This window comes from Actinoplanes sp. NPDC049598 (assembly GCF_040675435.1).
Lineage (GTDB): Bacteria > Actinomycetota > Actinomycetes > Mycobacteriales > Micromonosporaceae > Actinoplanes.
The window spans coordinates 54744-110259 of record NZ_JBFAOX010000026.1 but is presented as its reverse complement, the minus strand read 5'-3'; the positions used below and the strand labels follow the sequence as shown (position 1 = coordinate 110259).

General features: G+C 71.0%; 56 protein-coding genes and 2 pseudogenes (2 of these 58 only partly in view). 26 read left to right on the top strand and 32 right to left on the bottom strand.

What is annotated here, in order from left to right:
- Positions 1-1103 carry the 3' portion of an amylo-alpha-1,6-glucosidase gene (locus AB0J66_RS39915; protein WP_364672374.1) on the top strand. 811 nt of this gene lie to the left of the window's left edge, so the window shows 1103 of its 1914 coding nt (coding positions 812-1914); its start codon lies beyond the left edge, outside the window; it ends in the stop codon at positions 1101-1103.
- Positions 1104-1193: 90 nt separating this feature from the next.
- On the opposite strand, the pseudogene AB0J66_RS39910 reads toward AB0J66_RS39915, so the two are convergent.
- Both AB0J66_RS39910 and AB0J66_RS39905 read right to left on the bottom strand, forming a co-directional pair.
- Positions 1194-1529: pseudogene (locus AB0J66_RS39910) on the bottom strand (tetratricopeptide repeat protein); the annotation flags it as partial.
- Between the two features lie 125 nt (positions 1530-1654).
- Positions 1655-1894 (bottom strand): hypothetical protein, encoded by a 240-nt coding sequence (locus AB0J66_RS39905; RefSeq protein WP_364672372.1) that lies wholly within the window; start codon positions 1892-1894, stop codon positions 1655-1657.
- Between the two features lie 68 nt (positions 1895-1962).
- Between AB0J66_RS39905 and AB0J66_RS39900 the strand changes: the two genes are divergently transcribed.
- The gene (locus tag AB0J66_RS39900; RefSeq protein WP_364672371.1) at positions 1963-2793 is read left to right on the top strand and encodes an LLM class F420-dependent oxidoreductase; all 831 of its coding nucleotides are present in this window, start codon (positions 1963-1965) and stop codon (positions 2791-2793) included.
- Complete coding sequence (locus AB0J66_RS39895; protein ID WP_364672370.1) at positions 2790-3176, top strand: TIGR03668 family PPOX class F420-dependent oxidoreductase; 387 nt, start codon at positions 2790-2792, stop codon at positions 3174-3176. Before AB0J66_RS39900 ends, AB0J66_RS39895 begins: the two co-directional genes overlap by 4 nt.
- A 97-nt stretch (positions 3177-3273) precedes the next feature.
- On the opposite strand, the gene AB0J66_RS39890 is transcribed toward AB0J66_RS39895, so the two are convergent.
- A complete protein-coding gene (locus tag AB0J66_RS39890) occupies positions 3274-3876 on the bottom strand; it encodes a hypothetical protein (RefSeq protein WP_364672369.1) in 603 nt (200 codons plus the stop codon).
- Positions 3873-4763, bottom strand: a complete 891-nt coding sequence (locus AB0J66_RS39885; protein ID WP_364672367.1) for an ATP-binding cassette domain-containing protein — start codon at positions 4761-4763, stop codon at positions 3873-3875. The genes AB0J66_RS39890 and AB0J66_RS39885 overlap by 4 nt, the downstream gene beginning before the upstream one ends.
- 127 nt (positions 4764-4890) lie before the next feature.
- On the opposite strand from AB0J66_RS39885, the gene AB0J66_RS39880 reads away from it, so the two are divergent.
- The 4 genes from AB0J66_RS39880 to AB0J66_RS39865 all read left to right on the top strand — a co-directional run bounded on the left by AB0J66_RS39880 (position 4891) and on the right by AB0J66_RS39865 (position 12109).
- Complete coding sequence (locus AB0J66_RS39880; RefSeq protein ID WP_364672365.1) at positions 4891-6798, top strand: hypothetical protein; 1908 nt, start codon at positions 4891-4893, stop codon at positions 6796-6798.
- A gap of 72 nt (positions 6799-6870) precedes the next feature.
- A complete protein-coding gene (locus AB0J66_RS39875) occupies positions 6871-9924 on the top strand; it encodes an EAL domain-containing protein (protein WP_364672364.1) in 3054 nt (1017 codons plus the stop codon).
- Positions 9921-11159: a pyridoxal phosphate-dependent aminotransferase family protein gene (locus AB0J66_RS39870; RefSeq protein WP_364672362.1), complete on the top strand. Its 1239-nt coding sequence runs from the start codon at positions 9921-9923 to the stop codon at positions 11157-11159. The genes AB0J66_RS39875 and AB0J66_RS39870 overlap by 4 nt, the downstream gene beginning before the upstream one ends.
- Before the next feature lie 83 nt (positions 11160-11242).
- On the top strand, positions 11243-12109 hold the full coding sequence (locus tag AB0J66_RS39865; protein WP_364672360.1) for an LLM class flavin-dependent oxidoreductase: 867 nt from the start codon (positions 11243-11245) through the stop codon (positions 12107-12109).
- A gap of 193 nt (positions 12110-12302) precedes the next feature.
- On the opposite strand, the gene AB0J66_RS39860 is transcribed toward AB0J66_RS39865, so the two are convergent.
- Positions 12303-12572 carry a hypothetical protein gene (locus AB0J66_RS39860; RefSeq protein ID WP_364672358.1) on the bottom strand — a complete coding sequence of 90 codons (270 nt, stop codon included), beginning with the start codon at positions 12570-12572 and terminating at the stop codon, positions 12303-12305.
- Positions 12573-12830: 258 nt separating this feature from the next.
- A complete protein-coding gene (locus AB0J66_RS39855; protein ID WP_364672357.1) occupies positions 12831-13409 on the bottom strand; it encodes a DsbA family protein in 579 nt (192 codons plus the stop codon).
- 300 nt (positions 13410-13709) lie between these two features.
- Here AB0J66_RS39855 and AB0J66_RS39850 point away from each other — a divergent pair, with 300 nt between their 5' ends.
- Genes AB0J66_RS39850 through ugpC form a run of 4 tightly spaced genes read left to right on the top strand, consistent with a single transcriptional unit; the run spans position 13710 to position 17845 of the window.
- Entirely contained in the window at positions 13710-14837 is a 1128-nt protein-coding gene (locus tag AB0J66_RS39850) for an ABC transporter substrate-binding protein (RefSeq protein ID WP_364672355.1), read from the top strand.
- A 2-nt stretch (positions 14838-14839) separates the two neighbouring features.
- Positions 14840-15799: a sugar ABC transporter permease gene (locus AB0J66_RS39845; protein ID WP_364672405.1), complete on the top strand. Its 960-nt coding sequence runs from the start codon at positions 14840-14842 to the stop codon at positions 15797-15799.
- 9 nt (positions 15800-15808) lie between these two features.
- Positions 15809-16633: a carbohydrate ABC transporter permease gene (locus AB0J66_RS39840; RefSeq protein ID WP_364672353.1), complete on the top strand. Its 825-nt coding sequence runs from the start codon at positions 15809-15811 to the stop codon at positions 16631-16633.
- 6 nt (positions 16634-16639) lie between these two features.
- A complete protein-coding gene (gene ugpC / locus AB0J66_RS39835) occupies positions 16640-17845 on the top strand; it encodes a sn-glycerol-3-phosphate ABC transporter ATP-binding protein UgpC (RefSeq protein WP_364672351.1) in 1206 nt (401 codons plus the stop codon).
- Between the two features lie 41 nt (positions 17846-17886).
- Here ugpC and AB0J66_RS39830 read toward each other — a convergent pair whose 3' ends face one another.
- Entirely contained in the window at positions 17887-18564 is a 678-nt protein-coding gene (locus tag AB0J66_RS39830; RefSeq protein WP_364672349.1) for a response regulator transcription factor, read from the bottom strand.
- Positions 18552-19745, bottom strand: coding sequence for a histidine kinase (locus tag AB0J66_RS39825; protein WP_364672347.1), 1194 nt, complete (start codon positions 19743-19745; stop codon positions 18552-18554). The genes AB0J66_RS39830 and AB0J66_RS39825 overlap by 13 nt, the downstream gene beginning before the upstream one ends.
- A gap of 110 nt (positions 19746-19855) precedes the next feature.
- Here AB0J66_RS39825 and AB0J66_RS39820 point away from each other — a divergent pair, with 110 nt between their 5' ends.
- Positions 19856-21199, top strand: coding sequence for an alpha/beta hydrolase (locus AB0J66_RS39820; protein ID WP_364672346.1), 1344 nt, complete (start codon positions 19856-19858; stop codon positions 21197-21199).
- Between the two features lie 145 nt (positions 21200-21344).
- Here the strand turns inward: AB0J66_RS39820 and AB0J66_RS39815 are convergent, their stop codons facing one another.
- Complete coding sequence (locus AB0J66_RS39815) at positions 21345-23336, bottom strand: anthranilate synthase family protein (protein ID WP_364672344.1); 1992 nt, start codon at positions 23334-23336, stop codon at positions 21345-21347.
- Between the two features lie 263 nt (positions 23337-23599).
- Positions 23600-23830 (bottom strand): hypothetical protein, encoded by a 231-nt coding sequence (locus AB0J66_RS39810; RefSeq protein ID WP_364672342.1) that lies wholly within the window; start codon positions 23828-23830, stop codon positions 23600-23602.
- 406 nt (positions 23831-24236) lie between these two features.
- Here AB0J66_RS39810 and AB0J66_RS39805 point away from each other — a divergent pair, with 406 nt between their 5' ends.
- Positions 24237-24611, top strand: a complete 375-nt coding sequence (locus tag AB0J66_RS39805) for a response regulator (protein WP_364672340.1) — start codon at positions 24237-24239, stop codon at positions 24609-24611.
- Between the two features lie 18 nt (positions 24612-24629).
- The gene (locus AB0J66_RS39800; protein ID WP_364672338.1) at positions 24630-26546 is read left to right on the top strand and encodes an ATP-binding protein; all 1917 of its coding nucleotides are present in this window, start codon (positions 24630-24632) and stop codon (positions 26544-26546) included.
- A gap of 130 nt (positions 26547-26676) precedes the next feature.
- On the opposite strand, the gene AB0J66_RS39795 is transcribed toward AB0J66_RS39800, so the two are convergent.
- A complete protein-coding gene (locus AB0J66_RS39795; protein ID WP_364672336.1) occupies positions 26677-27753 on the bottom strand; it encodes a zinc-binding alcohol dehydrogenase in 1077 nt (358 codons plus the stop codon).
- Positions 27746-28708 carry a Gfo/Idh/MocA family oxidoreductase gene (locus AB0J66_RS39790; RefSeq protein WP_364672335.1) on the bottom strand — a complete coding sequence of 321 codons (963 nt, stop codon included), beginning with the start codon at positions 28706-28708 and terminating at the stop codon, positions 27746-27748. Before AB0J66_RS39790 ends, AB0J66_RS39795 begins: the two co-directional genes overlap by 8 nt.
- Before the next feature lie 199 nt (positions 28709-28907).
- Here AB0J66_RS39790 and AB0J66_RS39785 point away from each other — a divergent pair, with 199 nt between their 5' ends.
- Complete coding sequence (locus AB0J66_RS39785; RefSeq protein WP_364672333.1) at positions 28908-29903, top strand: glucosyl-3-phosphoglycerate synthase; 996 nt, start codon at positions 28908-28910, stop codon at positions 29901-29903.
- Positions 29900-30991 (top strand): glycosyltransferase, encoded by a 1092-nt coding sequence (locus AB0J66_RS39780; protein WP_364672332.1) that lies wholly within the window; start codon positions 29900-29902, stop codon positions 30989-30991. Before AB0J66_RS39785 ends, AB0J66_RS39780 begins: the two co-directional genes overlap by 4 nt.
- On the opposite strand, the gene AB0J66_RS39775 is transcribed toward AB0J66_RS39780, so the two are convergent.
- Positions 30936-31430: a universal stress protein gene (locus AB0J66_RS39775; protein WP_364672330.1), complete on the bottom strand. Its 495-nt coding sequence runs from the start codon at positions 31428-31430 to the stop codon at positions 30936-30938. The two genes, AB0J66_RS39780 and AB0J66_RS39775, sit on opposite strands and share 56 nt — an antisense overlap.
- 63 nt (positions 31431-31493) lie before the next feature.
- Positions 31494-32123, bottom strand: coding sequence for a DUF3159 domain-containing protein (locus tag AB0J66_RS39770; protein WP_364672328.1), 630 nt, complete (start codon positions 32121-32123; stop codon positions 31494-31496).
- A gap of 252 nt (positions 32124-32375) precedes the next feature.
- On the opposite strand from AB0J66_RS39770, the gene AB0J66_RS39765 reads away from it, so the two are divergent.
- From AB0J66_RS39765 to AB0J66_RS39745, 5 genes are all read left to right on the top strand, one after another.
- Complete coding sequence (locus AB0J66_RS39765; protein WP_364672326.1) at positions 32376-33398, top strand: M12 family metallopeptidase; 1023 nt, start codon at positions 32376-32378, stop codon at positions 33396-33398.
- Positions 33395-33727, top strand: a complete 333-nt coding sequence (locus AB0J66_RS39760; RefSeq protein WP_364672324.1) for a carboxypeptidase-like regulatory domain-containing protein — start codon at positions 33395-33397, stop codon at positions 33725-33727. The genes AB0J66_RS39765 and AB0J66_RS39760 overlap by 4 nt, the downstream gene beginning before the upstream one ends.
- A 39-nt stretch (positions 33728-33766) precedes the next feature.
- Positions 33767-34606, top strand: a complete 840-nt coding sequence (locus AB0J66_RS39755) for a hypothetical protein (RefSeq protein ID WP_364672322.1) — start codon at positions 33767-33769, stop codon at positions 34604-34606.
- Between the two features lie 65 nt (positions 34607-34671).
- Positions 34672-35028, top strand: coding sequence for a PRC-barrel domain-containing protein (locus tag AB0J66_RS39750; RefSeq protein WP_364672321.1), 357 nt, complete (start codon positions 34672-34674; stop codon positions 35026-35028).
- 28 nt (positions 35029-35056) lie between these two features.
- The gene (locus tag AB0J66_RS39745; protein ID WP_364672319.1) at positions 35057-35323 is read left to right on the top strand and encodes a hypothetical protein; all 267 of its coding nucleotides are present in this window, start codon (positions 35057-35059) and stop codon (positions 35321-35323) included.
- Between the two features lie 50 nt (positions 35324-35373).
- Here AB0J66_RS39745 and AB0J66_RS39740 read toward each other — a convergent pair whose 3' ends face one another.
- The 9 genes from AB0J66_RS39740 to AB0J66_RS39700 all read right to left on the bottom strand — a co-directional run bounded on the left by AB0J66_RS39740 (position 35374) and on the right by AB0J66_RS39700 (position 43736).
- Complete coding sequence (locus tag AB0J66_RS39740; RefSeq protein WP_364672318.1) at positions 35374-36825, bottom strand: protein kinase; 1452 nt, start codon at positions 36823-36825, stop codon at positions 35374-35376.
- Positions 36826-36947: 122 nt separating this feature from the next.
- Positions 36948-37223, bottom strand: coding sequence for a YciI family protein (locus tag AB0J66_RS39735; protein ID WP_364672316.1), 276 nt, complete (start codon positions 37221-37223; stop codon positions 36948-36950).
- Positions 37220-38134, bottom strand: coding sequence for an amidohydrolase family protein (locus tag AB0J66_RS39730; RefSeq protein WP_364672315.1), 915 nt, complete (start codon positions 38132-38134; stop codon positions 37220-37222). Before AB0J66_RS39730 ends, AB0J66_RS39735 begins: the two co-directional genes overlap by 4 nt.
- The gene (locus AB0J66_RS39725; RefSeq protein ID WP_364672314.1) at positions 38121-39191 is read right to left on the bottom strand and encodes a VWA domain-containing protein; all 1071 of its coding nucleotides are present in this window, start codon (positions 39189-39191) and stop codon (positions 38121-38123) included. Before AB0J66_RS39725 ends, AB0J66_RS39730 begins: the two co-directional genes overlap by 14 nt.
- Positions 39178-40047, bottom strand: a complete 870-nt coding sequence (locus AB0J66_RS39720; RefSeq protein WP_364672312.1) for a MoxR family ATPase — start codon at positions 40045-40047, stop codon at positions 39178-39180. Before AB0J66_RS39720 ends, AB0J66_RS39725 begins: the two co-directional genes overlap by 14 nt.
- The gene (locus tag AB0J66_RS39715) at positions 40044-41048 is read right to left on the bottom strand and encodes a molybdopterin cofactor-binding domain-containing protein (RefSeq protein WP_364672310.1); all 1005 of its coding nucleotides are present in this window, start codon (positions 41046-41048) and stop codon (positions 40044-40046) included. The genes AB0J66_RS39720 and AB0J66_RS39715 overlap by 4 nt, the downstream gene beginning before the upstream one ends.
- Positions 41045-42424 carry a molybdopterin cofactor-binding domain-containing protein gene (locus AB0J66_RS39710; protein WP_364672309.1) on the bottom strand — a complete coding sequence of 460 codons (1380 nt, stop codon included), beginning with the start codon at positions 42422-42424 and terminating at the stop codon, positions 41045-41047. The genes AB0J66_RS39715 and AB0J66_RS39710 overlap by 4 nt, the downstream gene beginning before the upstream one ends.
- On the bottom strand, positions 42424-42891 hold the full coding sequence (locus AB0J66_RS39705) for a (2Fe-2S)-binding protein (protein ID WP_364672307.1): 468 nt from the start codon (positions 42889-42891) through the stop codon (positions 42424-42426). Before AB0J66_RS39705 ends, AB0J66_RS39710 begins: the two co-directional genes overlap by 1 nt.
- A 14-nt stretch (positions 42892-42905) precedes the next feature.
- On the bottom strand, positions 42906-43736 hold the full coding sequence (locus AB0J66_RS39700) for an FAD binding domain-containing protein (protein ID WP_364672306.1): 831 nt from the start codon (positions 43734-43736) through the stop codon (positions 42906-42908).
- An 87-nt stretch (positions 43737-43823) separates the two neighbouring features.
- Between AB0J66_RS39700 and AB0J66_RS39695 the strand changes: the two genes are divergently transcribed.
- Positions 43824-44495 carry a GntR family transcriptional regulator gene (locus AB0J66_RS39695; protein WP_364672304.1) on the top strand — a complete coding sequence of 224 codons (672 nt, stop codon included), beginning with the start codon at positions 43824-43826 and terminating at the stop codon, positions 44493-44495.
- 19 nt (positions 44496-44514) lie between these two features.
- Here the strand turns inward: AB0J66_RS39695 and AB0J66_RS39690 are convergent, their stop codons facing one another.
- Positions 44515-44814 carry a hypothetical protein gene (locus tag AB0J66_RS39690; protein ID WP_364672302.1) on the bottom strand — a complete coding sequence of 100 codons (300 nt, stop codon included), beginning with the start codon at positions 44812-44814 and terminating at the stop codon, positions 44515-44517.
- A gap of 173 nt (positions 44815-44987) precedes the next feature.
- On the opposite strand from AB0J66_RS39690, the gene AB0J66_RS39685 reads away from it, so the two are divergent.
- The gene (locus AB0J66_RS39685; RefSeq protein WP_364672300.1) at positions 44988-45413 is read left to right on the top strand and encodes an Hsp20/alpha crystallin family protein; all 426 of its coding nucleotides are present in this window, start codon (positions 44988-44990) and stop codon (positions 45411-45413) included.
- 4 nt (positions 45414-45417) lie between these two features.
- Here AB0J66_RS39685 and AB0J66_RS39680 read toward each other — a convergent pair whose 3' ends face one another.
- Positions 45418-46140 carry a DUF72 domain-containing protein gene (locus AB0J66_RS39680; protein WP_364672298.1) on the bottom strand — a complete coding sequence of 241 codons (723 nt, stop codon included), beginning with the start codon at positions 46138-46140 and terminating at the stop codon, positions 45418-45420.
- An 80-nt stretch (positions 46141-46220) separates the two neighbouring features.
- On the opposite strand from AB0J66_RS39680, the gene AB0J66_RS39675 reads away from it, so the two are divergent.
- Entirely contained in the window at positions 46221-47375 is a 1155-nt protein-coding gene (locus AB0J66_RS39675) for a PQQ-binding-like beta-propeller repeat protein (protein WP_364672296.1), read from the top strand.
- Positions 47376-47437: 62 nt separating this feature from the next.
- On the opposite strand, the gene AB0J66_RS39670 is transcribed toward AB0J66_RS39675, so the two are convergent.
- The 6 genes and pseudogenes from AB0J66_RS39670 to AB0J66_RS39645 all read right to left on the bottom strand — a co-directional run bounded on the left by AB0J66_RS39670 (position 47438) and on the right by AB0J66_RS39645 (position 52921).
- Positions 47438-48400, bottom strand: coding sequence for an alpha/beta hydrolase (locus AB0J66_RS39670; RefSeq protein ID WP_364672294.1), 963 nt, complete (start codon positions 48398-48400; stop codon positions 47438-47440).
- Positions 48390-49121 carry an alpha/beta hydrolase gene (locus AB0J66_RS39665; RefSeq protein ID WP_364672292.1) on the bottom strand — a complete coding sequence of 244 codons (732 nt, stop codon included), beginning with the start codon at positions 49119-49121 and terminating at the stop codon, positions 48390-48392. The genes AB0J66_RS39670 and AB0J66_RS39665 overlap by 11 nt, the downstream gene beginning before the upstream one ends.
- A 53-nt stretch (positions 49122-49174) precedes the next feature.
- Positions 49175-49729, bottom strand: coding sequence for a hypothetical protein (locus AB0J66_RS39660; protein ID WP_364672290.1), 555 nt, complete (start codon positions 49727-49729; stop codon positions 49175-49177).
- 53 nt (positions 49730-49782) lie between these two features.
- Positions 49783-50850, bottom strand: coding sequence for an NB-ARC domain-containing protein (locus tag AB0J66_RS39655; RefSeq protein ID WP_364672288.1), 1068 nt, complete (start codon positions 50848-50850; stop codon positions 49783-49785).
- Positions 50851-51247: 397 nt separating this feature from the next.
- Positions 51248-51706, bottom strand: a pseudogene (locus tag AB0J66_RS39650) (BTAD domain-containing putative transcriptional regulator); the annotation flags it as partial.
- 330 nt (positions 51707-52036) lie between these two features.
- On the bottom strand, positions 52037-52921 hold the full coding sequence (locus AB0J66_RS39645) for an alpha/beta hydrolase (protein WP_364672286.1): 885 nt from the start codon (positions 52919-52921) through the stop codon (positions 52037-52039).
- 25 nt (positions 52922-52946) lie between these two features.
- On the opposite strand from AB0J66_RS39645, the gene AB0J66_RS39640 reads away from it, so the two are divergent.
- Complete coding sequence (locus AB0J66_RS39640; RefSeq protein ID WP_364672284.1) at positions 52947-53768, top strand: TetR/AcrR family transcriptional regulator C-terminal domain-containing protein; 822 nt, start codon at positions 52947-52949, stop codon at positions 53766-53768.
- Positions 53769-53908: 140 nt separating this feature from the next.
- On the opposite strand, the gene AB0J66_RS39635 is transcribed toward AB0J66_RS39640, so the two are convergent.
- Complete coding sequence (locus AB0J66_RS39635; protein ID WP_364672282.1) at positions 53909-54883, bottom strand: YihY/virulence factor BrkB family protein; 975 nt, start codon at positions 54881-54883, stop codon at positions 53909-53911.
- 274 nt (positions 54884-55157) lie between these two features.
- Here AB0J66_RS39635 and AB0J66_RS39630 point away from each other — a divergent pair, with 274 nt between their 5' ends.
- Positions 55158-55516, top strand: the 5' portion of a protein-coding gene (locus AB0J66_RS39630) for a lytic polysaccharide monooxygenase (RefSeq protein WP_364672281.1). Its footprint extends 325 nt past the window's final position; only the first 359 of its 684 coding nucleotides appear in the window; its start codon is at positions 55158-55160; its stop codon lies beyond the right edge, outside the window.

The following is a 55516-nucleotide window of genomic DNA, read 5'->3' as shown; positions in this document are numbered from 1 at the left end:
CGGCCGACGACGAGCAGGCGTCACTCGCGCTGGCGGCCGACGCCTTCATCGTGCGTACCGCCCCCGGGGTTGACGTTGTCGCCGGCTACCCCTGGTTCGGCGCCTGGTCGCGGGACACGATGATCAGCTACGAGGGCCTGTTCCTGTCGACCGGCCGCTTCGACGAGGGGCGGGCGCTGCTGCTCTCGTACGCCTCGACCTTGTCCCAGGGCATGCTGGCCAACACGGCCGACACCGGAAGCGTCGAGTTCAACACGGCCGACGGCACGCTGTGGTTCGTGCACGCCGTCGGCCGGCACGTGGCCGTCACCGGCGACGTCGACCTGGCCGCCGACCTGCTGCCCGCGCTGCGGTCCGTCGTCGACCACCACCTGGCCGGCACCCGCTACGGCATCGGCGCCGACCGGGCCGACGGCCTGCTCCGCCAAGGCGCCGACGGCGAGGCCCTGACCTGGATGGACGCCCGCGTCGAGGGCGTGCCGGTGACCCCGCGCCGCGGCAAACCGGTCGAGATCAACGCCCTCTGGGTCAACGCCCTGGCCACCGTGATCAAGCTGGCCTGGTCGGCCCGCACCGGCGCCGGCCCCGCCGTGAAGGCCCACCCCGAGGCCCTGACCAGCTTCGCCCGCCGCTTCCCGGCCCCCACGGGCTGGCTCCACGACGTCGTCGACGGCCCCACCGGCGACGACGCCACCATGCGCCCCAACCAGCTGCTGGCCTGGTCCCTGCCGTACGCGCCGCTGCGCCCCACCCCGGCCGCCCTGCAGACGATCGGCGCCGCCCTGATGACCCCGCTCGGCCTGCGCAGCCAGGCCCCAGGCACCCCCGGCTACCGCGGCCTGCACCGCGGCACGCCGGCGGAACGGGATTCGGCCTACCACACCGGCACCGTCTGGCCCTGGCTGATCGGCCCCTTCGTCACCGCCTGGCACCGCGCGGGCGTCCCCGCCACCCAGATCATCTCCGACGCCGACGACCACCTCGCCGAGTACGGCCTGGGCTCCATCTCGGAGACCGCCGACGGCAACGCCCCCCACGCCGCCACCGGCTGCCCCTTCCAGGCCTGGTCGGTCGCGGAAACCCTCCGGGTCCGCCGCCTCTGACGCGCGCCGGCTCGCCGGCCGAGCTCGGGAATGGGCAGTCATCGTCGCCATGATCCGGCTCTGCGTCTCGAGAGACCGGCGGTAGTCGGCGACGGCGGCGGCCTGCATCCTGCGCGCGTCGTCGGAATCTTCTGAACCGGCGACCGCGACCGCGAGATTGTTCCGGGCCACCGCCGTGGCGGGATGCGTCCCGCCGAACCGGCCGGCCTTGGCGGCCAGAACCGACCGAAGGATCTCGACGGCCTCTTGTCGTCGGCCGAGACGGATGAATCCGCTGTAGGCCGATGTCGCCCGGCACTCCGGAGGGGCCCCGCCTGTTCCGGGAGGCGTCGACCATGAACTCGATCCGGCGGTCCAGGTCGTGCGAATACTTTTGCTGGGCGTCGGCCAGAGTCTGTCTGAGGTGTTCGGCCTTCCTCGCCTCAAGGCCCGCGCGGGGCGACCGACCCCACGGCCAGGATCGCACCTGAGGAGGTGAACCGCGGCCGGTCCTGAGGCGCGCGGTCGAGCACCGTCTCGTCGACGCCGGCGAGCCCGGCAACACCTCTGGATCAAGCCGGTCGTGGCCTTGCACCCGTGTGGGCAGGCCGGCCGGAGGCGCCTTTGCTGAGGCGGCCGGCCTCGAGGTGATGCTCCGAGCCGAGGTGGCCGGCCGCGTCGGGGGAGGGGCAGAGGGGACACAGGCGGGTGACGCCGTGGCGGTCGCAGTACTCGTTGGTCTTCTTGAAGGACACCAGGCCGGCGAGAAAACCCACCAGCAGGGCGGTGACGACGACCAGTCCGAGGATCATGGGACTCTCCTCCCGCGCTTTCCTCCCACACGTCGCGGGGTGGCCGGGTGGTTCATAGGATCACCCATATGGACTTCGGCGTCGGATACTTCCCCACCCACGACGGCATTCGCCCCGGCGAGATCGCGAAGAGGGTCGAGGAGCGCGGGCACGCCGCGCTGTACTTCGCGGAGCACACGCACATCCCGGCCAGTCGTGAGACACCGTGGCCGGGTGGTGACGTGCTGCCGCAGAAGTACTCACACACGTACGACCTGTTCGTGGCCTTGACGGCGGCCGCCGAGGCCACCAGCCGGCTGCGGATCGGGGCCGGGGTGTGCCTGGTCATCGAGCGTGACCCGATCACCACGGCCAAGGAGGTGGCCAGCGTCGACCACCTCAGCGGGGGCCGGCTCGACTTCGGGGTGGGCATCGGCTGGAACCGGGAGGAGATGCGCAACCACGGCACCGACCCGCGAACCCGGGTACGGCTGTTCGGCGAGCGCATCAAGGCCATGAAGCAGATCTGGACGCAGGACGAGGCGTCGTTCCACGGCGAGTTCGTGAACTTCGACCGGATCTGGTCGTGGCCCAAGCCGGCTCAGAAGCCGAACCCGCCGGTGCTCATCGGCGGTGGCGGCGAGAGCGTGGTCGACCGGGTCCTGGAGTACGGCGACGGCTGGTTCCCGCAGTGGCGCGACGACAACATCGCGGCCCGGGTCGCCGAGCTCAAGGCCAAGGCCGACCGCTACCTTCAGATCCAGATGCTGAGCGTGCCGCCGGACCCGAAGGCGCTGGAGAAGTGCGCCGAGGCCGGCATCGAGCGGGCGAGCGTGTGGCTGCCGTCCGGCCCGTGGAGCGTCGTCGAGCCGGCCCTGGAGAAGTGGGAGAAGGCGATCGGCGAGCTGGTCGGCCGGTGACGCCGGCCGACCGCTTCGGCACGGCCCCGGTGGCCCGTCTGGCCACCGTCGGCCCGGACGGCGCGCCGCATCTCGTCCCGATCGTGTTCGCCCTGACCGGCAACGTGATCGTCTCAGCCGTGGACGGCAAGCCGAAGACCACCCGCGCCCTGAAACGGCTGCGGAACATCGCCGCCGAGCCCCGCGTCAGCGTCCTGGCCGACCACTACGACGCCGACTGGACCAACCTCTGGTGGGTACGCGCCGACGGCGCCGCCCGCGTCCGCGACGACGCGCCGCCCGGCCTGCCGGCGCTCATCGCCAAGTATCAGCAATATCGCGAAGCGCCACCCGCCGGTCCGTACCTCGAGATCACCGTCGAGAGATGGGTGGCGTGGCCTTAGCCGTCGGTGACGGTGAGCGTGGGGATCCCCGAGTCTCCCCCCGGGTCACCTCATCCGTCGGGGTCCTCAGTCGGTTGCCGGGCTGCCGAGTTGGGCCTCAGTCGCCCGAGAGGTCGCGGCGGATGGCCCAGACGGCGCCGGCCAGGGCCACAACCGTCCAAGCGGTGAAGGTGAGCAGGCCCTCGGGCTTGCCGCTGGCGGCGTTGAGGAACGAGGTGAAGGGCCACGGGTCCTTGAGCTGGCCGAGCAGGCCCTCGACGAAGGTGATCCAGCAGATGTAGCCGGCGAAGAGCCAGAGCGGCTTGCGGACCAGGGTGGCGTTGGCGACGCCGAAGAGCGCGATCATGGGTACCGCGACCAGGGTGCCGGTGAACTGGCGTACGTCCTGGGGGTTGAAGAGGGTGAAGCCGCTGATCACGGTGAGGGCCAGGGCGATCAGCACGGCGGCCACGCTCTGGCCGGCCAGCACGCGCAGCCGCCGGGGGCGGCCCAGGAAGAGCAGCACGGCCGTACGGTGCTGGTAGTGGGCCGAGGTAGTGACGACCGCGATGCCGAAGGCGCCGAGCCCGGCGAACAGCGACCAGAAGTCGGCGCTGAGAAAGCCGAACAGCACGCCGAGGGTGATCGTGCCGGCGATCGACACCCAGCTGGAGCGGATGGACAGCGTCCGGTACAGCTCGCTGCGGATCACGGCGATCATCCGGCGGCCGCGTTGTCTTGGGCGAGCTCGAAGAAGAGCTGCTCCAGCGTGGGCGCGTCGGAGGTCAGCTCGTAGATCGGCTGCTGGACGGCGAAGGCGATCTCGCCCGCGTCCTCCGGGGTCAGGCCGCTGACGTGCAACACCGGCCCGTCCGTACGGACCTGGGCCCCGGCCTGCTCGAAGGCGGCCCACAAAGCGTGCGGGTCCCGGCCGCGCACCCGCAGCCGCAGCGCCTGCCGGCCGGTCAGCGCGGCGAGCGGCTCGGCCAGCCGGACCCGGCCCCCGGCGATGATGACCACGTCGTCGACCAGCTGCTCCAGCTCGCCCAGCAGGTGACTGGAGATGAGCACGGTGCCGCCGGCCTCGGCGTGGCCGCGCAGCAGCTGCCGCAGCCAGGCCATGCCGGACGGGTCCAGGCCGTTGGCCGGCTCGTCGAGCACCAGGACCGCCGGGTCGCCGAGCATCGCGGTGGCCACGGCCAGGCGCTGCCGCATGCCGAGCGAGTAGTCGCCGGTCCGCTTGCTCCCGGCGTCGGCCAGGCCCACGTAGTCGAGGAGCTCGTCGACCCGGGCGCCGCTCGCGCCACCCAGGAAGGCCTGGGTCCGCAGGTGGCCGCGCCCGGTCTGGCCCGGGTGGCTGAGGCCCTGCTCGAGGACGGCGCCGACCTGGGTGAGCGGCTGGCCGAGGTCACGGTAGCGGCGGCCGTTGATCAGGGCCTGGCCCGAGGTGGGGCGGCTGAGACCCAGGAGCACGCGCAGCGTCGTGGTCTTGCCCGACCCGTTCATCCCGAGGAAGCCGGTGACCCGGCCCGGCGAGGCGGTGAACGTGACGTCCTTGACGGCGTCGATCCCGCCGTAGGTCTTCGTCAATTCCCGTATCTCGATCATCGACGGGATTATGGCCATCCAAGTCAAGTCTTTAGTCCGGTCTAGGGCGGCGGCGGGGTGGTCGGATGGGCAACTCTAGGTATGCGGGCTCATCCCCACGGCGGGCGCCGGGGACAAGGATCGGGGTGTGAGCTATCCCTGCGCGTACTGCGGAAACACGGCGTCGGAGACGGCGGGCTGCCCCGGCTGCGGGCGTGGACCGGACCCGGACGCGATCGAGGTGATGCGGGCCGACGCCGAGATCACCGAGCTGATCCGGCGGCTCGGCGCGGCCCGGAACGTGGTGGCGGAGATCGAGGCCGCGCTCGGGCTCGCGTGGAATCGGCGCAACGCCGCGGCGGCCCGGGTGCGGGCCCGTGTGCCGGCCGCGGCGCCGGCGTCGCCGAACCGGACCGTGCAGAACGTCCTCTTCCTGCTCGGCGGGCTTCTGCTGGGGGTCGCGGCGGTCGTCTTCACGGCGGTGGCTTGGGCTCAATTCGGTGACGGGGGCCGGGCCGCGCTGCTGGCCGGGTTCACCGGGGCGGCGCTCACGGTGCCGCCGGTGGCGCTTCGGCGCGGCCTGACGGCCACGGCCGAGACGTTCGCCGCGGTGGGCCTTCTTCTCACGCTGCTGTGCGGGTACGCGGCCTGGTACATCAACCTGTTCGGGGAGATCTCGAAGTTCGGGTACGCGGCGGCGGTCTTCGCGGTCACCGGGGCCGTGGCGGTGGGGTACGAGCACTTCACCGGGCTGGTGGCGCCGCGCTACATAGCGCTATTGGCGGGGCAGCCGGTGCTGCCGCTGCTGGTGGCGATCGCGGATCCGGGGCTCGGGGGTTGGGCGTTCGCCTTCGCGGGGGTGGCCGCGCTCGACGTGGTCGTGCTGGCCGCGGGCCGGATGCGGGTGGCGGCCGCGATCACCGGCGCGGTAGCGGTCGTCGTCGGGGGCGGTTGCGCGTTGGTGGGGCTGGCGGTGGCAGACGGGGTCGCCGAGGCGGTTGGGCCGGCGGCCGGTCTGCTCGCGGCCGCTGCCGTGGTGGTCGCGGGCGCGGCGGTCACTCGCCGGCCTGTCTCATCGACCACGGCAGCCCTCACCGTCTCGGCTTCACCCTCGCCGGCGACCCAGCCGGCCGCGGCGGCCTCGACTCGGCCCTCCCTCGCGCTCCAGTCGGCCGCGGCGGCGCTACTGGTGGTGGCGTTCGTCGTCGCGGCCGGCCGGGTGGTCGCGCTGGCCAGTCCGGCCATGTGGTTGGTCGACATGGCCGCGGTGGTGCTCGCCGCCGCCATTACCATCGTTGCCGCCGCCACCATTCCTCTTCGCGCGGCCGCCACTCATCCCCTTCGCGCGGCCACCACCCATCTCCCTCGCGCGGCGCTGGCCGGTCTTGTTCCTACCGTCGGGGCACGAGTCGGCGGACTGGCGGCGACAGCGGTGCTCGGGGGAGCGGTGTTCGTGGTGACGGTCGACCGGGTGACGGCCGGCCGGGCCGACTGGGCGGTTGCGGGGGCGCTGGCCGTGGCGGCGGTGGTGCTGCTGCCGCGTCCGTGGCGGTGGTCGGCCGGGTTGCTGGCGGCGCATGCGGTTCTCGCCGAGGCGGTGGTGCTGGTGCTCGCGGGGGAGGCGGTCACGGTGCTGGAGGCGTACAGCCTGATCGCCGCAAGCGTCGCACTCAGCCTGGGTCTGCTGGTCCGGCGGGCGCGACCGGCGGTGGGGAGCTGGACCACCTACGGCCCGGCCTTGATCGTGGCGCTCGCGCCGAGCCTGATCTTGATCTTGGTGGAGGACGGGCAGCACCTGCGCCGGTTGTTGCTCGGCCTGGGCGCGCTGGCCGTGCTGCTGGCCGGCGCGCGGTTCGGGCTGCGCGCGCCGGTGCTGCTCGGGGGCGGCGCGCTGGCCCTGGTCGCGCTGCACGAGCTGGCGCCGGTGTGGGATCTGCTGCCGCGGTGGATTCCGCTGGCCGCGGCCGGGCTGTTGCTGGTGCTGCTGGCGATGACGCTGGAGCGGCGACGCCGTGACCTGCACCGCTTTCGGGCCGTGCTGCACCGGATGAGCTGAGGGTTTCCTCAAGCGGCGTCCGTGCCGGCCGATCAAGGGGCCTGTTGTTCCCTGAGCAGATCGGAGGCACGGATGTCCGCCGCGCGCCTGCAAACGTGCTTCGCCGTGTGGGTGGCCGCCTTGACGGTGGTCTTCTACACGCTGCCGGAGTACAGCATGTACTCGTGGGCGGCGATCGGGCTGTCCGGGGCGGCGATGGTGCTGGTCGGCATCCGGCTGCACAAGCCATCGCGCAAGCTGCCCTGGTACCTGCTCTCCGCCGTGGTCGCCAGCTTCACGCTCGGCGACACCACGTACAACGTCCTGACCGATTTTCTCGGCGACGTCAACCCGTTCCCGTCGCCGGCCGACGCGTTCTACCTGGTCGTCTACCCGATGGCCGCCATCGCGCTGCTGATCTTCATCCGGGCCCGGTCGGGCACGGACAACCGGGCCGCCCTGCTCGACGCGCTCGTGCCCACGGCCGGTCTCGGGCTCCTGGCCTGGGTCTTCCTGATCTCGCCGTACGTCCGTGACACCGACCTGACGCTGCCCGACAAGCTCGTCTCGATCGCCTACCCGCTCGGCGACGTGCTCGCCCTGGCCATGCTGGCCCGCCTGCTCACCGGCGGCGGCCGCAAGCCGGTGGCGCTGACCACCCTGGTCGTCGGCCTTTCCAGCCTGCTGGTCACCGACTGCGTCTACCTCTCCCGCCAGCTCGACGACAACTGGCAGGTGGGCGGGCCGACCGACTTCGGCTGGATCCTGTTCTACACCTGCATCGCCCTGGCCGCGCTGCACCCCTCGATGAAGGACCTGACCGTCGACGGCGAGCGGGTCGCCCAGACCATCGCCGGCGGCCGGCGCCTCGCCCTCATGGTCGTCGCGGCCCTGATCGCCCCGGCCGTCCTGCTCATCGAGGACCTCAGCGGCGAGGTCACCGACGCTCCCATGATCGCCACCGCCTGCGCGCTGATGTTCCTCGCGGTGATGCTGCGCGTGGCCGGCCTCATGAAGGTCCAGCGGGTCACCGCGGCCCGCGAGCGCACCCTGCGCATCACCGGCGCCGACCTGGTCGCGGCGAGCAGCGAGCAGGAGGCGCACGAGGCCCTGCGGAAGGCCCTCGACGGACTCGTGCCGGCCGGGCAGCCGTGGGCCGAGTTCGCGCTCTCGGTCGACGCCACGCCGGGCAACACCACCGGCCTGGTCGGCACCCGCCGCGTGCTGATCGCCGACGAGCCGGCCCTGGTGGCCCAGGCGTTCGAGGGCTTCACCTGGGCCCTGTGCGCCGAGGGGATCGCGCCGCCGCGCAAGCCGGGCCAGCCCCGCCGGAACCAGCGGCTCTACGTGGCCGCCGACGACGAGGTGCTGACCGCGCTCGAGCCGGCCTTCGTCGCGCTGATGACGCAGGGCACCATGGCCATCGAGCGGATCAACCTGACCGCCGAGGTCAACCGCCGCAGCAGCGAGGACTACTTCCGCGCCCTGATCCAGAGCGCCTCCGACGTCATCATGATCGTCAGCGATGACGACGTGATCCGCTACGCCAGCCCGTCGGCGCTGCCGGTCTTCGGCCACACCGACCTGGTCGGCATGCCGCTGCGCCGGCTCATCGCCGCCACCGACGACGCCGAGCTGACCCAGCTGCTCGAGCAGGTCCGCGCCGGGCGCGGCCCGCGCGACGGCGTCGACCTGACCGCGATCAGCGGCGACGACCTGCTCCTGCAGGTCGAGTGCACCTGCCGCGACCTGCGCGACGACCCGGCGGTGGCCGGGATAGTGGTCACCATAAGGGACGTCACCGAGCGGCGGCGGCTCGAGACCGACCTGGCCCACCAGGCGTACCACGACGCGCTGACCGGGCTGGCCAACCGCGCCCTGTTCCAGAACCGGCTCGAGCACGCGGCCCGCTACGCGGACGGCCGCCGCCACGAGGTGGCCGTGCTCTTCATCGACCTCGACGACTTCAAGGAGGTCAACGACACGCTCGGGCACGCCGCCGGCGACCAGCTGCTGACCACCGTCGGCGAGCGCATCTCGGCCGTCGTCGGCCCGCTCAGCACGGTCGCCCGCACCGGCGGCGACGAGTTCGCCGTGCTGCTCGAACAGGTCGACGCGGAGGCCGACGCCGAGCAGATCGCGGGCCGCATCGTGGCCGCGCTCAGCGAGCCGATCGAGGTCACCGACGCCACCGGCGCCACCCACCTGGTGCGCGGCGCGGCCAGCGTCGGCGTCGCCACCAGCGCCGAGACGGCCGGCATCACCGAGCTGCTGCGCCGGGCCGACGTGGCCATGTACGGGGCCAAGACCGAGGGCAAGAACACCTGGCAGCGCTACGAGGACGAGATGCACGAGGCGATGCTGCGCCGCCTCGAGATGCGCTCGGCCCTCAACGAGGCGGTGCCCGGCGACCAGATGCGCCTGCGGTTCCAGCCGATCGTCGACCTGCCCACCGGCGAGGTGATCGGGCTGGAGGCCCTGGTGCGCTGGCAGCATCCGGCCCGCGGCCTGCTCGGGCCGAACGAGTTCATCGAGCTCTCCGAGGAGAACGGCGCGGTCGTCGCGATCGGCGGCTGGGTGCTGCGCGAGGCGCTGCAGACCTTCGCCGGCTGGCGGCGCTCGGACGCCGGCGGCCTCATGCGGTACGTCAGCGTGAACGTGTCGGCTCGTCAGTTCCGTACGCCCGGGTTCGTCGACCAGGTGCGCGCGGTGCTGGCCGAGACCGGGTCGGACCCCCGCTGGCTGCTGCTGGAGATCACCGAGAGCCTGGTCCTGCACGACGCCGACCAGGTGTGGCGTGACCTCGGCGAGCTGCGCGCCATGGGCGTGCGGATCGCGATCGACGACTTCGGCACGGGTTACTCGTCGCTGAGCTACCTGAGCCAGATGCCGGTCGACGTCCTGAAGATCGACAAGTCCTTCATCGACGACATCCTGCACAGCAAGCAGCAAATGGCGCTGGTCGAAACCATCGTCAACCTGGCCCGCACGCTCGACCTCGCGGTCGTGGCCGAGGGCATCGAGTTGGAGGAACACCGCGCCGCCCTGGTGGCGATGGGCTGCCCGTACGGCCAGGGCTATCTGTTCTCCAAGCCGGTCACCACCGAAGAGTTCCAGTCACAGCTCCTTACGAAGGGTCTTTCATGAGCGACGGTCTCGAGTTCATCAAGCGCGACGGCAAGTGGGCCGACCTCGAGCGGCTGCGCAGTGGCAACCCCATGTACGACGCCACGATCGAAGAGGTCAAGGGCCGGCGCATCCGGGTCGGCGACCACTGGCTGGCCGACTTCGCGTCCTGCAACTACCTCGGCTTCGACCTCGAGCCCGAGATCATGGAGGCCATCGAGCCCGAGGTGCGCCGCTGGGGCACCCACCCGAGCTGGTCGCGGCTGCTGGGCAACCCGGCCCTCTACCCGCAGATCGAGGAGAAGCTGACGGCGCTGCTGGACGCGCCCGACACGCTGGTGCTGCCGACGATCACGCACATCCACATGTCGGTGCTGCCGATCCTGGCCGGCAAGGGGCACATCTTCCTCGACTCGCAGGCCCACAAGACGATCTACGACGGGTCGATGTACGCGCGGGGCCTGGGCGCCACGGTTTCCCGGTTCGCTTCCCTCGACATCGAGGATCTTCGTGCTCAGCTGCGCGCGGCGCCGGCCGGGGTCTCGAAGATCGTGGCGATGGACGGCGTGAACAGCATGACCGGCAACGCGCCGGACCTGGCGGCGTTCGCGGCGGTGTGCCGCGAGTACGGGGCGCTGCTCTACGTCGACGACGCCCACGGCTTCGGCGTGATCGGCGAGCGCGGGGCCAACGAGAAGTCGCCGTACGGCCTGAAGGGCAACGCGATCGTCAAGTACGCCGGCGAGACGTACGACAACATCGTGCTCGTCGGGGGCTTCTCGAAGTCGTACAGCTCGTTGCTGGCCTTCCTGGCCCTGCCCACCTGGCTCAAGAACCACCTGAAGGTGTCGGCCCCGCCGTACCTCTACTCGGGCCCGGCCCCGACGGCGTCGCTGGCCACCGTGCTGGCCGGCCTGTCGGTGAACGAGAAGCGCGGCGACGACATCCGCGCCTCGCTCTACCACAAGACGATGAAGGTGCTCGACCACGTCCGCGCGCTGGGCGTCTACACGCCGAACACGGGCAACACGCCGGTGATCGAGCTGCCGCTGGCCGCCGGCGAGGACATCGACGTGGTCGGCAAGCTGCTGTGGGACCGCGGCATCTACGTGACGCTGGCGGCCTACCCGCTGGTGCCGCGCGACCAGGTCGGCTTCCGGGCCCAGATCACGGCGGCCAACGGCGACGACGAGCTGGACGAGCTGAACGCGGTCATCACCGAGCTCAACGCGGCGGGTCGCCTGCGCCGCGCCTGACCTCACCATCACCCGGCCGGGCGGACCCCCGCCCCGCCCGGCCGGGGCTCCGCCCGTCTTTCCGGGGTGTGATGATCGGCGGTATGCGACTTTCGATCTGGCCCTCCGCCGGGCAGAGCTTCGCCGGCGTCCTCGAGGCGGCCCGGCACGCCGCGGACACCGGCTGGGACGGTGTGCACTTCGCCGACCACTTCATGCCCAACGGCGGCTCCGGCCCGATCCTCGAGTGCGGCTCGGTGGTGGCCGCGCTCGCCGCGGCGGTGCCGCGGATCAGGATCACCACCCTGGTGTACGGCATGACGTACCGTCACCCGGCCGTCCTGGCCAACATGGCCGCCACCGTGGATCACATCAGCGGCGGCCGCTTCACCCTCGGCCTCGGCGCGGGCTGGCAGATCAACGAGCATGAGCAGTACGGAATCGAGCTGCCGCCGGTGAAGCAGCGCATCGACCGCTTCGTCGAGGGCCTGGTGGCGATCAAGGGTTTGCTCCGCTCACCCAGCACCACCCTGCAGGGCGAGTACTACCAGCTCACCGACGCCGAATGCGACCCCAAACCGGTCCAGGACCCGCTACCGATCCTGATCGGCGCCAAGGGCGAGAAACGCATGCTCCGCATCGTCGCCGAACACGCCGACGCCTGGAACACCTGGGGCATCCCCTCCCACATCGCCCAGAAGTCCGCCGTCCTGGACGACCACTGCGCCGCCCTCGGCCGCGACCCGCGCTCGATCGCCCGCACCGCCCAGGCCCTCACGGTCGTGAACGGCCCGATCCCCGACAACATCACCATGCCGGTGATCGGCGGCTCCCCCGCAGCGCTGACGGACGCGATCGCCGCCTACACCGCTCTGGGCCTGGACGAACTGATCATCCCCGACGCTTTGCTGGGTGAGGGCCCCACCCGCCTCAAGGCCATGGACACTGTGCGAGCCCTGGTCCCCGCTTGACCAAGCCCCTGATGCCATCCCGCCTGGCCCTTACCCACCTGGGCGAGGCCTGCTTGGGCCGGCCCCACCTGGCTCGTGCTCGTCGGCCGCGGCCGTTTGCCCGGCTGCGACGCAGGCACAACGAGGGCCGGCCGTCTAACACGGCCGGCCCTTCGGCCTCTCCGGCCGCCCGTGGCGGCCAACGCTCGGTGGATCAGTGCTCCGCGACGATGGCCTCCGCCACCTGGCGCAGCTGGTAGTGATCCGGGTGGAACCCGGCGGCGATGTCCGGGTGCAACCCCGCCCGGGTGCCGTCCAGAAGCATCGTCGTGACTTCGTCGACGCTCTGCCCGGCGTACTCGTGCCTGATCCTGTCCGTTGCTACCTGCAGCGCCGAGGTGAGCTGATCCTCGAGCGGAACACGCAGCTTCTCCTCAACCGGGTTGAGGCTCTGCGGATCCAAGGTGACCTGCGGCTCGGCCATGTAGCCCTCCCGTGTTCTTCGGCGCGACGCGGATACCCGCCCCCATCATGCCGTTAAACGCATTTGCCCCCATCCACGTTGCGTCCACAGCCAACTCTCAGCCCCAGCCGCGCTCAGACCGCGCCGCGCCGATGCTCGCGCCGCGCCGCGCCGATGCTCGCGCCGTGCCGCGCCCGCGCTCGAACCGCGTCGCATCTCCGCTCGTGCGCAGGCTGCGCCGCGGATGTGGCGCTGGCGGATCTCAGCCGAGGGCGGGTGTCAGCTGCGGCCGCGCTTCACCTCGAAGAAGGTGTCAATGCGGCTCAGCGGGACGACCGCGTCCCAGATGGCCAGGGCCTCGTCCCGCTCGGGAACCGCCCCGATGATCGGACCGTGCAGGCCGCGCTGGGCGCCCTCCACGTGCAGGACCGGTGAGCCGATGCCGGGCCCGGCCAGCGCGAGCGCTTTCTCGTGCGACTCCCGGACGGCGTCGTCCCAGTTCGCGTCGTCGAGCACCGCCTTGGCGTCCTCGACGCCGGCCGCCTCCGCCGCCTCCAGCACCAGGTCGTCGCTGAGCGCCGCCCCGCCGTCGTGCACCCGGGTGCCGATCTCGGTGTAGAACGCCGCCGCCACCTCCTCCCGGTGGTCCACCCGCAGGGCCTCGACCAGGCGCAGCGCCCGGAACGACGCGTCGGTGGCCGCCCGGTACTGCTCCGGGATGCCGTCGCCGTTGAGGACCTTCAGGCTGAACGCGCGCCAGCGCACGGTCACATCGCGCTCGGGGGCGACCGCGACCAGCCAGCGCGACGTGCGCCAGGTGAACGGGCACGCGGGATCGAAGAAGTAAGTGGCCTCCATAGATCACAGCCTAGGGTGCGTCGTCCCTGCGCCACTCGCGAACGTTGCGGGTTTGTTTCGTCGCTGTGTGGGGCAGGAGGATCACTGGCCGTCGAAGTGATAGAGATCACTTCGACGCACGTTCGGCCGGATGGAGGGTCAATGGCGACTATCGACCGACATCCGCAAAGGCGCACCCTGCTTGTTCGGGCGCTCGCGGCGGGGGCCGCGTTAGCTCTGGCAGCACCGCTGGCGGCCTGCGGATCAGACGACAACGGCGGCGTACCCGTCCTCAACTTGTACCAATTCCCCGTCGAGAACATGCAGTCCGTCGTGGACATGTGCAACCAGCAGGCGGCGGGCAAGTACGAGATCAAGTACCAGGTGCTGCCGCGGGCGGCCGACGACCAGCGGGTCCAGATGGTCCGCCGGCTCGCCGCCAAGGACGACAGCATGGATCTGCTGGGCATGGACGTCACCTGGACCCAGGAGTTCGCCAGCGCCAACTGGATCAAGGAGTGGACGGGCGCCGACCGCAGCGAGATCGAGAACGGCACGCTGCCCGGCCCGCTCGCCTCCGGCGAGTACGAGGGCAAGCTGTACGCGGCGCCGAACAACACCAACGTGCAGCTGCTCTGGTACCGCAAGGATCTCGTACCCACCCCGCCCAAGACCTGGGACGAGATGATCAAGATGTCCCAGCAGCTCAAGGCCGAGGGCAAGACGTACCAGGTGCTCACCATGGGCGCCCAGTACGAGGGCCTGGTCGTGCTGTACAACAGCCTGGTCGCCAGCTCGGGCGGCAAGGTGGTCAGCGACGACGGCAAGTCGGCGGTGATGGACGCCGGGGCGATCAACGCGCTGCGCACCATGAAGACGTTCGCCACGGCCGGCGTGACGAGCCCGTCGTTCTCGAACTCGATCGAGGACGACGTGCGGCTCGCCTTCCAGAACGGCGGCGGCGCGTTCCAGCTCAACTGGCCGTATGTGTACGCCTCGATGCAGAGCGACGCGCCGGACCTGGCCAAGAACGTCGCGTGGGCGCGGTACCCGGGCATCGACCCGAACACCCCGAGCATCACCACCATCGGCGGCTCGAACGTCGCCGTCAGCGCGTTCAGCAAGCACCCGGACCAGGCGTTCGAGGCGGCCAAGTGCCTGCGCGGGCCGGAGGCCCAGAAGTACCTGGCCATCAACGCCGGGCAGCCGCCGTCCATCGAGGCCGTGTACAACGAGCCCGAGATGGCCAAGGCGTACCCGATGAAGGACACGCTGCTGGAGGATTTGAAGGACGCCGCTCCGCGGCCGCGCACTCCCGCGTACCAGAACCTCTCCACCGTGGTGTCCGCCCAGCTCTCGCCGCCCGCGAGCATCGATCCTGACAAGACCGGGGCCGATCTGAAGAGCTCCATCCAGGACGCCCTCGAGTCGAAGGGAGTGCTGCCGTGAGCATTTCCAGCACCACACCGGCCGCCGAGGCGGCGGAGCAGGCGGTCCCACGCCAGCGCCAGCGCCGCCGGGCCGAGCTGAGCGAGGGCAAGAAGCAGGAACGCAAGCTCGGCTGGCTGCTCTGCGCCCCGGCCGCGCTCGTGATGGTCGTCGTGACCGCGTACCCGATCCTCTACTCGTTCTGGCTGTCGCTGCAGCGTTACGACCTCAAGTTCCCCGAGGACCGGCAGTTCGTCTGGTTCGAGAACTACGTGACCGTGCTGTCCAACAGCTACTGGTGGACGGCCTTCGGGGTGACCATGTTGATCACCGTCGTCTCCGTGGTGGTCGAGCTCGTGCTCGGCATGGGGCTGGCGCTGATCATGCACCGCACGCTCGTCGGGCGCGGGCTCGTGCGGACCTCGGCCCTGATCCCGTACGGCATCGTCACCGTCGTCGCCGCGTTCAGCTGGCGCTACGCCTGGACGCCGGGCACGGGTTACCTGGCCAACCTGGTCAGTCCCGAGGGGGCGCCGCTGACCGAGCGGGCCAGCGCGCTCGCCATCATCATCCTGGCCGAGATCTGGAAGACCACGCCGTTCATGGCGCTGCTGCTCATGGCCGGCCTCGCCCTGGTCCCCGACGACCTGCTCAAGGCCGCGTCGATGGACGGCGCGAGCTGGTGGCAGCGGTTCACCAAGGTGATGCTGCCCGTGATGAAGCCGGCCATCCTGGTCGCGCTGCTCTTCCGCACGCTGGACGCTCTGCGCGTTTTCGACAACATCTACGTGCTGACCAACGGCGCCAATGAGACGTCGTCGGTGTCGATGATCGCCTACAACAACCTGATCAAGGGGCTCAACCTCGGCATCGGCTCGACGATGTCCGTGCTGATCTTCCTGACCGTGGCGATCATCGCGTTCATTTTCGTGAAGCTCTTCGGCACCGCGGCGCCGGGCGCCAGCGAGGAGGGTCGACGCTAGATGGCCACCGTGAACACCTCCGCGAAGGTCAAATGGGGTCTGCTGGACGCGGTCGTCGTCGTCTTCGCCCTGATCCCGGTGCTGTGGATCGCTTCGCTGTCGTTCAAGACGACTCCGACGCTGACCGACGGCAACTTCATCCCGCGCGACTGGACCCTCGACAACTACAAGCTGATCTTCCAGACCGACCAGTTCGTCCGTGCCCTGATCAACTCGATCGGCATCGCGCTGATCGCGACCACCGTCGCGGTCGTCCTGGGCACGATGGCCGCCTACGCCATCAGCCGGCTCGATTTCCCGGGCAAGGGGCTGCTCGTCGGAGTGTCCCTGCTGATCGCGATGTTCCCGCAGGTGTCCCTGGTGACGCCGCTGTTCAACATCGAGCGCAACACCGGCCTGTTCGACACCTGGGCCGGGCTGATCCTGCCGTACATCACCTTCGCTCTGCCGCTGGCGATCTACACGCTGTCGGCGTTCTTCAAGCAGATCCCGTGGGATCTGGAGAAGGCGGCGAAGATGGACGGCGCCACCCAGGGTGAGGCGTTCCGCAAGGTGATCGCCCCGCTCGCCGCGCCGGGGGTCTTCACCACGGCGATCCTGGTCTTCATCTTCTGCTGGAACGACTTCCTGTTCGCCATCTCGCTCACCTCGACCGAGCGCTCCCGCACGGTCCCGGCGGCGCTGTCGTTCTTCACCGGTGCCTCGCAGTTCGAGGACCCCACCGGCGCGATCTCCGCGGCCGCCGTGGTGATCACGATCCCGATCATCCTGTTCGTGCTGTTCTTCCAGAGGCGCATCGTCGCGGGCCTGACGTCCGGCGCGGTGAAGGGTTAGGAATCCATGGCTGACATCGTTCTTGACAAGGTCACGAAGAGCTACCCGGACGGCACCGTCGCCGTGCACGGCATCGACCTGGAGATCGCCGACGGCGAGTTCATCATCCTGGTCGGCCCGTCGGGCTGCGGGAAGTCCACGACGCTGAACATGATCGCGGGCCTGGAGGACATCACCTCCGGCGAGCTGCGCATCGGCGGCCAGCGGGTCAACGACAAGGCGCCGAAGGACCGGGACATCGCGATGGTGTTCCAGTCCTACGCGCTTTACCCGAACATGAGCGTCCGCGAGAACATGGCCTTCCCGTTGAAGCTCGCGAAGCTCGACAAGGAGACCATCAACAAGAAGGTGGAGGACGCGGCCCGCGTCCTGGAACTGACCGATTACCTGGACCGCAAGCCGGCGAACCTGTCGGGCGGCCAGCGCCAGCGGGTGGCGATGGGCCGGGCGATCGTCCGCAGCCCGAAGGCGTTCCTGATGGACGAGCCGTTGTCCAATCTCGACGCCAAGCTGCGGGTCCAGATGCGCACGCAGGTGTCGCGCCTTCAGAAGCAACTGGGCACCACGACGGTGTACGTGACGCACGACCAGACCGAGGCGATGACGCTGGGGGACCGGGTCGTGGTCATGCGCGGCGGTTACATTCAGCAGGTCGGGGACCCGCAGACCCTTTACGACAACCCGGTCAACCTCTTCGTGGCCGGTTTCATCGGCTCGCCGTCCATGAACTTCCTGCCGGCCGCGGTCGAGGAGTCGGTGCTGCGCACGCCGCTCGGTGACCTGCCGCTGGGCGACCGGATGAGGCGGGAGCTCAGCACCGCGGACGCCCCGCGCCAGCTGATCGTCGGCATCCGCCCCGAGCACTTCGAGGACGCCGCCCTGATCGACGACGTCCAGCGGGCGAAGGGATTCGAGTTCACCGCCCCCGTCGACCTGGTCGAGTCGATGGGCTCCGACAAGTACGTCTACTTCACCGTCGAGGGCGAGCACGCGGCCTCGGCCGATCTGGAGGATCTGGCCGCCGACGCGGGCGGGGCCGACCTCCCGCCGCAGGACAGTCTGGTGACCCGCCTGTCGGCCGAGTCGCGCGTGCGCGACGGCGCCGACGCCAAGGTCTGGATGAACCTCGACAAGATCCACCTGTTCGACCCGCGCGACGGCAAGAACATCACTCTGCACGAGGGTCGCGCGGCCGGCGTGTCCGCGTCCTGACCGGAACGACGGCGGGCGCCCGCTCCGCGGGCGCTCGCCGCTCACAGCAGCTCCGCATCATGGACGAGCAGAGCCACCTGCACGCGGTTGTTCACCGCGAGCTTGGCCATGAGCCGGGAGACGTGGCCCTTCACCGTCGGCAGGCTCATGCGCAGGGCGGCGCCGATCTCGGCGTTGGAGCTGCCGGCGCCCAGGCAGATCGCCACCTCGTGCTCACGGTCGGTCAGCACGGCAAGCTTGTCCTTGGCCTTCGACCGCCGGGAGCCCGCCGCGGGGTCGGCGACGTAGTCGACCACCTTGCGCATCACGTCGGGCGACATCATGCTCCCGCCGGCGGCCACCCGCCGCACGGCGGCGATGATCTCCTGCGGCGGCGAGTCCTTCAGCATGAAGCCGACCGCGCCACCCCGTAGCGACTCGACCACGTACTCGTCGATGTTGAACGTCGTCAGCATGATGATCTGCGGCGCCGCCGGCCGGCTCCGGATGCGCTGGGTGGCGATCATGCCGTCGAGCCTCGGCATCCGGATGTCCATGAGCATGATGTCGGGCCAGTTCGCCGCGGCCACCTCGATCGCTTGCAGGCCGTCCGTCGCCTCCGCCACGACCTCGATGTCGGGCTGCCGGCTGAACAGCAGCCGCAATGCGCCGCGAACCATCGAGTCGTCGTCGACGATGGCCAGCCGGATGGGCCGCTTCTCCTCGATCATTCCCGCCATGGCAGCCACGCCTCGAAACGGAATCGCTCATCCTCGCGGCCGTACTCCACGCGCCCACCTACCAGCGCTGCCCGTTCCCCGGCTCCGACCAGCCCGGTGCCCGACCCGGGCACGTCCTGGGCCGCGCCATGGAAGCCGCCGGCCACGTTGGTGACCAGAATGCGCAGGTCGCCGCCGGCGGCACCGTCGAGACGCACGTCGACCGACTCTCCGGGCGCGTGTTTGCGGGCGTTGGTCAGCGCCTCCTGCACGAGCCGGTAGGCGGTGCGGCCGAGCACGGGGGACGGCTGAGCGGACTCGGCCGGCGGCCTGACCCAGACGAAGTCGATGGCCATGCCGGAGGTGCGGGCATCCTCCACCAGGTCGGGCAGGTCGGCGAGGCCCGGCTGCGGTGGCTCGGGTGGTGTCCGGCCCTGACGCAGCACCCCGATCACCGCGCGCAGCTCCTCCAGCGCCTCGTGGGCGCTCAGCCGGATCGTCCGCGCGGCCGACGCGATCTCCTCGGGTGGCGCGTCGCTGCTGACCTCGAGCGCCCCGGCGTGCAGGCTGACCATCGACATGCGATGCGCCAGCACGTCGTGCATCTCGCGGGCGATGCGGGAACGCTCGGTGAGCCGCGCCTGATCGACCCGCAGCTGCTGCTCCTCCCGGGCCCGCCGCGCTTCCTGTCGCAACGTCAGGGTCAGGCGCCGGTACGCCCGCAGGAACAGGCCCCACCCGATCGTGGCCAGGCCGGTCGCGGCCCGCATCAGGATGTCGACCCACAGCGGGAACGGCGGATCGCCCTGCAGCGCGTAGTAGATGACACCGGTGCCGACGTGGGCGGCAGCCAGAAGGAGGACGACCCCGGCGCGATAGCGGATGGCCACGGTGAAGAGCGCGATGAGGATGGCGCCGGTCGCCATCACCGAGACGGCGCCGAAGGGAAGCAGCACCAGGTAGAGCCCGAGCGGCCACCGCCGGCGCACGACCAGCGCGAGCGCGCACGGCACGCCGATCGCCACGTCGGCCTGCCACGGAATCGCGGCCGACGAGGAGGTCGCGTCGCCGAGAGGCACCATGGTGGCCCCGTAGAGGAGCGCGCAGAGGATGGCGACGACGTCGGCCACCCGGTCACGGGTGGCCGAGCGCCGGTCACCCGGCGGATCGGGCACCAGCAACTGGAACGGCAGCGACGACATGACCCGCAGCCTACGAGGCTCCGCGTCCGGTGAGGACATACCAAAGTATTGCCTCGACCCCTACCGAAGCATCATGTGCTCGGGCCGGTCCGGCCGCCATCCTCGGCGGCATGACATCGATTCTCTGGACGGCGCTCGCGGCACTGTGGGGCGTCACCGCAGGTCTCTGGACTCCGCGCGGCCCTCTCACGATCACCGAAGCGCTCTGCTCGGTGGCCGTCAGCGCGGCCCTCGGCCTGGCCGCCGGCCGCTTCGGCCGTTCCCGCATCGTGCTCATTTCGGTGCCCTTGGCCTTTCTTCTGGCGCTTGAGCTCATGCGTGCCCGATATGCCGGGCCCTCCACCGGGCCGCCCCACGCCAGCGCCTTCGGCTTCGTCGTTCTGGTCGCCGGCCGGGGCGTGCAAGGCTTCCTGACCCTGTTGCCCATGGTGTTGGGCCTGATCATCGGCCGCGGAGTCGCCCGGCGGGCCGGCCAGGTGCTGGTGGCGCTGCCCGCGGCCGGGGTGCTGCTCCTGACGGCCGCGATCGCGATTCCGGCCCGCACCGCGCCGATCCGGGGCGGCGTCGCCGAGCTGACCAGGGTCGGCGGGCTCAACGTCATGATCCGCGGCGCTCGCGCCGGCGCGCCCGTGCTGCTGTTCGTTCCCGGTGCTCCGGGTGGCTCCGAGCTCGGTGCTGTCCGCAAGCATCTCGGCGCCGTCGAGCAGCGCTTCGTGATGGCGACGCTCGACCGTCGAGGCGGCGGCGCTTCCTATCCGGCGCTCGATCCGACCTCCCGCGCCACCCTCGACCGGATGGTGAGCGACGTGCTCGACGTGGCGGACTACCTGCGGGAGCGCTTCCACCAGGACAAGATCTATCTGCTCGGCCACTCGGGCGGCTCGGTCCTGTCGGTGCTCGCGCTCCAGCGCGGCCCGGAGAAGTTCGCGACCTACATCGGTGCCGGCCAGGCCGTGGACCTGCGGGCCAGCGATCAGATCTTCTACGACGACATCCTGGCGTGGGCGCGGTCCACCGGGCGGAAAGCTCTTGCGGAGCAGCTCGTGGCCCAGGGCCCGCCGCCCTACCGGGACGTCTGGGGCTACGAGCCGATCATGCTCTACGAGAACGAGGCGTACGCGCAGCCGTCGACCGGCTTCGAGCTCGGCGTGGGCGAGTACACGGTGCTGCAGAAGGCCCACACCATCAACGCGGTCCTCGACACCTGGTCGGTCCTCTATCCCCAGATGCAGGAGATCGATCTGCGCCGGAGCGCGCCACGCCTGCCCGTTCCGGTGTGGTTCGTCCAGGGGGCCGACGAGATGCGCGGCCTCGAAGTGCTCTTCCACCAGTGGTACGAGACGGTGCAGGCGCCGAGAAAGAAGCTTGTCGTGATCCCCGGCGCGGGCCACCGGGCAATCTTTGAGCAGCCGGATCAATTCGTGAGGGTGCTGGACGATGTCCTGGCCGGCTGAGTCCATTGCGCGGCCGGCCGGCGCCGCGGATCCGGGCCTCGCATCGGCCGGCGGCCCGCGGGCGGTGCCGGTGCCGGCTGACGATGCGGGCCGGTGGCCCAAGCGGAGGCTCTCGATCCCCTTGAACCACCGGCAATCATCTTCGCTACCCGTTCCTGGCCGGGCTAACCACGTCACTCATCAATATCGCCAGAAGTTCGGCGAGCACGGTCAAGCCGTCGCGGCTGAGCACCGACTCGGGGTGGAACTGCACCCCGGCGAAGCCCGGACCGCGCAGGGCGTGCACGGCCGCGTCGACCGGATCGCGGGCGATCTCCACCGTTCCGTGCGCGGTGGCGAGCTCGCCCACTTCCGCGACCGCGGCGAAGCTGGAGTAGAAGCCGACCGTCCGCCGCTCGCCGAAGAGGTCGACCTCGCGGGCCAGTCCTTGATAGGGAGCATCGCGACGGCGCAGCCCCAGCCCGAGCAGCATCGCGAGGATCTCGTGCCCGAGGCACACGGCGAACAGGGGGCGGCCCGCGCTCAGGCGGGCCTCGATCAGACCGCGCATCACCGCCATCTTCGGATCGTCCAAGTCACCCGGGTCGCCCGGCCCGGGTCCGGCCACCACCAGATCGGCGGCGAGCGGATCGATGCGCGACGACCCGCCCGTGAGCAGCCCGGCGAAGTCGGGCTCGGCTCCATCCGCCGCGCCTTCCGCGACCGATCCGGCCGAGCCAGCGAAGACGGTGGCTCCCGCCGAGGGAGAGGGGGCGACCGATCCGGCCGGGAGAACGGGGGCGGCTGGCTCGGCGGGCAGGGCGGGGGCGGGGCGGAAAGCCGTCCAGGGGGCGACGGTCACGGTCAGGCCGAGCGCTTTGAGCTGGTGGGCGAGCATGGCGGTGAAGGTGTCCTCGCCGTCGACGATCAGGGCCGACTTGCCGGCGAGAGCCGGGACGGTGAGGGCGCCGGGGGCGCGGGAGTCGAGCCAGAAGCGGGCCAGGCCGTTGTTGCGGGCGGCCAGGGCGGCTCGGATCTCCGGGGTCTCGGCCTGCGGTCTTACGGCGGAAGCGCCGACGGCGGTGGCACCCAGCGCGGCCAGGATGCCGGCGGCCTTGGTGTGGGTCTCGGCGACCTCGCCGGCCGGGGTCGAGTGGCGGACGAGGGTGGCCCCGACCGGGACGCGCAGGGTGCCGTCGGGGGAGATCTCGGCGGTGCGGATGAGGATCGGGGCGTCGAGCGTCTGGCGGCCCTGGTCGTCGTGGTCGAGCAGGGCCAGGACGCCGGCGTAGTAGCGGCGGCCGCGGCGTTCGTGCCGGGCGATCACGCGGCAGGCGTTCTCGATCGGGCTGCCGGTGACGGTCGGCGCGAACATGGTCTCGCGCAGCACGTCGCGGACGTCGAGGGAGCCCCGGCCGGCCAGCAGATATTCGGTGTGGGTCAGGTGCGCCATCTGCTTGAGGTAGGGGCCGGCGACCTGGCCGCCGTGTTCGGCCACGGTCGCCATCATCTTGAGTTCCTCGTCGAGCACCATGTAGAGCTCCTCGGTCTCCTTCGGGTCGTGCAGGAAGTCGAGGAGGTCGCCGGAGCCGTGCCGGAAGGTGCCGCTGATCGGGTTCATCATCGTGATGCCGTCGGCGACGCTGACATGGCGTTCGGGGGTGGCGCCGATCAGGGTGCGGGTGCCGGTGTGCACGAGGAATGTCCAGTAGGTGCCCTGTTCGTGGGCGAGCAGTCGGCCGAAGGCGGCGCGGGCGGCGGCGATCGGGTCGCCGTCGACGGTGGCGTGGAAGACGCGGTGGATCACGAAGTTGGCGCCTTCGCCGTGGCCGATCTCGTCGTGCAGGACGTCCTCGACGATGGCGCCGTACTCGTCGTCGGAGATGTCGAAGTGGCCGTCGCGGACGGTGAGCGGGGCGGCCGGGAAGGAACTCAGCGGCTCCTTGCGCCTCGAGCGCACTACGAGGCACTCGAGCGGGGCGCCGTCGTCCACGCAGTCGAAGCCGCGCTCGGTGATCTGCCGGTAGGGCACGACGGCCAGGGTGGGCCGGCCGCGGTGCAGGGGGATGTCGTCGAGCGTGGGCACGGTGACGACGTCGCCGGTCAGCACTTCGACGTGGTCGGCGCCGTCCCGGTGGAGCAGGGCGAAAGGCCGCATGGTGGTCCTCTTTCGGGGCTCGGCGGCGCCGGCCGAGGTCCGACCATACGAAAACGGCCGCCTCGGGGAGGCGGCCGCGGATGGTTACGCGCGGGGAGAAGTGGCCGCCGGTCTGGCGGGCCACCACATGCTCAAGCGCGCGTGCAACATGCGGCCGAGCGTACGGCCCGGGCCCGGTGCGGCGCAACGGACACGCGGGGATCGTCGTGTTCCGCAGGGCGCTCGCCTCCGCCGGCCCGGGGCGGGCCGGCGGGCGGAGGGCGTCAGGCGAAGGCGAGGCGGACGGCGCTGCGGGCCCAGCGCATGCGGCCGATGGCGCAGTCCGGGTGCTCGCCGAACTCCTCGGCCACCAGCTCGGCGCAGCGGGCCTCGCCGAGGCGGTCGACCGTCGAGTTGACGGCGGCCCGGATCAGCTCCGGGGTGGGGCTCTGGGAACGCTGCAGGTTCGAAGCGAACAGCGCCTCGGTACGGATGGCGTCGATCACGGCGTGCATCTGGAACCTCCTGCCGGCTCACAAACGAGTGGGCGTCTGCAAACAGAACACCGGAGCGGGGGCGCAGCGGAGCTGCGCCCAGGGTGCGGCTGGGTTGCGGCCCGACGAACACCCGGCGCGGTAGGACGAGGTGGTGGGGTGCGGGCGAGGCGGGCCGCGGGGAGGTCTGTGAGAGCGGGCCGCGGGGCGGCCTGTGAGAGCCGAGCGGCGCGGGCGGGGCGGGCCGCGGGGAGGCCTGTGAGAGCGGAGTGGTGCGGTGAAGCTTGGTGATGCGGGGGCTGGCCGGGGAGAGCACGGGGAGGTGGGTGGGGTTGAGCATTTGCGGAGCGGCCTCGTAAGTCGGACCAAGCGGATATGGTTCGTATAAGTAGCGAAAGCTGCGTCCACCAACCAGAGGGAGATTGCCGTGACGGTGGTCTTGGTTGCCGACGACGACGCCGACATCCGCGACCTGGTGGCGTTCAAGCTGGAGCAGGCGGGCTTCGAGGTGATCGCCGTCGAGGACGGGCAGAGCGCCGTCGAGCAGGCGCGTGGCCGGCAGCCGACGCTGGCGGTGCTGGACGTGTCGATGCCGGGGCTGTCCGGCATCGAGGTGTGCCGGATGCTGCGGGCCGACCCGGCCACGGCGGGGATTCTGATCATCATGCTCACCGCCCGGGTGCAGGAGCAGGACGTCGAGGGTGGGTTCAGCGCCGGGGCCGACGACTACGTGACCAAGCCGTTCAGCCCGCGTGAGCTCGTTTCCCGGATCCAGGCGCTGCTGAGCCGAGCCCGGGCGTGATCGGCACGCGGCGGGATGATGCGACGTGAGAGCTCGGTCGGCCGGCTGCTGACCCGGGCCTTCGCGGGCCTGGTCGTTCTGGTCGCCGGGTGCGGGGCTGTCGAGCTGGGCGCGGTGCTGGTGGAGCATCACGCGGAGCGGGAGCTCGCCACCGAGGTCCAGCCGCTGCAGCGAGCCAACGCCGATCTACGGGTGGTGCTCACGGATGCCCAGGCGGGGCTGAGGGGCTACACGCTGACCGGGGACGAGCGGATGCTCGACACCTATGACGTGGCCCGCAGCGAGTACGGGCTGGTCGGCGACGAGCTGATCCGGCTCGGGGCCGGCCGGGCCACCGCGGCCGCCGCCGGCCAGATCGACCGGGCCGACAGCTGGTGGGTGATCGCCGACCAGCAGCGGCGGGCGGCGCCGGGCAGCGACGAAGCCATCGCGTACGCCGCGCAGAGCGAACCACTCTTCCACGCCTTTGTGGCGGCCAACGACGAGCTGCGGAACGCCGCCGACGAGCAGGCGGGCGAGCTGCTCGACCGGGCCGACGCGCTCCGGTGGGTGACGATCGGGCTGGTTGCGGCGCTCAGCCTGGGGGCCGCCGCCGTCGCGATCATCACGGCCGTGCGCACCCGGCGCCGGATCGTCGGCCCGCTGACCGCGATCGTGGCCGAAGCGGAGAGAAAAGCGGCCGCCGAACGCGGGAGCGGCACAGACGCCGGGCCGGACGCCACCACGGCAGGTGGGTTCGGAAGCTGGAGCGGGACAGGACGTGGCGCCGGGGCCGAGCCCGAGGAGGGGACGCGGCAGGGCCCGACGGAGGGTGGGACCGCGGGACCGGGACCGGCGGAGAGCGGAACCGCGGGGCAGAGCCTGGCGAAGGGTGGGACCGCGGGACAGGGCCTGGCGAAGGGCGGGACCGCGGGGCAAGGGCCGGCGGAGAGCGAGACCGCCGGGCAGGGCCTGGCGAAGGGTGGGACCGCGAGTCAGGGGTCGGCGGAGAGTGAGGCCGCGCGGCAGGGGCCGGCGGAGATCCGGGCCATCGCCGAGGCGCTCGATGCGGCGGCGGAGCGGACCGCGGAGGTGCGGCGTCACGAGGAGCTGGTGTCGGCTCGGCTGCATGAGATCGACACGGTCAAGACCGACTTCATGTCGACGGTTTCGCATGAGCTTCGGACGCCGTTGACCAGCATCTCGGGGTACGTGGAGCTGATGCGGGACGCCGAGCCGGGGCAGCTGACCGCCGCTCAGGAGCGGATGCTCGACGTCATCGCCCGCAACGCCCGGCGGCTGCGTGACCTGATCGAGGACATCCTGACGCTGTCGCAGATCGAGTCGGGCGACTTCCGGACGATGAGAGGGCCGCTCGACCTGGCCGAAGTGGTGCTCCGGGGAGTTGCGGCGGTCGAGCCGGCCGCGGCCAAGGCCCTGGTCGGCCTGCACGTCGATGTGCGGGGCCCGGTCACGGTCCGCGGTGACTCCGGTCAGCTCGATCGGGTGCTCGACAACCTGCTCTCCAACGCCGTGAAGTTCACCCCGGCCGAGGGGAGCGTCACCGTCAGCGCCGGGCAGCGCGGAGATCAGGCCGTTCTGGTGATCGCCGATACCGGGATGGGCATCCCTGAGCCGGAGCAGGAGACGCTGTTCGGCCGGTTCTTCCGGGCGAGCAACGCCATCCGGCAGGCGGTGCCCGGCACCGGTCTCGGTTTGGCGATCGTGCACACCATCCTCGCCAACCACGACGGCAGCATCGAGGTCCGCTCGACCGAGAACATCGGCACCACCGTGACCGTGACCCTGCCCATGGCCGACCTCGTCCCCACTTCGTCCGGACCGGGCGGGACAGCGCGGCCCGCAAACGCTGACGCCACCGGCGCCCGCGCGGTGGGCAGCAGTGGGCGCGGGCGCCGGTGGGCGGGCAGAGGGACAACGCGGGATGGCGGGTAGAAGGGCCGCGCGGGGTGGCTGGGCAGAGGGACCGCGGGGGTGGCGGCAGAAGGGCCGCGCGGGGTGGCTGGGCAGAGGGACCGCGGGGGTGGCGGCAGAAGGGCCGCGCGGGGTGGGATAGGCGGCTGGGTCAGAACTCCAGGACTGCCTGGAGCTCCTGGCGGTGGCGGGCGGCCAGGTCGGTGAGCAGTTGGGGTCCCTCGTCGAACGGGACCACCGCAGTGACCAGGTGGTTGCGGATCGCTGCGCCGTACGTGCGGAGCAGCTCGATGGTCGCGGCCGACAGGCGCTCGCGGTCCCAGGTCGGGGCCAGGCCCCGCGGGACGCGGCCGATCTGGGCGCAGCGGATGGCCAGCCCGTTGTGGTGGAACTCCGCGCCCAGCTCCAAGTCTCCCGCGCCGCCCTGGTAGAAGGCCAGGTCGATGACCGTGCCCTGCGGCCGGAGCAGCCGCAGCGCCGTGTGCAGGGCCGACGCCTGCCCGCGGCATTGGAAGACCACGTCGGCTCCGCGGTCGTCCGCCGTGTGCCGCCATGCCGTCTTCAACGTCACCGCCGGGTCGCCGTCGTCGCTGGCGAGGGTGTCCAGGCCGAGCGCCGATGCCACTGCCAGCCGTTCCGGCGTCGGGTCGACCACCACCACGGAGGCCGCACCGTGGAAGCGGGCGAACAGTGCCGTGAGCAGCCCGACCACTCCCGCCCCGGTGACCACTACCCGTTTGCCGGCCACCCCGTCGCCCAGTCCTCGCACTGCCGGCCCGTGATATTCGAAGGCGGCGTGCAGCAGTCCATTGGCGCAGATCGGCCCCATGTGGGCCACGTAGATGCCGAGCAGCGGATCGAGGTCCGCCGGCAGCGGTACGACGCGGTCGCGTAGCGGGTCACCGGTGAAGCCGCTGCGATGCCCGTACGTCATCGCCACCACCTGCCCTTCGGCGACCGCCGGGGTCTGGCTTTCCACGACTTGCCCGACTTCCATGTAGCCGAGCCGCCGTACCGGATAGGCCGCTGTGGCGGACCCGCCAAACAACCCCAGGACGGGGTCGAAGCCCGCGTGCAGCGCCGGGTTTGTACCTTTCACGAAGCTCAGCTCGGTTCCCGCCGACACCCCGCTGTAGAGGGTCCGGACCCGGAACGGGCCGGGTTCCACCGGCTCCGTCACGATTTCGAGCCGTCCCGGCGCCGGGATCACCAGGTTGCGGTCAGACATCGACGGTCCTTGAAGTCGCGGCGGACGCGGCCACGGCCAGCGCCAGCTCGTGGGTGCGCAGCGCCTCGGCGTACGGCACCCGGATGTCCGGTGCCGGCGTCTCGCCGCGGACGGCGTCGATGAACGTGGCGTCGACCGCGATCCGGGCCGCTTCGGGGTCGCCGTCGTGGGTGGTGATGTCGTCGCCGGAGCGGACCGTGAGGCCGTTCTCCGTCACTGACAGGGCCAGCCCGTCCGCGAAGATCTCCAGCCCGGCCCGTTCCTTCCAGCCGAGCACGCAGGTCGCCGCAAGGGTGCCCACCGCGCCGCCGGCGAACCGCAGAGTCGCCACCGTTGATCCGTCGATGTCCGGCCGGGGGCCTTCGGTGGATCCCGGGACGGCCGGTGGGATCCCGCTGCCCATCGCGGTGACCTGGGTGACCTCTCCGACGAGGTACCGCGCCAGGTCGAGCACGTGCGCAGCCTGTTCCACCACGGGCCCGCCGGAGCGGTCGCGGTGCGGCCACCATCCGACCGGCGGCACCTTGTCGAGCCAGGCTCCGCTCACCAGCCGCACCTCCCGGCCGGCGAGGATTTCGCGAGCTTTGTCAACAATCGACAGATATCGCCAGTGGTGACCCACCGCAGTGATGAGCTTGCTGGCTGCGATATCGGCGGCGAGATCGGTCGCTATGTCTCGATCAAGGCCAATAGGCTTTTCCACGAAGAGTGGCACGCCGGCCGCGATCACGGCGCGTTCGGCCGGCCCGTGCGCGAACGGCGGTACGCACACGTAAACCGCGTCGACACCCTCCGACAGCAGCGCCTCCACGTCCGGCAGAACCTTCGCGCCGTGGGCCGAAGCCAGCGCCGAAGCAGCCTCCTGCACGACGTCCGTGACGCCCGTCAACTGCACGTCCGGCAATCCGGAGAGCACGCGGGCATGCCGCTGCGCGACCCCGCCCGCGCCGACCAATCCGACCCTTACCGCCGTCATCTGAACCCCAACCCCTCACACGCGATCAACGAGCCGAGATCTCCCCGCTGTTTCAGAACCGAAACGTTGATCAGCGTTTTCCCAGGTGGCCGTCACGTGTTGGTCATCGGGAATCAAGGTTGATCTCCACTCGACTGGGCAAAGGTGAGCGATCTTCAGACGCACGTTCGGGGGTCTCATGCAGCAACTCAATGCCCTGCCCGTGGTCGAGGCGTGGGCCACCTACCGCACCGGCAACACGTCACAGTGGACGGCGCGGCAGCTCGCCCGCCGCAAGGGCGACTCGCGGGTCAGCGTCGTGATCCCCGCCCGGAACGAGGAGGCGACCATCGGCGACATCGTGGCCGTCATCCGGCGCGGCCTCGTCGAGCGGGTGCCCCTGGTCGACGAGATCGTCGTCGTCGACTCCCGGTCGACCGACGCCACCGCCGAGGTGGCCCGCGCGGCGGGCGCCCGCGTCGTCGCCCAGGACGAGATCACCCGGGGCCTGCCGCGGATGGAGGGCAAGGGCGACGCGCTCTGGGCCGGGCTGGCCGCCAGCACGGGCGATGTCGTCGCCTTCGTCGACGGCGACCTGCGCGACTTCTCCGACAGCTTCGTCACCGGGCTGCTCGGCCCGCTGCTCACCGACGGCTCCGTCGAGTTCGTCAAGGGCTTCTACCACCGCCCGCTGGTCCGGACCGACGGCGTGGAGGTGGACGGCGGCGGCCGGGTCACCGAGCTCGGGGCTCGTCCCCTGATCAACCTGTTCTGGCCCGAGCTCGCCGGCTTCGTCCAGCCACTGGCCGGGGAGTACGCGGGCCGCCGGGCCACGCTGGAGCGGATCCCGTTCGTCTCCGGCTACGGCGTCGAGATCGCCATGCTGATCGACCTGCTCGACCTCGTCGGCCTGGACGCGCTGGCCCAGGTCGACCTCGGTGAGCGCCACCACCGGCATCAGGGCATCGAGGCCTTGAGCCGGATGTCCGCGCAGATCATGGTGACCGCCTGGGGCCGCCTGCACCGCCGTGGCCTGGTCGCCGAGCCGTTGCCGCCGAGCACGCTGCTCACCCAGTTCCGGCGGGGCGGCGGAGAGGGGCTGCCCCACCTCAACCGGGACATCGTGGTCACCGACGTCGGCGTTCAGGAGCGACCGCCGCTGGCGACCCTGCGCGAGGCGGTACGGGTCGCATGAGGGTCCTCGTCAACGCGGGTCCCTGGCTGCCGGTGCCGCCGCGGGGCTACGGCGGCATCGAGAACGTCGTCGCCACGCTCGTGCCCGAGTTACGGGCGCTCGGCATCGAGGTGGTCCTCGCGACCGTCGGCGACAGCGAGTTGCCGGTGGACGAGCGGGTCGCGATCTTTCCCCGGGGGCAGTTCCCGCTGCTCCAACGTCCGTACAACCAGGTCTGCGGGGTTGTCCCGGCGCATCAGCACCTGATCGCGCGGCGGGTGCAGGAGGGCGACATCGACCTCGTGCACGACCATGTCGAGGCGGCCGGCCTGACGACGATGGCCGCGCTGGAACTGCCGACACTGCACACCCTGCACTGGGACCTGCAGAAACACCCGGAGCTGTACGGGTCGGTCACCGGCCGCGTGCGGGTCAACGGAGTCTCGGCGGATCAGCTGAGTCACGCCCCCGAGGCGCTGCGCCGGCTGTCCGTGGGGCACGTGCACCTGGCGACCCCACTCGCCGTCGGCGCCGACAAGAAGGAGCGGGTGCGCAAGGAGGCGTACGCCGTGGTCCTGGGCCGTATCAACCCGGGCAAGGGACAGGACCTCGCCGCCCGCCTGGCTCATGAGAAGGGTTTCGACCTGGTGCTGGCCGGTCCGGTCGGGCCCTGCCACAACCCGGAGGATCTGGCCGCCGCCGATCCGAGCAACCCGGACGTCGCGTTCTGGCACGAGCGGGTCGCCCCCTACGTGGACGGCGTGCGGGTGCGCTGGATCGGCACGGTGACCGGCAAGGCCCGCGACGAGCTGGTGGCCGGCGCCCGGGCGGCGCTGTTCCCGCTGCGCTGGAACGAGCCCGGCGGCACGGCGGTCGTCGAGTCGCTCGCGCTGGGCACGCCGGTGGTGGGTATCGTCCGCGGCTGCCTGCCCGAGCTGGTCGAGCACGGCCGGACCGGCCTGCTCACCACCGACGAGGACGAGCTCGGCGACCTGGTGACGGCGGCCGGGACCATCGACGAGCGGGAGTGCCGGGCCGAGGCGGCGCGACGATTCACACCTGCAGTGATGGCGGCAGCGTATGCAAAGATCTACGAACGGCTCGGGTAGTCCCGGTCAGGCGGGCCAGGGCCGGCGGCGGCACGACGATCACCGGGCAGGCGGCGGCGCGGACGCAGCGGCGGACCGTGCCGCCACCCCACCAGCGGCTGGTGGCCGCGCCCAGCACGATCAGGTCGTCCGGGCCGGTCACGTAGTGCCGCAGGGCCGCGGCGGCACTGCCGGACGGCACCCGCACCATCGCGCCGAACTCGGCCGGGGTCGTGCCGAGGGCCTCGCGGAACGCCTCGTCGACGCGGCGCCGGGCCTCGGCGGCCAGCGCGCGCTCCCACTCCAGGCTCGGCTGGGACCGCGGGCCGGTGTTCAGCATCCACGCTCGTACGGCCAGCAGCGGGACGTCACGGCGCCGCGCCTGGCGCACCGCGAAGCGCAGGGCCTCGAGCCCGGGAAGCGAACACGACACCCCGAGGATGACCTTCGAATCGCTCACCGGGCAACGGTGACTCGGGCGCTGCCCGGATGCCAGAGCGGGCGCCCTTTGTTGACGCCTTTTTTATGCGGCGACGGGGTGACGCAGGCCGGGATGGCCGGCCGGCAGGGAGCGGCGGATCACCCACCAGCTGACCGCGAGGCAGGCCGCGACCAGCGGCCACGTCAGCGCGACGCGGGCCACGCCCAGCGCCGTGACCTGGTCGGCCGCGTAGAGGGGGAGGAAGACCGCGACCCGGATCAGATACTGCAGGACCCAGATCCAACTGCCGCGCAGGTACGCCCGTAGCAGCGCCGGATCGCGCCGCCAGCGGGTCTTCTGGCCGAGCACCGCACCGACGATCACGCCGAGCAGGGGCCAGCGGATCACGATGCTGACCGCCCAGGCGAGCGCGCTGGCCGCGTTGCTGAACAGCTGGAGCAGGAAGAAGTCGGCCGCGTTGCCCGTGCGCAGCGCGATCAGCGCCGCCACGCACACGCCGAGGAGCCCGATCAGCACCGCCCGCGGTTTGTCGCCGTGCCGTAGCCGCCACCACGAGATGGCGAGCGCGCAGACGACCGCCACGGCGGCTCCGAACCCGATCGAGCGCCCGGCGGCCAGCCATCCCAGGACGTACCCGGCGGCCGGCACGGTGGCGTCGATCGCCGCGCGCCGCCCGTTCAGCAGCTCCGACAGCGACTCCGGCTGCGCCATCCCCCACCCCGTTCTTCGAAGTTAGGAAAGCCTAACCGCAGCCCGTTCCGATGACCTTGGAGGGTTGGCGGGAGGCGAGCACGGCGCCGCTTGATACCCGCTCGACGGTTTCCCGACAACGCTCCCGCGGGTCATTGACTTGACCAAGAAATCAAGAGAAAGCTTGGCCCAGGTTTTCTGCCGCGCCGACCGCTAAGACATTTTCGGCGGGCATTTTATTCTGTGCTTTTTCTTTGGGGGGAGAGGCATGCCATGGAAAAGCTGAGGTATTGCGCCGCGCCGCCGCGGACGCTGCCGGTGTTGCGGGCGGACCTGCCGGCCGAGCAGCAGCGGGCGATCGTGGTGGGGCGCTCGATGTGGGCCAACGGGACGAAGCTGCGGTACGCCTTCATGGAGAGCGGCCACGACGACCAGAAGGCCGTGGTCCGGGAGTCGTTCGCGGAGTGGAAGGACATCGGCATCGGGCTCGACTTCGCCGAGGTGACCAGCCCGGCCGAGGCGGAGGTACGCATCGGTTTCGAGCAGGGCGACGGCTCGTGGTCCTACCTCGGCCGCGACGTGCTGCAGATCGGGCAGAACGACCGGACCATGAACTTCGGGTGGGATCTGACCACGCCGTACGGGCGGACGACGGCCCGGCACGAGATCGGCCACACGCTCGGCATGCCCCACGAGCACCAGAACCCGAACGCCGGCATCGTCTGGGACGAGGAGGCCGTTTACGCGTTCCTGGGTGGGCCGCCCAACAATTGGCCGCGGGACGTCACGTTCCACAATGTGCTCCGCAAGCTCGACCCGCGCGAGGTGAAGGGCTCCGACTGGGATCCCGACTCGGTGATGGAATACAGCTTCCCGGGGGGCCTGGTGATCAGCCCGGACGAATACAAGAACGGCATCCGGCCGCCCGGTTCCATTTCGAAGATCGACCAGGAACAGGTGCTTCTCTGGTATCCGTCGCTGCAGCCGCAACTGCCGCGCCTGACCCCGTTCCAGTCGACCGCGATGTCGCTGAAGCCGCGCGATCAGTTCAACGCCGAGATCGTCCCCGAGGCGAGCCGGGAGTACAGCATCGGCACGTTCGGCGCGGCCGACGTCGTGCTGGTGCTCTTCGAGGAGGTCGACGGCGAGCTGCGGTACCTGGCCGGCGACGACGACAGCGGCGAGGACCGCAACGCCCTGATCACCGTCAAGCTGTTCTCGGGTCGCCGTTATGTCGTCCGGGTGCGACTCTATTACTCGTGGGCGTCCGGAGAATCCGCGGTCATGCACTGGTGAACAGACTGAGCATCGCCCTGATGGCGGTCTGTCTGCTCCTCGGCGCCTGCGACGACCCCTCGCCGCAGGCCGAGGAGGGGGTACGCGGCCGCGTCCTCGACAGCGCCGGCGCCCCCGTCACCGACGCGACCGTGTTCCGCCGCGCGGTCCAGCCGAGCCGCTCGGTCAACCTGGAGGCCGTCACGACCGACGTCGACGGCCGCTACAACTGGCCCCTGGACCCCGGCGTCTGGGAGCTCGAGTTCACCGCCCCGGACCACAGCCCCGCCACCGTCGGCATCACCGTCACCGAGGGAAGCTGGGAGACGGTCGACGTCAAACTGCGCTAGCCGCTTGCCCCGGCCCGCGATGAGCCGTTGACTACGACGATGAACGAGCCGTCTACGCCGCGCCGGATCTGGTCGCTGTTCGAGCCGCTGCACGCCGTCACCTACTTCACGCCGCAGGCTGGGGCGGCCTTCGAGGCGGCCGGGCTGACCGGGTTCTGGCGGCGGTACTTCGCCGGGCGGGCGGCGGCGCTCGGGCCGGTGGGGGCGGGGCCGGTGACGGCGGCGTTCTTCGGGTTCGCGCCGGGCATGGTGGCGCGGGCGCTGCCGGGCGTGTGGGAGCGGATCACGCCCGAGGCAGCGGTCGCGGCCCGGGCCGCGGGGGCGAGTGCGGCTCTGAGTGAGTTGTTCGAGGGTCTGCCGACGTCCACTGTGGTGGCCGCGGTGGATCTGCTGGAGGAAGCGGCGCAAGCGGCCGATCTGCCGGGGCGGGTGCTGGCCGCCGCGCACGCCGATCTGCCGTGGCCGGAGCAACCGGTCGCCCGGCTCTGGCACGCGGCGACGATCCTGCGTGAGCACCGGGGCGACGGGCACGTGGCGGCGCTGCTGACGGCCGGCGTCGACGGCTGCGAGTCGCTGGTGTGGCGGGTCGGGCTCGACGGCGGGCGGCTGCGCGAGGTCACCCAGCCCGCCCGCGGCTGGAGCGACGGGGAATGGGCTGCCGCGGCCGGTCGGCTGCGGAAACGCGGGTGGCTGGACGCCGAGGGCGTGGCGACGGCGGCCGGCCGCGAGGCGTACGGCGAAGTGGAGATCTTGACTGATCGCCTCGCAGAGGCGCCGTGGCGGCAGAGGGGTGACGCGGCCGTCGAGGTGCTGACGCCGCTGGCCGAGCGGGCCTGGCAGATATTGCCTGACGACAATCCCATCCCGCTTCGCCGTTGACGCATCGGCTACGGCCGCGTCGTAGGCGAGGGTTTCGACCGTGCCGGTGCGGGCAAGCAAACAACGTGTTTCCAGCTGAGAACCTGCGCGACTGGCGCGGCGAAAACGTCATCGACCCCGAGGGCTCCAAGATCGGCGAGCTCGAGGCGGTCTACGTCGACACGCTCAACGACGAGCCGTCGTACGCCACTGTGCGTGTCGGCTTCATCGGCCGCCACCGCCTGGTCTTCGTCCCGCTGGCCGGGGCCACGGTGACCCCCAAGGCCGTACGGGTCCAGTTCGGCAAGAAGCAGGTCACCGACGCCCCCAGCATCGAGCTGGACGGCGAGCTGGCCGCCACCGAGGAGCCGAACGTCTTCGCCCACTACAACATCCCGTTCGAGCCCGGCCTTTCCGGCGCCCGCCGCCTGGCCCGCCGCTGAGCGCTCCGCCCCGGAGTGGCGTCGGAGCGTGATCGATGCGCTTGTGCCGGCGGGCGGGGGAGTGGCCGGCATCGCCTGGGAGCTCGGCGTGCCGCGTGGTCTCGCCGACGAGGATCCAGACGCGGAGCTGGACACGCTGCGGCCCGGTGAGAGCCACGTGATCTGGGCCGGTCAGGCGTCGGTGGAGGCGTTCGGCACCAATCCGCTGTCGCCGGCCACTCGTGGGCCGGCCGCCCGGGCCGGCCGCGCCGTCGGACGAGAGCAAGCCCGAGTGGTGAGCGGCTTCCTGCGGTAAGAAAAAGCGCGCCCTCCCTTCGGGAAGGCGCGCTCTCGGAACGACGTGTTTCAGGCGACGAGGGAGTTCTCCGTCGACGACTCGGCCTGGCCGGTTTGGTCGCCGGTCGACTTCGTCGTGGTGGGAGTGGTCGGCGGCGTCGTGTCCTCGGTCGGCGGGGTCGTCTCCGGGTCGGTCGGCTGCTCGGTCGGGTCGGTGGCCGGGTCCGTCGGGTCCGGGGTCTGCGACGGCGGCGGGTCGGTCGGCTTCGGCGAGGACGACGGCGTGCTGCTCGGCGTGGCCGACGGGGTCGTCGGCTTCTTCGACGGTTTGGCCGACGGCGACTTGCGCGGCTTCTTCGTCTTGTTGCGGGCCGGGGTCTCGGTCTTCTCCACCTGCTGGTAGACCGGGGCGGAGGTCGCCGGCGTCGTGGCTGCCGGGCTGCTGGGGCGCGGCGAGGTCGCCGCCGGGTGAGGGCTTTCCACGGCGGCCTCGGCCGGCTTGCCGCCGGGGGTCTTGCCGCCGTTGGCCAGCTGCAGGCCGAGGATGCTGAGCACCGTCGCCACCGCGGCCAGGGCCCCCACCAGAGCGGCGCGGCGGCGGCCGATCGGGCGGCGGGCCGGTTTGGCCGGGGTCGCGGTCACGCCGAGCGGGGCCCAGTCGGCCGCGCCGCGCAGCATCGGGAGCTGGTGCTCGGTGCGGGTCAGCGGGGCCGGGCCGCTGAGGCTGCGGAGGGTCTCGGCGACCGACTCGGCGGTGGGGCGCTCCTGCGGGTCCTCGGCGGTGCAGGCCTCGTACAGCCGGATGATGTCCTTGGGCAGGCCGCTGATCCGGGGCAGGCGCGGGGCCGGGCGCTCGTGGCGGTTGGCCAGGATCTCGCCGAGCGTGCCGGGCCAGGCCCGGGCGCCGGTGAGGCACTCGAACAGCAGCAGGCCGAGCGCGTAGACGTCGGCGGCCGGGTACGTCGGCTCGCCGCGCAGCTGCTCGGGGGCGAGGTGGGCCACGCTGCCCCAGATGCCGCCGTTGGTGTCGATGCTGTTGCCGCCGGCCGCGATGGCGATCCCGAAGTCGAGGACCTTCACGCCGTCCGGGGTGAGCATGATGTTGCGCGGGTTGACGTCGCGGTGGACCAGCTCCTGCGAGTGGGCGTGGGCCAGCGCGGCCGCGGTGTCGGCGGCGATCGACGCGGCCTGGCGCCAGCGCAGGGCGCCGGTGCGGGCCAGCCGGTCGGCCAGGGTCTCGCCGTCGAGGAACTCCATGACCAGGAACGGGGTCCGCTCCGTGCCGTCGATGACCTCGCCGTAGTCGTAGACCTGGGCGATGTTCGGGTGGTTCAGGCCGGCCGAGGTGCGCGCCTCACGCAGCACGTCGGCCGGGCCGTCACCGGCGTCCGAGACGTAAGGGTGGAACATCTTGATCGCGACGGGACGCTTGAGCGTACTGTCGAAGCCGTAGTGGACGACGGCGCTGGAGCCCTCACCGAGGGCTTCCCTCATCTTGTAGCGTCCCGCGAGCAGTTGCACTGCGACCTCCCCATGGCCGTGTCGGCCACGAAGTCGACCGCGCCGCCGCCACGCCCGCGATCGCGGAGCTGCCGTCGGGGCGACGGATCACCCGCAACCTGACCCGGATCATACCCGCCCGATCAGGCCGCGAACCCAACGGTGATCTTCCACTCGCTGAACTTTCGGTCCTTTGTCACGCCGTGCCGGGTGTATGGATCTTTGTCGACGAGCGCCTGGGCCGCCTCGAGGTCGTCGGCGATCAGGACGATGACGCCGCCGCTGAGGTCGGCCAGCGGCCCGGCCAGCAGAAGCGAGCCCTCCTTCTCCAGCCGGGCCAGGTGTTCGAGGTGCTCGGGCCGGCGGGCGGCCCGCTCCGGGGTGTCGTTGTATCCGTAGGTGACAATGAAGTGGCTCATCGATTTGTCCTTTCTTCGAGGCGATAGACCGTGCGGGCCGTCCGCGAGAACACGTCGGCCTGTTCTTCTTCGGTGCGGTGGGCGAGGGCCTGCTTCCACGCGCCGGTCAACTCGGCGGCGGAGGTCCACAATTTCTCGACGGGCAGGTTCGTGCCGAACATGGCCCGGTCCGACCCGAATTGCCGGAGGACCTCGTCGGCCACGAACCGGATCAGCTCGGGGTCGATGCGGTGCACGAAGGTCCCCTGGCCGGTCAGCTTGACCACGACATTGGGGTGCTGGGCCAACTCCGCCATGCCGGCCCGCCATTCGGCGACGACGGACGGGTCCTTGTGGTCGGTGAGCATTCCGGCGTGTACGAGGACGAAACGCACGCCGGGATTGTCGGCGACCAGGGCGGCCGCGTCGTACATCTGGCCCGAGAAGACCTGGAGCTCGAAAAGCCAGCCGAGGTCGGCCAGGGCCGCGATGTTCTCCCGGAAGATCGGGTCGTTCATCCGGTCGGGCCCGTCGGCGAAACGGAATTCCGGCCTTTCGTGCCAGTGCAGTTGTAGCCGGGTGCCCACCACGAGCGGGCTGATCGCCTGCTGGGCCCGCATCACCTCGACGGCGTCCTTGGCGAACAGATCGGCGCAGCCGACCACGGCCGTGGGCCAGCCGCTTTGTTCGTGCACGCCGGCGATCCACCGGATCTCGTCCACGACCCGGTCCAGGGGCCAGTTCGGCTGGACGTAAACGGACGCCCCGATGCCGGCGGAGATGGCGTCGTGGCGATATTCGTCGATCAGATAATCGCGGCGGATCGGTTCGTACGGGCCGAAGATGCGCGGCACCATCGGCCCGGACAGCCACGGCATGTCGGCCTGGCGCCACACATGGTGATGCGCGTCGACGATGTCACCTGAATACATGGGTTCCCAACCCTTCCCGGACGGCGGTCAGCGCGGTTTCGAGGTCTCGTACACCGGTCAATGCGTCGAGGTCGGCCCGGACGGCCGCCATCGCCCGGGTCACCGGCCGGTAGGCCGGGGCGCAGGCCAGCGGCGACCACCAGAGGAGCCGGTGGGCGAGCCGGGCGAGCCGGCCGACGGCGTCGGTCATCGCCGTGCAGTCGCCACGTTCGAGCCCGTCGGAGAGCACGAGCACGAGGGCGCCGCGGGCCATGGTCACGAAGCGCGCGTGGCCGAGGAACGTCTGCAGGCTCTCGCCGATCTGGGTGCCGCCCTCCGCGTCCAGCACCTGCTCGGCCAGGGCGGCGAGGGCGGCGTCGGTCTCGGGATCGCGCAGCGCCGCGGTGACCCGGGTGAGCCGGGTGCCGAAGGTGAAGACCTCGGCCCGGGCGCAGGTGGCGACGGCGGCATGGGCGAAGCGCAGGTAGTTCGCGCTGTACTGCTTCATCGAGCCGGACACGTCGACCAGCACGAGCAGGCGGCGCGGCTGCGGGGGCCGGTGCCGCCAGTGCAGCCGCATCACCTCGCCGTAGGTGCGCCGCGACTCGTGGTAGGTGGCGCGCAGGTCGACGCGCCGGCGACGGCCGCCGGGCCGGTCGCGCCGGGACCGGGTCGCCGGGACGTTCCCGGGCAGTTCCCGGCGGATCTGCTGAAGGAGCTCGTGCGCGCCCGGCGTCGTGTCGGCGAAGCGGACCACCGCCTCGGGGCTTCTCCGGCCGGCCGCGAGCCCGGCGCCGCCGCCTTGATCGAAGACGGCGTCGCCGCTTTCTCCGTCGCCCGCCGCGCCCGTCGTCTCATTTCCGGCCTCGGCGACCACCAGCTCGGTGGCGCCGAACAGACCGCGGAAGACCTCGTCGTAGATGAGCAGATCGGATTCGGACTTCACCAGGGTGGCGGCGCCGATCCAATACAGCTGCCCCACGGCCGTTTCCACGGCCGCGAAGAAGTCGAGCTGCTTGGTGACCGTGATGGCGAGCCCTCGGACCCGGAGCCGTTCGAGGAAGTCATCGAGAATCATCGGTGAAAACCTCGCTCGCGTGCGCCGTGATGAGCGCGACGTCCTCCTCGTTCTTCAGCACCAGGCCGAGCGACGCGCGCAAAGCCTCGGCGGCGTCGGCGCCCTCGGCCATGAGGGTCTGCGATCCTTGCGCCCAGGCAATGGCCTCGGCGATGCCGGGTCGCTTCAACGGGCCGAGGGAACGGATGACGTTCACCGAATGCACGAGCCGGGCCGCCGCCCGCGCGCTGAGCCCGGGCGCCTGAGCCTCGACGATCGTGCGTTCCCGTTCCGGGTCGGGAAACGGGATCCAGTGGTAGAGGCAGCGGCGTTTGAGCGCGTCGTGCAATTCGCGGGTCCGGTTGGAGGTCAGCACCACCAGTGGGGGCACGGCGGCGGCGATGGTGCCGATCTCCGGAATGGTGATCTGGAAGCCGTCGAGAAACTCCAGCAGGAACGCCTCGAACTCGCTGTCGGCCCGGTCGATCTCGTCGAGCAGAAGGACCGCGCCGGTGCGGCTGCGCAGCGCGCGCAGCAGAGGGCGTTCGAGGAGGAACTCGTCGGCGTACAGATCCGCGACCGCGGTGCCCTGCACTTCCGCCGCCCGCAGACTCAGCAGCTGCTTGGGATAGTCCCATTCGTAGAGCACCTGAGAGACGTCAATGCCCTCGTAGCACTGCAGCCGGATCAGCTCACGCCCCAGCGCGTCGGCCAGGACGTGCGAGATCTGCGTCTTGCCGACACCCGGTTCGCCTTCGAGAAGCAACGGCTTCTGCAGGGCGATGGCCAGCCGTACGGCCGTGAGCAGCCCCTCGTCCGCGAAATACCGGCGTTCCCGTAATTGGCGGCCGAGGGTGTCGCGGTCGGGCGGCGTCATGCGCGCAGCGCGTCGAGGCCGCGCAGCACCGACTCCGGGGTGAACGGCATTGTGGTCAGCCGAACCCCGCAGGCATCGAATATGGCGTTGGCGATGGCCGGGATCGGGGCGTTGGCCGTCATCTCGCCGATGCCCTTGGCCCCGAACGGCCCGTTCGACGACGGCCGTTCCAGGATCACGCTGTTCTGGGTGGGTATCTCGGCCGGCCCGGGCATCAGGTATTCGCAGAAGTCGACCGGACCGTGGTCGCGGGAGGCCGGGTAATACGGCTCGGTCGATTCGAAGAGCGCATGCGAGACACCCATCCAGGCGCCGCCCTCGACCTGCTGGGCGGCCATGGCCGGATTCAGCGCGCGGCCGATCTCGTACGTGTTGTGCAGGCTCAGCACGGTGACCACGCCGGTCTCGTCGTCCACCTCGACCTCGGCCACCGTGCAGGCGTGGGCCTGGCACGAGTCCGGATCCATCTCGCCGGTCTCGGGCACCGGATAGTTGCGTTCCTTGAGGAACATGCCGCGGCCCGAGATGCTTTTGCCCTGCTTGAAATGGGCGGCCAGGGCGATGTCGGAGACGTGGATTTTCGTGTCCGGGCTGCCCTTGAGCCGGACGAAACCCGTGCCGTCGGTCTCCAGATCGCCCGCGTCGACCTCGAGCTCCTCGGCCGCCACGTCCAGCATCACGTCGCGGGCCTCGCGGGCGGCCATGATGACCGCGTTGCCGACCCGATGCGTGCCGCGGCTGGCGAAGGTGCCCATGCAGTGCGGGCCGGTGTCGGTGTCGGCGGTGTCGACGATGACGTTCTCCATCGGCATGCCCAGCGTCTCGGCGGCGCATTGCGCGACGACGGTCTTCAACCCCTGGCCGAGGTCGACCGAGGAGAGGCTGATGACGAAACCGCCCATGGTGGTGGCGTGGATCAGCGCCTGGGACGGGTCGCCGCCGAGGTTCATCCCGGTGGGGTAGTTGACCGATGCGTACCCACGACCGCGCAGAAGCGTCATGCCGGGCCTCCGTTGGATGTCATGGCCAGGTACTCCTCGGGCAGTTCGTGGCCGACGAGGGCGGCGGCCCGCTGGATGACCTCGATGAGCGCGGTCCCCTCGGCGACTTTGCGGTGGGCCTTCATGTCGCCGTCGCGGTAGGCGTTGCGCAGCCGGAACTGCAACGGGTCGATGTTCAGGGCACGGGCGATCCGGTCCATCTGCGACTCGAGGGCGAAGTCGGCGATGGTGACCCCGAAACCGCGCATGGCGCTCGACGGGGTGCGGTTGGTGTAGACGCAATGGCAGTCGGCGTAGACGTTCGGGATCGTGTAGGGGCCGGGCAAATGGGCGCAGGCCTTCGTGGTTCCGTACGGCGAATGGCGTGAATAGGCCCCGGCGTCCACATAGAGCATCACCTTGCGCGCCAGAATGCGCCCGTCGCTGGTGACGCCGTCCTTGATGTAGATGCGCTCGGCCGCCCGCGGCGACGAGACCTGCATCTCCTCCTCGCGGGTGTAGACGAACTTGACCGGCCGGTTGGTCAGCGCGGCCGCGATGCACGCGAGGGGCTCGACCATCACGTCGACCTTGCCGCCGAACCCGCCGCCGACGGTGCCACCCTTGACCTGCAGGTCGGTGAACGGCCGGTCGAGGATCAGGGCGGTGTTGTCGAGCGTGAAGAACGCGGCCTGGGTGTTGCTGTGGATCAGCAGCCGGCCGCCGCCCTGCGGCACGACCACGCAGCCGGTGGTCTCGGTGGGCGCGTGCTCGATCGGGGCCGAGCTGTAGCGCCATTCGAAGATGTGGTCGGCCTGGGCGAAGCCCTGCTCGACGTCGCCGAAGCGCAGCCGGCGCGCGTGGTGGCCCTCGTAGACGAAGTAGTTCGTTCCCGATTGCTTGATCACCGGAGCGTCTGGAGACAGAGCCTCCTCGACGTCGAGGACGGCCGGCAGCTCGGTGTAGCTGACCTTGACCCGGCGTACGCCCTCGAGCGCGGCCGCCTCGGAGTCGGCGACCACGGCCACGATGGGTTCGCCCTTGTAGAGGACGCGGTCCTCGGCCAGCACCGGCTCGTCGTTGGGCTCGATGCCGATCAGGCGCAGCACGGTGTACCAGTTCGACGGCACGTCGCGGTGGGTGATGACGTGCAGCACGCCCGGCACCCGCAGCGCCTCTTCGTAGTCGACCGCGTTGATCAACGCGTGGTGGAGTGGTGAGCGGTGGATCTTGACGTGGGCCAGGTCGGGGAAGGTGCGGTCCTCGAAGAACTCGGTCCGCCCGGTGACGTGGCCGCGGGCGTCGGAGCGCTGGACCGTCTTGCCGATCACCTTGTAATCGGGTGACTTACGCTCGTCCTTGAAGTACTCGGTGTCGATCGGATTGACCCGGGGCATCAGAGGCTCCTCCGCTCGGCCGCGTCCAGGATGGCGCTGATGATCGGCTCATAACCCGTGCAGCGGCACACGTTGCCGCTGATCGCCTCGGCCACCTCGTCCCGCGTCGGGTGCGGATTGCGGTCGAGCAGCGCCTCGGCCGACATGATCATTCCGGGGGTGCAGAAGCCGCACTGGGTGGCGAAACCGTCGAGAAACGCCTGTTGCACGGGGCTGAGCTCCTCGCCGTGGGCCAGTCCCTCCACAGTGGCCACGTCGGCGCCGTCGACGGTCACCGCCGGCACCAGGCAGGAGACGACCGGCTGGCCGTCGAGCAGCACCGTGCATGAGCCGCAGGCGCCCTGCGCGCACCCCCGCTTGGCCCCCATCAGGCCGAGTTGCTCGCGCAGGGCCAGTAACAGGGTGGTCTCCGGTTTGCTGATGAACGCCTTGCCGACGCCGTTGACCTTGAGATTGACGATCTTCACCGGGCCTCCTGGGGTCAACGGCCGAGCAACGCTCGCCGAAGGTGGACGGGAAAGACACGACGGCGATACCAGGCCGAGCCGTACGCGTCGTCGCGCGGCTCGATCTGCTCGAGCCCCGCCCGCGCGGCGTCCTCGACGGTCTCGGTGGTCAGCGGCCGGCCGAGGAGAGCCGCTTCGACGGCGGTGGCGCGGACGATCCGGTCGCTGACCCCGCCGAGGGCGACGCGGGCGGCGGAGACGACCCCGCCCTCCTCGGTGATGGTGGCCGCGACGGTGACCAGCGACGCGGAGTTGAAGCGGCGGCGGGCGGCCTTGAGGTACTTGAACGCGCCGGGCCGGGGGAGTTCGAAGGTGACCGCGGTGACGAGAGCGGCTGTCCCGGCCAGCAGCTCGACGCTGACTTGGCGGCTCGGGCCCGGTTGGCCGCCTCCGCTGGGTTGACTGCCTCCGCTGGGCTGGGCGGCGACGGTGGCGCGGGCGTCCAGAGCGACCAGGGCGACGGCCAGGTCGCCGTACGGCTGGGGGACGAACAGGTTGCCGGCGACCGTGGCCAGATTGCGGACCGGGACCGACGCGATGGAGCGTACGACCGGGTTGAGGAACTTGATCCTGGCGTCGTGCTCGAGCTGGGCGAGGGTCGTGGTGGCGCCGATGGTGACCGCCGAGCCGTCGGCGTGGATGCCGGCCAGACCGGTGCGGCGCAGGCTGACGAGCTCGGTCGGTGGTGATCCGTAGTCGTTGAGCCGCGGCATCAAACTCGTGCCGCCGCCCAGGATGGTGGCGCCGGCGGCGATCAGACCCACAGCCGCGGGCACGTCCTCCGGGACATGAACCTCAGTCAACATGCGAGATCCTTTTATCGATATCGATAATTCAACGTAACGATGCCTGACTATGCTGGTCAAGAGAGCATTTACGGTAAGGAGACGAGGGTGCCGTCAAGGCCGACGTTGAGCGAGGGCATCCGGGACGGCCTGGTCGAGCAGATCGTCTCGGGCAAGCTCAGGTCCGGCGAGCGCCTGATCGAAACGAAGATCGCCCACGACTTCGGGACAAGTCAGGCCCCGGTCCGCGAAGCCCTGCGCGAGCTGGAGGCCCTCGGTTTCGTCGAGAGCCGCCCCCGCCGCGGCCGTCACGTGCTGCCCTTCGTGGAGCAGACCATCCGGGAGGCGTACGTGGTCCGCGCCGCCCTGGAGGAGGCCGCCACCCGCCTGGCCATGCTCAACGGCAAGCTCCCGCTCGACGACATGCGCGCCGACGTCGACGACATGTACCGCTGCGCCGCCGACGGCGACGTCCGCGCCATGGGCCTGGCCAGCACCCGTTTCCACCGCCGCGTCGTGGCCGCCAGCGCCAACTTCCTGCTCGAGCGCGCCTGGGAGGGCCTGCAGATCGAGGCCCGTACGGCCATCGCCCTGATCACCCTCGACCCCGAGCTCACCCACGTCGCCGACGAGCACGCCGAGCTGCTGGCCGTCCTCGAGACCGGCGACGTGGAGGCCGCCTGCCTGCACACCCGCTCCCACCAGTGGGCCTACGCCGACCTGCCGCACGACATGCACGGCGCTGCCCGCGAGATGCGCTTCCCCGCCCAGACCTCTTAGCGGAGGGCGGGCCGGCTCGTCACTGCTGGGGGGCCACCGCGGAGTCGATGTGCCGGACGTCGCGGTGCCGGCAATCGGATTCGCACCAGCGGGTCGGGTAACCGCGGCGGTCCAGCTCGGCCCGGGCGAAGCTCAGCCAGGCCGGGGGCTCGTCCAGGCGGCCCCGGCCGGCCAGGTACGCCGGGTGTTCCGGGTCGGCCAGCGGGCGGGGGCGCTGATGGATGCCGGCGTCGGCGAGGATGTCCTGGACCTCGTGCGGGCTGGCGGCAACGTGCAGGACCCACCAGTCGGCGACCGGCGGCGGTGGCTGCGACCACATGGGTGATCACCTCTTCGCGGGCGGTTGACCTCCTTCCAGAAATAAAATCCCGGACGGCCGCTGTCAAGGTCTTGACGGCGAAATCGTCTCGTTGTACTGGTGGAAGAGAAAGTTGAGTCGGTGGCGCTCAACTACCTGGTGATCCCAGAACAGCACCGAAGGAGGACACGACCATGCTGATGCGCACCGATCCGTTCCGCGAGGCCGACCGCTTCTTCGAGCAGCTCGCCGGCACCTCCGGCCGCCCCGCGGTCATGCACGTCGACGCCGAGCGGGACGGCGACTGGTTCAACGTCTACTTCGACCTCCCGGGCGTCGACCCGGACTCGATCGACCTCACCGTCGAGCAGAACGTGCTGCAGGTCCGGGCCGAACGCCAGCGCACCCGCCGCGACGGCGTCGAAACCGTGATCAGCGAACGCCCCATGGGCGTCTTCAGCCGCCAGCTGTTCCTCGGCGACACCCTCGACACTGACAAGCTGGAAGCAACCTACGACAACGGCGTGCTGACCCTGCGTATCCCGATCTCGGACCGCGCCAAGCCCCGCCGCATCAGCGTCGCCGCCGGCACCAGCGGCCGCAAGCAGATCGCCGGCTGAGTCGTCACCGTTCGGCCGGCTGATCCAGCCGGCCGAAGCGGGTGGCGTCGTCGGCGCGGAGGATGTTGTTGAACATGACGTAGGCCGGGCCGGGGCCCACGATGTCGGTGAGCTGGGCCAGCTCGGCGTCCGTGTAGACGTGGCGGGCGCCGGTGATGCCGTGCAGGCGGTAGTAGGCCAGCGGGGTCAGGCTGGGGCGCAGGAACGGGTCGGCGGCGTGGGTCAGGTCCAGTTCCTGGCACAGGTCGCGGACCAGGTCGTCCGGCCAGGGGCCGCGGGGCTCCCACAACAGGCGTACACCGTCCGGGCGGGGAGCGCGGGTGCAGAACTCGCGCAACCGGGCGATGGCCGGCTCGGCCGGGCGGAAGCTGGCCGGGCACTGGAGCAGGATCGCGGTCGCCTGCAGGATCTCGGCGCAATGGAGGGTGGTGTCCCAGGCGCGGGCGACGACGGGCGTCCAGCGGAAGCCGCCGACCTGGGTGCGTTCCTCGTCGGTGATCGGGGTGCGCAGCCGCCGGTAGGTGGAGCTTCGCGTCTCGTGCGTGATCAGCTGCCATGCCTTGATGGTGAACTCGAAGTCCGGTGGGACGGTGGCCCGCCAGCGCCGCAGGGTCGCCTCGCGGGGTGGCTCGTAGAACGTCTGCTGGACCTCCAGCACCGAGAAGCGTTGCGCGTACGCCGTCAGCGCCATGCTGGCCCCGCACAGGCCCACCTTGACCGGCATCATGATCGGGGTAATACCCGACCGAGTGAGCACCCATGTGCGGCACCCTTGCCGCGGCGACGGCTACGGCAAGGTGACTTGTCATGAAACGTCACTTTGCCGCAGCTGTCGTCGCGGTCTGTGTCCTCGCTGGTCAAGCTCCCGCTGCGGCCTCGGCGCCCGATGAATGGGGGCAACCGGCGGCACACGCGACCGGCGACTACTACAACCCGGGGGAGACCCGGCTGACCATGGCCGCCGCGGCCAAGCTGAGGGCGCGCTGGACCGTCCCACTGGCCACGGCGAAGTGCGCGACGCCGGCCGTGCCCCTGGTCGCCGCGAACCGGCTGATCACCGCCGGGGCGTACCGCATCAGTGGATTCGACGCGACCACCGGAGCGCTGGTCTGGCAGACGCCCGCCAGCACGCGGAAGACGAGCATCAGCCTGGCCGCGATCGTGGGGACGCGGCTCGTCGCCCAGTCGCGGGACTGCCGGTCCGGCAAGACCTTCCTGGCCACGTACGACGTGACGACCGGCCGGGTCCTCTACAGCAAGCGGATCCCCGAGACCATGTACGGCCTGCTCGCCGACCGGGGCATCGTGGCCGGGAGCGTGTGGGACGCGACGATCAGCAAGTACGGCATCCGGGCCTACCGCATCGCCGACGGCTCCCGGGCGTGGGCGCGGCCGGACGCGTCGATCGGCGGCGAGACCGTGGCCGCCGGCGGGAAGATCCTGGTGGTGGCGGACGGTAAGACGACCGCGGTCGACCTGACGACGGGCAAGACGGTGTGGCCGGCCGGCGCGGGCTGTTACACCCCCATCGGCGCCTCGCCCGACGGCGCGACGTTCTACATGCGATGCGACCCGGACGGGCCCATCCGCAGCGTCGACGCGGCCACCGGCGCCGTCCGCCAGACCTTCCCCAGCCCCGCCGGGGGCACCGGGTTCGCCACCGACGGCGAGCGCATCTACCTGCACACCTTCGCCGACGAGCTGATCGCCGTCGACGCCAAGGACGGGCGGCGGGTCTGGACGACCAAGTTCACCCGGGACGCGCCCATCATGTTCGCCGTCGGCGGGGGAGTGCTGTACGGCTGGCGGGACAGCACCCACCCCCTGGCCGCCGTCAACGCCCGGACCGGCGAAGTCTTCCGGCTCGGCGCTCAGATCTCCGGCTTGGCGGCGGCCCCGATGGTGGCCAACGGGCGGCTGTACGCGCGTACGGAGTCGACGGTGACCGCGTACGCGCCCTGACGCTCTCCACCAGCGATGGGCCGTCACCTTCGGCGGTTGCGGCCCATCGCGGTTCCCGGCGTTCAGTCCTGGAGGGAGTGCTTGAGGAAGGCGGCGGCCTGAGCCACGGCGGCCTTGGCGGCGTAGGTGTCGTGCATCGCGTTCACCATCACGAAGTCGTGGATGCTGGCCGAGTAGGTCACGTGGGTGACCGGGACGCCGGCGGCGCGCAGCTTGTCGGCGTAACCGGCGCCGTCGTCGTGCAGGACGTCCTCGAGCGCGTTGATGATCAGGGCCGGCGGCAGGCCGGTCAGCTGCTCGGGGGTGGCCCGTAGCGGGGACGCGGTGATCTGGGCCCGGTCCTGCTCGCTGGTGGTGTACTGGTCCCAGTACCACTGCATGGCGGTGCGGGTCAGCCAGTAACCGTCGGCCCAGCGCCGGTACGAGTCGGTGTCGAACCCGGCGTCGGTGACCGGGTAGAACAGCGCCTGCCCCTTGAACTCGACGTCGCCGCGTTCCTTGGCCATCAGGGTCAGGGCGATGGCCATGTTGCCGCCGACCGAGTCGCCGCTGATCGCGATGCGGGTCGGGTCGAGGCCCTCGTCGGCCCCGTGCTTCGTGACCCAGGCGGCCACCGCGTACGACTGCTCGTTGGCCACCGGGTACCGGGCCTCGGGCGAACGGTCGTACTCCGGGAAGACCACCGCCGCGCCGGCGCCGATCGCGAGGTCGCGGACGAGACGGTCGTGGGTGTGCGCGTCGCCGAACACCCAGCCGGCGCCGTGCGTGTAGACCACGACCGGCAGCGGGCCGGTGACGCCGAGCGGCTTGACGATGCGGGTCCGCACCGAGCCGGTCGGGCCGCCCTCGACCGTGATCCACTTGTCGTCGACCTCGGGCTTGTCGATCGGGGTGTCCTGCACGCCGTCGACGATCTTGCGGCCTTCCTCCGGCCCGGCCTGGTACAGATACGGCGGTTCGGCGGTGGCCTCGGCGAACTGCTGCGCCGCCGGTTCCAGCGAAACGTTGTGCGGGTTAGCGGGCATCGCGGATCTCCTCGGCGGCGTCGGTGATGACCCGGGCGACCTCGGCCGGCCGGGCGTGCATGACCAGGTGGGGGGCGTCGATCTCGGTGACGTGACGCAGGCCGGCCCGCTTGTAGCCGTACCGCTCGACCTCGGGGTTGATCGTGTGGTCGGCCGACGAGACGATGCCCCAGGCCGGCTTGGTCTGCCAGGCGGCGGCGCTCGCCTTCTCGCCGAAGGCCAGGGCCGACAGCGGGCGCTGCGACACCGCGAGCACCTGGGCGGTGGCCAGCGGCACCCCGGCCGCGAAGACGTCCGGGAAGGCGTCGACCTTGACCGACACGTCGGTGCCGTCGGTCCCGTCGGGCAGGGTGTACGGCTCGTAGACCAGGTTGGCCGCCAGGTTGGAGTCGGGGAAGCCGCCCTGCAGCTCGCCCAGGCTCTCGCCCTCGGCCAGCGCGTAGCCGGAGACGTAGACGAGACCGGCGACGTTGTCGGCGACCCCGGCGACAGTGATCACCGCGCCGCCGTACGAGTGCCCGGCCAGCAGGACCGGCCCGTCGATCTGCTCGACGAAGCGGCGGATGTACTCGGCGTCGCCGGACAGGCTGCGGTTGGGCACCGGCGGCACCCGCACGTCGTAGCCGGCGTCGAGCAGCAGCCGGGTGACCGGCGCCCAGCTGGCGGAGTCGGCGAACGCGCCGTGCACCAGCACGATCGTGGGGGTGGAGGTTGCAGTCATCTCGGTTCCTTCCAGGTGGTGAGGAACCGAGCACAACAGGGGTCACTGCACGATCACTGCAAAGCGGATGCAGTTCCCATCGCGGCCAAGGCGTCGTCGACCGCCTTTAATTCCTCGGCCAGCGCTTCGGGGCCGTACAGACCGATGTAGGCGTCGTGGTGCCGGCGGGTGATCTCCCGGAACAGGTCGGCGGCGGCGCGGGCCTGCCGCACGTCGCCGGTCCGGGCGTGCGCCAGCGCCAGGACGTAACCGGCGATGAACTGGGTGAGGAGGTTCCCGGCGGCCGCGTTGGCCAGCGCCCAGTCGGCCATCCGGATCGCCGTGGCGCTGTCGCCCAGATTCAGCGCGGCCTCGGCGCGGCGGCAGGCCAGGATGACCGCGGCGCTGTCCATCCCGGCGCTGCGGGCCAGCGCGAAGCCCTCGTCGGCGACGACGGCCGCCTCGGCCGCGGCGTCCGTGTTGATGTCCTCGATGGCGAGCGCCTCGAGGGCATAGACAAGCGCGCCGGCATCGGCCGATTCGCGGGCCAGCGCGACGGCGCGCAGCAGATGGTGGCGGCGGTCCGCCTCATCGAGGATCGACGGCCACCCACCGAGCGAACGGTGCACCTGCGCCTGCCAGAAGGCCAGATTTTGCCGTACGGCGATGTCCAGCGCCCGGTTCAGCAGCTCGACCGCGTACCGGGCTCCGGACCCCGCACGAGGGTGGCCGCCTCCCGCAGGATCGCGATCGTGAGCATGCTGTCGCCGGTCTGCTCGACGGCCGCCAGCACGCGCGAGGTCTGTTCGCGGGAGTCGGCCCTCGCCTCGGCCGACGACGACCGCAAGGGCCGCACGTGCAGCACGATGACAGCGGCGGCCTCGGCCCGCCCACGGTCGAGGGCGAGATCGATGGCGCCGACGATCGCCGGCCGCTCGGTCACGTACCAGTCGAGGGCGGCCTGGTCGTCGGGCATCGTGACCGGGATGACACCGGCCGGCGGCGGCCCGGGATCGGTCGGCGGTGGGAGCCGATAGGTCAGGTAGGCCGCTCGGGTGGCGTACAGATAGTGGTCGATCAGCCGGTGCTCGGCCTCGTCCCGTTCGCCGGGGTCGCCGTCGAGCAGCTCGGCCGCGTAGGCGTGCAGCAGGTCGTGCACCGCGTACCGGCCCGCACCGAGCTCCGTGATCATGTTCGCGGAGTGCAACTCGGCCAGTGCCTCGCCGGAGGCGGTGGTGCCGGCGATGCTGGCCGCCGCCGCGGCCGGGATCTCGGCCGCGGGGTGCACCGCGAGCAACCGGAACAATCGGCTCGCGGACGGGCTCAGGGCGGCATAGGACCAGGAGAAGGCGGATCGTACGTCGTCCTGCGGCTCGCCGGTCCGCAGCCCGTCCAGCCGGTGGGCCGCCGCCTCCATCTCGGCGACCACGTCGGCCAGGCTCAGGTTGGGCCGGACGGCGGCCCGGGCGGCCGTGATGGACAGGGCCAGCGGCAGCCCCGCGCACAACCGCAGGAGCGCGCCGGTCGCCGCCGGGTCCGCGGTCAGCCGCCGGTCACCCAGCCGCCGGGCGAGCAGGTCCCACCCGGCCGCCCGGTCCAGCCGGCCCACCAGGACCGGGTGGGCCGCCTCGTGTGCGATCAGGCCCGCGAAGCGGTTGCGGCTGGTGACGATGACGAGGCATCCGGTCGACCCCGGCAGCAGCGGGCGAACCTGGGCCGAGTCGTGGGCGTTGTCCAGCAGCAGAATCATCCGCCGGTCGGCCACCGCCGAGCGCCATCGCGCCGCCCGCGCCTCGAGTGTGCCCCCCGGCCGAGGCGGGTTCGACGCCGACCGACTCCAGCAGCGTGCTCAGGGCCTCGGCCGGCTGCAGCTGCCGGCCGTCCGCGTCGAAGCCGCGCAGGTTCAGATAGACCTGCCCGTCGGGGTAGTCGGCCCCGAGCCGATGCGCCCAGTGCACGGCCAGCGTGGTCTTGCCCACGCCGGCCATGCCGCTGAGCACCACGATCGCCGCCCGGCGGCCGTCCTCCAGCGCCGCCATCAGGTCGTCGCGCGGCGTGAAACCGGCCACCGGCAACGGCAGCTGAGCGGGCCGGGCCCGCTCCGGCTCGGCGTCCGGCTCGGTCAGCGCGTCCAGGTGGGCGGCCCGCAGCTCGACCGTGGGGTCGGTGCCCAGCTCCCCGGCGAGCCGCTGGCGCACCTGCTCGAAGTGCAGCAACGCCTCGGCCCGGCGGCCGGTGGCGGTGAGCAGACGGATCAGGCGGGCCTGCAGCGGCTCGTGCAGCGGCGCGGCGGCGGCGACGGCGGCCACCAGGGGCAGCAGGCGCCGCGCCCGCGGATGAGCGAGCGCGACCTCGGCCGCCTCGACGGCGACCTCGGCCCGGGCCGCGTCGATCGCCACGAACGAGGGCAGGCCGAGAAGGTCGGCCGGGAGACCGGCGAACGGCTGATGCTGAGCCAGTTCCAGGGCCTGCTCGTACTTCTGGGCCGCCTCCCGGTGGTCGTCGCCCGCCGCGGCCGTCCGGGCCGCCGCGGCCAGCTCGAAGAAGGCCTCCAGGTCGTTGGCGCGCCCGTCGACCCGCAGGCGGTAGCCGTCACCGACCGGCACCACCCAGGAGCCGGTCTCCCGGTGCCGCAGGCCGGGCTCGAACAGCCGCCGTACCTGCCCGATCAGCCGTTGCACCTGGTTGATGGCGCTCGGCGACGGCTCGTCGCCCCACAGCGCGTCGACGAGCTCGGAGGTGGAGACCACCGCTCCCCGCCCGGCCAGCAGGACGGCGAGCACGATCCGCCGCCGCAGCGGCCCGACGTCCACCTCGTCACCGGCCCGCCACAGCCGGAGCCCTCCGAAGACCGCGACCCGCGCAACTGTCGACACGGCCCCCACTCTGCCCGTCGCCGCACCGGTTGGAACTCCTGAGCAGCGACAATCACATGGTTACCCGAGCCACCGCCGGACGGTCAGCACGGCGTCGGCGAACGCCGCGGGTGCTTCCTGCGGGAGGTTGTGGCCGGCGTCGACGGTCCGGTGCTCGTGCCGGGCGCTGAACATCGGCGCGTGATCGGCGGTGCCACCCGGCTTCAGGGGGTCGGTGACGCCGTCCAGCGTCACCGCGGGCACGGTGATCCTCGGCTTGGCCGCGAGCCGGGCCTCGAGGCCGTCCAGAGCCGGATCGCCAAGGGCCTGGCCGAGCGCGTGGCGGTAGGCGTGGATGACGACGTCGACGAAGTCGGGATTGTCGAAGGATCCGGCGGTACGGGCGAAGGTCGCTTCGTCGAAATCCCATCGGGGTGACCACTGGCGCCACAGCATCCGGCACAGGTCGCGGCGGTGGGCGGTCAGGGTCTCGCGCCCGCGCTCGGTCTGGAACAGGTGCTGGTACCACACGACGTGCTCGAGGGCCGGGTCGAAGGCGTGCCGTTGCCGTTCGATGTCGATGATGTCGTAGCCGGCCAGTGAGACCAGCCCGGCCACCCGCTGCGGCCACAGGGCCGCCGCCACGCAGGAGGCCAGGCCACCCCAGTCGTAGCCGGCCAGGATGACACCGTCCAGGGGCAACGCCTCGACCAGCGCGATCAGGTCGGAGCCGAGCGCGGCCTGCTGCCCGCTGCGCGGAGCCGCGGCCGATCGCAGGCGGGTGGGCCCGAAGCCCCGCAGGTACGGACGGATGACCCGGGCCCCCTGAGCGGTCAGCAGCGGCACGACCTCGTCGTAGGCGTGCACGTCGTACGGGAACCCGTGCGACAGCACGACCGGCCAGCCACCGCGTGGTCCGTCCTGCAGATAGGCAACTGACAAGACTCCAGCGTCCACCTGTTCCATCGATCGAGCCTACGATGGCGGTGACTTGATCTCTGACAGACTGGTCGGGCAGGCCGTGACCGACGTGGCGGAGAGGCGCACCGTGACCGACCCGGAGGTCCCCGACAGGCGCGAGAAGCCCGCGGCCGTCGCGTTCACCCCCGGTTCCGGCCCGCCGCGCGGCCCGCTGGACCAGCGGCGGATCATCGAGGCGGCCGTACGCTTCATCGACGAGCACGGTCTGCGGATGCTCACGATGCAGCGGCTCGGCGCGTACCTCGGCGTCGAGGGCATGGCGCTCTACCGGCACGTGCCCGGTCGCGAGGCCCTGCTCGACGGCGTGGTGGAGGCGGTCGTCGACGAGCTGTTCGCCGACCCGGACGTGCACCTGCAGGCGCACAGCGGCTGGGTGGACTACCTGCAGCGTCTGGCCCACGGCCTGCGCCGCATCGCGCTGGCCCATCCGGAGGTGTTCCCCCTGGTGGCGACCCGGCCCCCGGCGGCGCCGTGGGTGCGGCCGCCGTTGCGGAGCCTGCGCTGGATCGAGTCGCTGCTCGAGGTCATGACCGAGGCCGGCTTCTCGGACGAGGACGCCGCCGCCGTCTACCGGGCGTTCAGCAGTTTCCTGCTCGGTTACCTGCTCCTGGAGGTCTCCGCCCACGGCGTGGAGACCGGGCCGGTCGAGGAGCCGGAGGTGGCGCCGCTGGAGGATCTGTCGGCCTATCCGATCTTGCAGCGCCTGGAGCCGCACCTGTCGATCGACGTCGCGGCCCAGGATTTCGAGGAGGCCCTGGAGGCGCTCCTCGACCGGGTCGCGCTGCTGTTGCCCCGCCGCCGGCGCCCGCCCCGGCTGACCGAGGAAAAGTAATTCCGGCCGAGCTGTTTATGGCATAAACAGCCAGGCGCGTTTCGAGGGCCGGAGCATGCAGGAGCTCCTTTGTAGACGATTTGGGTCAACCCCTCGTTTACGGTTCGGACGGCGACAAGATCGGCTCCGACCCGGTTTCGTTACTCGCGGCTTTTCTTGACCTTGCGGTCGTCGCGGAGCTGCAGGAACGGTTCCGCGGTGGGGTCGTGGCCGGCGGCGATGGCGCGGCCCCGCTCGAGTTCCGCGTCGAACTCGGCGCCGAGCAGGACGGCGATGTTGCTGATCCACATCCAGACGAGGAAGGCGATGACACCGCCCAGGGTGCCGTAGGTCTTGTTGTAGTCGGCGAAGTGGGCCAGGTAGATCGCGAACGCGGCCGAGGCCAGCACCCAGAGCAGCACCGCGAGGACGCCACCGGGGCTGACCCAGCGGAACCCGCCGGTCCGGGCGTTCGGCGACGCCCAGTAGAGCAGCGCGAACATGAGGCTGAGCAGCACGATCAGCACCGGCCACTTGACGATGTTCCAGGTGGTGACCGCGGCCGGGCCGAGCCCGATCAGATCGCCCACGACGTGGGCGAGGTCGCCGGTGAAAATGACGCTGGCCACCGAGACCACCAGCATCAGGCCGACGACCGCGGTCACGCCGACCCGGATCGGCAGCGTCTTCCAGATCGGACGGCCCTCCGGCACGTCGTAGACGGCGTTCGAAGCGCGCATGAACGCCGCGATGTAGCCCGACGCCGACCAGAACGCGACGGCGAGGCCGACGATGGCGGTGACGCCGGCCGTGCCCGGGTCCTTGACCTGGTCGAGCACCGTGGCGACGAGGTCCTGCAGCTGCTGGTTGGGGGCGACCTGCTGCACGGCGTCCTGGACCGTCTGCTGGCCGTTGCGGCTGAGCATGCCCAGCAGGGACACGAGCACCAGGAGGCCGGGGAAGATGGACAGGACCCCGTAGTACGTCAGCGCGGCCGCCCAGTCCGTCAGGTTGTCCTGGGAGAACTCCTTGACGGTGCGCTTGAGCGCGGCGAACAGCCCTCTGCCGCCGAGACCGGCCGGACTGGCGGGCCCGGCATCGGGTGGTGGGGCAGCCGGGCTGTGGTCAGAATTCATGCAAATGCCTCCGGTGGCACTCGACTATGCTCCCGGGCAGGTGCCCGTATCGGTAGTCGGCCAATCCCGCAGAGGTTGGTTTACGAGGTAAACACGTCATCCGTTTATGTGATAAACGCGCGAGTGGCGAAACGCGAGCTTATTTCATGATCGGGTAGGGGCCGGCCGCGACCGTCCTGGAATGGCATAGACGTCGGTTGATATTTGGACAGGATGGTGCAACCCTGGGTGGGAGCGCTCCCATCATCCGATCACCGACGAATGGAGGCATAACGTGCGTCCACACGAGACCCGTCAACCCGGCCGGCGATCCCCGACCGCCGCCCGCCGTCATCCCCTCCGGGTGCTCGCCGTGGTCCTCGCCACGATGATCAGCACGCTGTCCTGGGCCGGCTCCGCCGAGGCCCACGGCACGATCGTCAGCCCGGCCACTCGCGCCTACCAGTGCTGGCAGTCCTGGGGCAGTCAGCACATGAACCCGGCCATGCAGCAACAGGACCCGATGTGCTGGCAGGCCTTCCAGGCCAACCCGGACACCATGTGGAACTGGATGAGCGCGCTGCGGGACGGGCTGGGCGCGCAGTTCCAGGCCCGTACGCCCGACGGCCAGCTCTGCAGCAACGGCCTGACCCG

Bases quoted from the DNA above. Each gene is read 5' to 3' on its own strand.
- AB0J66_RS39905 (WP_364672372.1), bottom strand. From the start codon at position 1,894: ATGATCCTCGGACTGGTCGTCGTCACCGCCCTGCTGGTGGGTTTTCTC.
- AB0J66_RS39900 (WP_364672371.1), top strand. From the start codon at position 1,963: ATGGACTTCGGCGTCGGATACTTCCCCACCCACGACGGCATTCGCCCC.
- AB0J66_RS39890 (WP_364672369.1), bottom strand. From the start codon at position 3,876: ATGATCGCCGTGATCCGCAGCGAGCTGTACCGGACGCTGTCCATCCGC.
- AB0J66_RS39885 (WP_364672367.1), bottom strand. From the start codon at position 4,763: ATGATCGAGATACGGGAATTGACGAAGACCTACGGCGGGATCGACGCC.
- AB0J66_RS39875 (WP_364672364.1), top strand. From the start codon at position 6,871: ATGTCCGCCGCGCGCCTGCAAACGTGCTTCGCCGTGTGGGTGGCCGCC.
- AB0J66_RS39870 (WP_364672362.1), top strand. From the start codon at position 9,921: ATGAGCGACGGTCTCGAGTTCATCAAGCGCGACGGCAAGTGGGCCGAC.
- AB0J66_RS39865 (WP_364672360.1), top strand. From the start codon at position 11,243: ATGCGACTTTCGATCTGGCCCTCCGCCGGGCAGAGCTTCGCCGGCGTC.
- AB0J66_RS39860 (WP_364672358.1), bottom strand. From the start codon at position 12,572: ATGGCCGAGCCGCAGGTCACCTTGGATCCGCAGAGCCTCAACCCGGTT.
- AB0J66_RS39855 (WP_364672357.1), bottom strand. From the start codon at position 13,409: ATGGAGGCCACTTACTTCTTCGATCCCGCGTGCCCGTTCACCTGGCGC.
- AB0J66_RS39850 (WP_364672355.1), top strand. From the start codon at position 13,710: ATGCAGTCCGTCGTGGACATGTGCAACCAGCAGGCGGCGGGCAAGTAC.
- ugpC (WP_364672351.1), top strand. From the start codon at position 16,640: ATGGCTGACATCGTTCTTGACAAGGTCACGAAGAGCTACCCGGACGGC.
- AB0J66_RS39830 (WP_364672349.1), bottom strand. From the start codon at position 18,564: ATGGCGGGAATGATCGAGGAGAAGCGGCCCATCCGGCTGGCCATCGTC.
- AB0J66_RS39825 (WP_364672347.1), bottom strand. From the start codon at position 19,745: ATGTCGTCGCTGCCGTTCCAGTTGCTGGTGCCCGATCCGCCGGGTGAC.
- AB0J66_RS39820 (WP_364672346.1), top strand. From the start codon at position 19,856: ATGACATCGATTCTCTGGACGGCGCTCGCGGCACTGTGGGGCGTCACC.
- AB0J66_RS39815 (WP_364672344.1), bottom strand. From the start codon at position 23,336: ATGCGGCCTTTCGCCCTGCTCCACCGGGACGGCGCCGACCACGTCGAA.
- AB0J66_RS39810 (WP_364672342.1), bottom strand. From the start codon at position 23,830: ATGCACGCCGTGATCGACGCCATCCGTACCGAGGCGCTGTTCGCTTCG.
- AB0J66_RS39800 (WP_364672338.1), top strand. From the start codon at position 24,630: ATGCGACGTGAGAGCTCGGTCGGCCGGCTGCTGACCCGGGCCTTCGCG.
- AB0J66_RS39795 (WP_364672336.1), bottom strand. From the start codon at position 27,753: ATGTCTGACCGCAACCTGGTGATCCCGGCGCCGGGACGGCTCGAAATC.
- AB0J66_RS39785 (WP_364672333.1), top strand. From the start codon at position 28,908: ATGCAGCAACTCAATGCCCTGCCCGTGGTCGAGGCGTGGGCCACCTAC.
- AB0J66_RS39780 (WP_364672332.1), top strand. From the start codon at position 29,900: ATGAGGGTCCTCGTCAACGCGGGTCCCTGGCTGCCGGTGCCGCCGCGG.
- AB0J66_RS39770 (WP_364672328.1), bottom strand. From the start codon at position 32,123: ATGGCGCAGCCGGAGTCGCTGTCGGAGCTGCTGAACGGGCGGCGCGCG.
- AB0J66_RS39765 (WP_364672326.1), top strand. From the start codon at position 32,376: ATGGAAAAGCTGAGGTATTGCGCCGCGCCGCCGCGGACGCTGCCGGTG.
- AB0J66_RS39755 (WP_364672322.1), top strand. From the start codon at position 33,767: ATGAACGAGCCGTCTACGCCGCGCCGGATCTGGTCGCTGTTCGAGCCG.
- AB0J66_RS39735 (WP_364672316.1), bottom strand. From the start codon at position 37,223: ATGAGCCACTTCATTGTCACCTACGGATACAACGACACCCCGGAGCGG.
- AB0J66_RS39730 (WP_364672315.1), bottom strand. From the start codon at position 38,134: ATGTATTCAGGTGACATCGTCGACGCGCATCACCATGTGTGGCGCCAG.
- AB0J66_RS39725 (WP_364672314.1), bottom strand. From the start codon at position 39,191: ATGATTCTCGATGACTTCCTCGAACGGCTCCGGGTCCGAGGGCTCGCC.
- AB0J66_RS39720 (WP_364672312.1), bottom strand. From the start codon at position 40,047: ATGACGCCGCCCGACCGCGACACCCTCGGCCGCCAATTACGGGAACGC.
- AB0J66_RS39715 (WP_364672310.1), bottom strand. From the start codon at position 41,048: ATGACGCTTCTGCGCGGTCGTGGGTACGCATCGGTCAACTACCCCACC.
- AB0J66_RS39710 (WP_364672309.1), bottom strand. From the start codon at position 42,424: ATGCCCCGGGTCAATCCGATCGACACCGAGTACTTCAAGGACGAGCGT.
- AB0J66_RS39700 (WP_364672306.1), bottom strand. From the start codon at position 43,736: ATGTTGACTGAGGTTCATGTCCCGGAGGACGTGCCCGCGGCTGTGGGT.
- AB0J66_RS39690 (WP_364672302.1), bottom strand. From the start codon at position 44,814: ATGTGGTCGCAGCCACCGCCGCCGGTCGCCGACTGGTGGGTCCTGCAC.
- AB0J66_RS39685 (WP_364672300.1), top strand. From the start codon at position 44,988: ATGCTGATGCGCACCGATCCGTTCCGCGAGGCCGACCGCTTCTTCGAG.
- AB0J66_RS39680 (WP_364672298.1), bottom strand. From the start codon at position 46,140: ATGATGCCGGTCAAGGTGGGCCTGTGCGGGGCCAGCATGGCGCTGACG.
- AB0J66_RS39675 (WP_364672296.1), top strand. From the start codon at position 46,221: ATGAAACGTCACTTTGCCGCAGCTGTCGTCGCGGTCTGTGTCCTCGCT.
- AB0J66_RS39670 (WP_364672294.1), bottom strand. From the start codon at position 48,400: ATGCCCGCTAACCCGCACAACGTTTCGCTGGAACCGGCGGCGCAGCAG.
- AB0J66_RS39665 (WP_364672292.1), bottom strand. From the start codon at position 49,121: ATGACTGCAACCTCCACCCCCACGATCGTGCTGGTGCACGGCGCGTTC.
- AB0J66_RS39655 (WP_364672288.1), bottom strand. From the start codon at position 50,850: ATGATTCTGCTGCTGGACAACGCCCACGACTCGGCCCAGGTTCGCCCG.
- AB0J66_RS39645 (WP_364672286.1), bottom strand. From the start codon at position 52,921: ATGGAACAGGTGGACGCTGGAGTCTTGTCAGTTGCCTATCTGCAGGAC.
- AB0J66_RS39635 (WP_364672282.1), bottom strand. From the start codon at position 54,883: ATGAATTCTGACCACAGCCCGGCTGCCCCACCACCCGATGCCGGGCCC.